The organism is Mycobacterium sp. E2238 (assembly GCF_001672665.1).
Taxonomy (GTDB): Bacteria; Actinomycetota; Actinomycetes; order Mycobacteriales; family Mycobacteriaceae; genus Mycobacterium.
In genome coordinates this window covers 56277-111623 of the sequence record NZ_LZKF01000107.1, presented here as the reverse complement: position 1 = coordinate 111623, position 55347 = coordinate 56277, and the positions used below count along the sequence as shown (strand labels likewise).

Below are 55347 nucleotides of genomic sequence, written 5' to 3'. Positions count from 1 at the left end.
CCGGCAATGCCGTCAAACCGCAAAAAGCCAGCTCGGAGGTGCCGCTCATGGCCGGGGGTCGCTTACGTCGCCCTGGAATCGCTGCATCGCGTGGATCATCGCGCCGAGCACCCGGTGGGCCGCCATCAAGTCCGCGTCGGGCAGCTCCTCCAGGGCGACCCGGGTGAGGGCGCCCAGCGGACTGAAGAACGACTTGGCAGTAGCCAGGCCGGTTTCGCCATGCCGCAGGACGACCTTGCGACGATCGTCCGGGTGTGAATCGCGGCGGATGTGTCCCGAATCGATCAACCGATCGACGAGGTAGGTGATGGCCGAACCCGACAGCCCCATCCGCTGGCTTAGATCACCAGAGGTCATCGGGCGACCCGCGTCCTCTGCCACCATGACATACATCAATGCGCGGAAGTCGTTGGGCCGCAGATGATTCGACATCGCGAACTGCCGCCCGATCTGGTCGGATTCGGCTGATATCTCTCGCAGATCGGCAGAGATCAGCGACTCCAGCGCATCGCGGCTCCAGCGCTGCCCGTCAGCTTCCATAAGAATGTGAGCATATCCCTGAACCGCCAAACAGTTAAGTTCGTTAATGGTTAATTGAATGAAGTGATCCTCGGTGATGGACCGGCCGGGAGCGAACGGCCGAAGCGACGCCGCTTTACCAGCCGCTCCCGACTGGCGGGCCGAGGAGAGCTTCAGTAAGTTAATGTTTAAGTTTTTGAAGGTGATGGGTAAGGTCTTCCGAGGTCCAGAAGGGTCGATCGGAGCGGTTCAGAGCTGTCGGACCGCGTTGTTTGAGCCGATCTAACCTGGGAATGCCAAGCCGGCCAGGAGGGAGCGCGTGGCCAAGATGGGTGCTTTGTCGTTGACACCCGCCACAGATTCGCCGGTGATCGCGGCGGAACGGCCAGATGTGCAGGACTTCGACGAGTGGCGCTCGCACGTGCGATACGCAGTTCTCGCCCACCTCGCCGACTTCATCGCGCCGCGGCGTCGCGAGCTTGACGACACGCGCATCGACGCCGCGAGCGACATCCTGACAACGTTCATTTCCAGCGGCAAATGCGTGCGGTCGACCTTCGCGTATCTGGGATGGCTGTGCGGTGGCGCGCCCGGCGAGTCCGCGTTGCGGGCGGCCGCCAGTTTCGAGTTGCTACACGTGTTTGCGCTGCTGCAAGACGATGTCATGGACGGTTCGCCCGAACGGCGGGGGCGGCCCTCGGCACACATTCGATTCGCCCAATGGCACCGCGAGCGCGGGTTATCCGGCTCGTCTCGGCGGTTCGGCGAATCGGCCGCCATCCTGCTGGGTGACCTCTGCCTGATCTGGTCCGAACAGATGCTGCGCGAGAGCGGTGTCGAATCCGCGGGCGTGCAGCGGGCGTGGCCCCGCTACGACACGATGCGCACCGAGCTGGCGATGGGTCAGTTCGGCGACCTGACGAGCGACGTCCGGCACATGCCTTCGCTGGAGGCCGTCCTCGACGTGGCGCGGCGCAAGTCGGGCAACTACACCGTGCGGCGGCCCCTAGAGATCGGGGCGGCGATGTCCGGTTGCGACGATCGAACGATGACACGGTTGGGCCGGTACGGCGCCGCCGTCGGGGAAGCGTTCCAGCTTCGCGATGACGTCCTCGGCGTCTTCGGCTCGCCGGCGACCACGGGGAAGCCGTGTTCCGGAGATCTGCTGGAACGCAAGGCAACTAGCGTGGTGGTGACAGCACACCAGCTGGCCGATCCGACGACCCGCGCAGAAATGAACGAATTGATGTACGGGCATGTCCTCGACGACGATGCGCTCGATCGGTGGAAGGCGTTGATCGTCAAGACCGGGGCCCTCGCGATGATCGAGGAGATGATCAGCGACCGCGTCGCGTCGGCGCGCGACCACCTTGGCGACACCCCGATCGGCGAACCCGTCCGTGCCGCGCTGGACAAAATGGCGGCCGCCTGTACGGATCGCGTCGAATGAGCGCCACAAGTTTGGGAGCATGCTGATATGCGGACCATCAAAGGACGCAGCGAGCACGTAGTGGTGATCGGCGCCGGCCTGGCGGGACTGTCCGCCGCGTTGCACCTGGCGGGGCGGGGGCGGGCGGTCACGGTGGTCGAGCGCGAAGCGTGGCCGGGCGGCCGCGCCGGCCGGCTCGACATCGACGGCTACCGCATCGACACCGGGCCGACGGTGATAACGATGCCGGACATCATCGATGAGACTTTGGCGGCCGTGGGGCAGAGCCGGTCGGGTCGGCTGGAGCTGCTGCCGCTTGATCCGGCCTACCGGGCGGTGTTCGCCGACGGCAGTGCGCTCGACGTGCACACCGATGCCGACCGGATGGCAACCGCCATTGAAGAGTTCGCTGGCTTCGGGCAGGCAGCGGGCTACCGGAGGCTGCGTGAGTGGCTGAAGCGGTTGTACCGAATCGAATTCGACGGGTTCATCGCCGCCAATTTCGATTCCCCGCTGGCGTTGCTCACGCCGCAGTTGGCGCGGCTGGCCGCGATCGGCGGGTTCCGCAAGTGGGATCGGGTAGTAAGGCGCCACATCAGCGATCCCCGGCTGCAGCGGGTCTTCACTTTTCAATCGCTGTACGCCGGTGTGGCGCCGCGCAACGCTCTGGCGGTGTACGCGGTCATCGCGTACATGGACACCATCGCGGGCGTGTTCTTTCCGCGCGGGGGCGTTCGCGCGCTGCCCGACGCCCTTGCCGCGGCGGCCGTCGACGCCGGGGTCCAATTCCGTTACAACGCGACGGTGACCGGGCTCGACCGCGTCGGAGGGCGGGTCAGCGCCGTGCGAACGGATCGCTTGGACCCCATCAGCTGCGACGCGGTGGTGCTGACCACCGAATTGCCGAAGACCTATGAATTGTTGGGCCACACACCGCGTCGCCCCGTGCGGCTGCGGCCGGCGCCTTCGGCGGTCGTGGCGCACCTGGGCTGCCGCCGCGTCGCGCCGGACACAGCGCATCACACCATCCTGTTCGGTGACTCCTGGGATCAGACGTTCACCGACATCATCCGCGACGGACGGCTGATGCGGGATCCGTCGCTCCTGGTCACCCGCCCCACCGCCAGCGACCCGACGCTGGCCCCCGACGGGCGCGACCTGCTCTACGTGCTCGCCCCGGCACCGAACCTGGATCGCGGGAACATCGACTGGGGCAGCGTCGGCGATCTCTACGTCCACGACCTCATCGGCGACGTGGCGGCGCGGTTGTTGCCCGGGTTGCCCGGAGACGCAACGGTATTGGACGTCGTCACACCCGCGGACTGGGCGCGGCAGGGCATGGCCGCGGGCAGCCCATTCGCGCTGGCCCACACCTTCGGGCAGACCGGACCGTTCCGGCCGGCCAACATGGTGCGCGGCGTCGAGAATGCGGTGCTCGCCGGGTCGTCAACCGTCCCCGGTGTCGGTGTGCCCACCACGCTGATCTCGGGCCGGCTCGCCGCGGACCGCGTCACCGGCTCCAATGCCGGCCGAACCGACCGGATGGCGACACACCACGACATGGGAGCCGGGTTGACATGATCCGCAGCGAATTGGACGCGGCCGGAATCGACGATCCACGCCTGCGCGAGGGGTATCGGCGCTGCCGCGAACTCAACGCCGCGCACGGCCGCACCTTCTTCCTGGCCACCCGCCTGCTGGCGCCCGACCAGCGTCCGGCGGTGCACGCCCTCTACGGTTTCGCGCGCTACGCAGACGACATCCTCGACGACCTGGATCCCCAGCTGCGCACCGACATTCGCAGCACGAGACTCCAGCAACTGGCCGATCAGTTCTTTTCAGGCGGAGACCATTTGGACAATCCCGTGCTCGCCGCGGTGACCCACACCGCGCGCAGGTACCGGATCGGCATCGAATTGTTCGACGACTTCCTGGCGTCGATGCGGATGGATCTCACGGTCACCGACTATCCGGACCGCGAGGCGCTCAACCTCTACATGCGCGGTTCCGCCGAAGCCATTGGCCTGCAGGTCCTTCCGGTGCTGGGCACGGTGGTGCCGGTCGAGGAGGCCGCGCCCTATGCCGCCGCGCTGGGCAGGGCGTTCCAGCTCACCAACTTCCTGCGCGACATCGACGAAGACCTGCTGCGGCAACGGGTCTACCTGCCGGCCGACGAACTGGCCGCCCACGGAGTCGACCGCGAGCTGTTGACCTGGTGTCACCAACACCGCCGCACCGATCCGCGGGTCAAGGAGGCGCTGGCGGCCCAACACGAGATCACCCGGGAGACTTACCGTTTCGCCGCTCCCGGTATCGCCATGCTCAGCCCCCGCTCGCAACCGTGCGTCGCGGCCGCGGCGGCGTTGTACTCGGAGATCCTGGATCGCATCGAAGAAAGCGACTACGCGGTTTTCAATCACCGGGCGACGGTCGGCAAGGCTCGACGACTGCAGGTCGCGGGCATCGGGCTGATACGGTCGTGGCGGGCGCGCAATGGTTCGCCCGGTGTTTCGGATCCCCCGGGGGCCGCATGACCGATCGCTGGCAATATCTGTTGGTCCTGGCCGCATGCCTGGCCATCACCGCGCCCCTGGAGATGTTCGGTCCCGGCGTTTACCGGCAATGGCGCCGGCTGGTGACGGCGGTCTGGCCCGTGGCCGCGGTATTCCTGCTCTGGGACGAGATCGCCATCGCCGCGCACGTGTGGACGTACAACGGCGCCTACATCACCGGCCTGAGCATCCCGTTCCACGTGCCGATCGAAGAGGTGCTGTTCTTCATCGTCATCCCGATCTGCGCGCTGCTCACCTACAACGCCGTCAGCACCATTTTGGAAAGGGTCAACCGCCGATGACGGGAGTGGGCTACACCGTTCCGGCCGTGGCGGCGGTATTGGCCGTGATTGCGCTGGAATTGGCGGTGCTGCGCACGGGGCTCTTCCGGCGGCCGGCCTACTGGCTGTCGATGCTGATCATTCTCGGCTTCCAGGTCCCGGTCGACGGCTGGCTGACCAAGCTCAGCTCCCCCATCGTCAGCTACGACCCTCGACACATCACCGGCCTGCGTTTCCCGTTCGACATCCCGGTCGAGGATTTCTTGTTCGGCTTCGCGCTGGCCACCGCCGTGCTGCTGGGATGGGAACGCCAACGTGCGCGTCGATGAGGCGCGTCCCACGCCCGACCAGTTGTCGGCCGCGTTCGATGCGGGAGCGACCGCCTATGACCGGCTGGTCGGCGCCAGCCCCGGCTACCACGACCAACTGCTGCTCTCCGCCCGCCGCATGCGAATCCGCGACCGCGGCAAGGGCTTACGGCTGCTCGACGCCGGGTGCGGCACCGGCGCCTCGACGGCCGCTCTGCTGGCCGTGGCGCCCGAGGCCGACATCGTCGCCGTCGACGCGTCCCGGGGCATGCTCGACGCGGCGCAAGCCAAGGACTGGCCACCGTCGGTGCGATTCGTGCACACCCCCGTCGAGCAATTGGCCGAGCACGGCGTCACCGGACCGTTCGACGGCATCCTGGCCGCCTACCTGATCCGCAACCTCGCCGACCGGGACGGGCAATTGCGGAAACTCCGGATGCTGCTGCGCCCCGGCGCCACCCTGGCGGTGCACGAATACTCGGTGCGCGACTCCGCCGCCGCCACCCGAATCTGGCATGCCGTGTGCTGGGGCATCATCATTCCCGCCGGGTGGTGGCGCACCCGGGACACGGCGCTGTACCGCTACCTGTGGCGCAGCGTGCTGGAGTTCGACGGCGCGGCACGATTCCGCGCCCGCCTCGCCGATGCAGGCTTCACCGCGGTGCACAGCGAAACGATGCCCGGCTGGGAGGCCAACATCGTGCACACCTTCCTGGCGGATGCGCCATGACAGCCATCGGTACCGACCGGCGACGCGAAACACTTCCCGCGACAACCGGATTGCCGGACGCGAATGCGCTGGCGTCACGACCCCGGGTGGTCGTCGTGGGCGGCGGCATCGCGGGCCTGACCGCCGCCACCGGACTGGCCGAACGCGGCGTCGCCGTCGAGGTGATCGAGCGCGAACATTACCTGGGCGGCCGGGTGGGCGGCTGGACGGAGCAGCACGGTGGCACCGGCCTGGCGATGAATCGCGGCTTCCACGCGTTCTTCCGCCAGTACTACAACCTGCGGGCCCTGCTCGGACGCATCGATCCGCACTTGCGAATGCTCACGCCCGTGGCCGACTATCCGCTCATCGACGGGGCGGGCCGGCGCGACACCTTCCGGGGGTTGCCGCGGACCCCGCCGTGGAACGCGGTGGCCTTCGCGGCGCGCAGCCCGACCTTCCGGCTCCGCGACTTCCTTGAGATCGACGCTCGCGCGGCCGCGCCCCTGGCGGCGGTGTCGGTGCCGGGAATCTATGAGCGCCTCGACCACTTCGACGCCGCGACGTTCCTGAAGAGCATCCGATTCCCGCAGGCGGCAAGGCATCTCGCATTCGAGGTGTTCTCCCGCAGCTTCTTCGCCGACCCCGCCAAACTTTCCGCGGCTGAACTGGCGACCATGTTCCACATCTACTTCCTCGGATCGTCCGAGGGCCTGATCTTCGACGTCCCCACGTCGAACTACGACAGCGCCCTATGGGATCCGCTACGGCGCTACCTCGAGGCGCGGGGCGTGCGCTTTCGCCTCGGCACCGGCGCCTCGCAGATCGACACGAGGCCGTCGGAACCGTTCCGGGTGCATACCGATTCGGGCGACCACATCAAGGCGGATGCCGTGGTGCTCGCCACCGACGTGACCGGTTTGCAGCGCATCGTCGCGGCATCGACCGGGCTGGCAACCGACGACTGGCGCGCACAGATCGCGCAGCTGCGCACCGCACCGCCATTCGCCGTGTATCGGTTGTGGCTCGACCGGCCCGTCAACGCCGGGCGGCCGGCGTTCCTGGGCACGGCCGGCCACGAACCACTGGACAACATCAGCGTGCTGGAGCGCTACGAACTTCAGGCCGCGGAATGGGCACGCGCTCACCGCGGGTCCGTCGTCGAATTGCACTCGTACGCCCTCGATGCCGAGCCGTCGCGCGCCGCCATGCTGCGCCAGCTGCACAAGATCTATCCGGAAACCGCGGCGGCGCAAGTCGTTTGCGAACAGCTCCTGCAACGCAACGATTGCCCGCTGTTTTCGCCCGGATCGTATGCGCACCGCCCCCCGGTGGTCACGCCGCAGCCCGGTCTGCTGTTGGCCGGCGACGCCGTCCGCGTCGATCTGCCCGTGGCGCTGATGGAGCGCGCCGCGACCACGGGATGGTGCGCGGCGAACCATTTGCTGGGAAGATGGGGGCTGGCCGGTCACCCGTTGGTCACGGTACCCACCCGCGGCCGGTCACCCCTGTTGCGATGGCTCGCCAGCCGCGAAGGACGCGCCCAGAGATGAATATTCGTGAACAGCTGCAACACCTGTGGCCGGCCACCCGAGCGAAAGACTGGCCGTTGCAGGTGATTCCGCGTACGCCGTGGGCCGAGCAACGCCCGACCTACCGGGACGCGCAGCCGGCCATCATCGACGGCGCGCTGGAACGCGCCCAGCAAAGACCGACGGGGAACTGGTTCGCGTTCGCAGGCAGCGCCGACGTGCGCCCCGGGCGACCGTTCGGCGCCCGGGTCGCTGGAGTCGAACTCGTCGCCTGGCGCGACGCCGACGACCGGCTTTGTGTCGGGCCCCGTAGTTGCCCGCACCTGGGGGCCGATCTGGCCACCGGGACCGTGCACTGCGGCACTCTGATCTGCAGATGGCACGGGCTGGCCCTGGATGGTCGCGCGGGTGAATTCGGCTGGAGCCCCTTGCCCAGCCACGACGACGGCACCCTGGTTTGGGTGCGGCTCGACAGCGTGGGTGGGGAGGCCCCGTTGGATGAGCCGGTGATCCCGGCCCGGCCGGCCGGCGACATCCTGGCCGCCGTCGCCCGCACTGTGGGCGTGTGCGAGCCCGCCGACGTCATCGCCAATCGGCTTGACCCCTGGCACGGCGCGTGGTTCCACCCGTACTCGTTCGCCCGGCTCGAAGTGCTCACCACGCCAACCGAACACATCGATCGGTTCCTGGTGGCGGTGACCTTCCGGATGGGCCGGCTGGGCGTTCCCGTTGTCGCGGAGTTCAGCTGCCCCGAGGCACGCACCATCGTGATGCGCATCGTGGACGGCGAGGGAACCGGCAGCACGGTGGAAACGCACGCCACGCCGGTCGGGTCATGCCCCGACGGGCGGCCACGCACCGCCGTGCTGGAAGCCACCATCGCGCACTCGGACCGTCCCGGGTTCAAGCGGGCGTCCCGGGCGGCCCCGCTGATCACACCGCTCATGCGCTTCGCGGCCGGCAGGCTCTGGCGCGACGATCTCGCCTACGCCGAGCGCCGCTACCAGGTGCGTGCCGGCCTCGGCTGACGGCTCGGCCATGCGAAGAGGGTATGCCGCCGCGGTCGTGGTGACGGTCGCCGTGCACCTTGCGTACCTGGCCTACGTACCCTCGGGCGGCTTCCTCGCGCTGCGCTGGCCGCGCACCATCGTGCTGCACCGGGCGGCAGTCGCCTGGGGCGCCGCCGTCGTCGGGCTCAAGCTGCCCTGCCCGTTGACATCACTGGAATCATGGGCCCGTCGCCGCGCCGACATGGATCCCTTGCCCAGCACGGGGTTCGTCGACCGCTACGTCGCAGGGTTTGTCGTTCCGTCCGGCCGCATCGGCGTCGCTCAGGCATTCGCGTTCCTGTCGGCCGCCGTCTCCTGGGGCCTGTTCGCGAGACGCGTCAGCCGTTGAGGCCGGCCTGCGGCCGCGGCGCGCCCGCCCATGAGGCATCCGTGACGGGGGGCACCGCGTCGGGTTGACTCCGGCCAGACTGGCGTTGCCGCGTTCGTTGCCACACGGCCCAAGTGAGCGCCGAAAGCAGAACGGCCGAAACGATCAAAGTCGGCCAGAGGGCCAACTGCGCAAGCCACAGGTCTCGTTGTAACCGCATCACTTTGCGCCGGCCGCGCCAGACACGCTGCGGTACCTCTTTCACAGTCATCGCAGGCCACATACCCCGGAGCCGACGGATTAAACGACAGGGCATTCGAGGTCTCAACGTGTTTGGACCATTGCGTGAGGGGCTAGTCACCAGCATGAGCACCGAGTCCCACATTCCCACCGAGCCGTCATCGCGATCGTTCACCCGGCTGGCGGCCGCGTGGTGGGCGCTTGTCGTCGGCCTGGTGATCTTGATCGTTCTACTTATCTTCGTCGCGCAGAACACCGAATCCATCACCGTCCACTTCCTTGGCTTCCACTGGAACCTGCCCGTCGGAGTGGGCTACCTATTGGCGGCGGTTGCCGGGGCAACCACAACGGTGCTCGTCGGCGCCGCGCGGATCATCCAGCTCCGCAGGGCGACCAAAAAGCATCTCAAGGCGCTTTGATCCCCGGCGCCAAAGCCCTTGCTCGGCAAGCACTCACGAGTGAACCATTCTGGCGAAGCGGGCGTTATTCCAGTAACTTAACTATTAAGTGATTTAAGTTACGGATGCCGGTTCCGGGGATTCGGCCCCTATTCCACGGGGAATGCCTTAACGACCGGTCGGGGAGGAAGCCATGGATCACGCAGAAACGAGCGACGCCGTCGCCGAGGCGGTCGGCAAAGTCACCGAGGCCCTCGAAACCGTCGAGCGCGCCCGGGGCCACCTGTATTCCTTCCACCAGCTGACCGGGCGGGCCGACCTGCAACTCGACGCCGCGGTCGCCCAGCTGAACGAGCTGGGGCACTCCGACCTGGCGCGACACATCAGCGTCGAACTGGTCGGGCGCAACGTGTTACCGGGACGGTGGACGTTTCAGGTCGTCGACGATTACGACGACGGCTACTACCGATGCTTCCGAGAAGTGGAACGCCTGGTGCGGAGCCGGCTCACCGCCGGTAGTCGCCACGTTTACGAAGCACAGCTCAAGGAGCGCCGGCGCACGTCGGGGCATCCTGCCCATACCGCCAGCCCCAACGACAGCTCAGCTGAAGGAGCGAATTGATGCACTGCGTCGTGTTCGGCGCCACGGGATACCTGGGCACGCGGCTCATCCCGGAGCTGCTCGAGAAGGGGCACACCGTGCGCGTGCTGGCCCGAGACCCCGCCAAGCTTGACGACGTCGCCTGGCGCGGCCAGGTAGACGTCGTTGCCGGCGACGTCATCGACGCCACCGCCGTGGGCCGGGCACTGGAAGGTCAGCAAGTCTTGTACTACCTGGTGCATTCGCTGATGCGGCCCGACTTCGTGGACTTCGACGAACGCGCGGCCCGCAACGTCGCCGAGTGCGCGGCCCGGGCGGGGCTGTCGCGCATCGTCTACGTCGGCGGCATCACGCCCGACGGGCAGAAGCTCTCCGATCACCTGGCCTCACGCGCGCAAGTCGGGCGCCTGCTACGGATTTCGGGCGTGCCCTCCGTTGAATTGCGCGCGGCCGCCATCATCGGGGCGGGGTCGGCCAGCTTCGAGATGCTGCGGTACCTCACCGAGCGGCTGCCGCTGATCGTGGCGCCGCGATGGTTGCGTACCTGCGTCCAGCCCATCGCGGTGCGCGACGTCCTCTACTACCTGGTCCGCGCGGCGGAGCTGCCCGCGGAGGTGAACCGGCCATTCGACATCGGCGGACCGGACCGCTTCACCTACACCGAAATGATCCGCAAGTACGCCGTGATCGCGGGCCTGCCCCGGCGGCCCGCGGTGCCTGTGCCCCTATTGACGCCACGGCTGTCGGCGCCGTGGGTCGACATGCTCACCCCAATTCCTCGCCAACTGGCCGTCTCGCTGATGGAGTCGCTGGAAAACGACGTGGTGTGCGCCAACCACGACATCGCCCGGTACATACCCGATCCCGACGGCGGGCTCACCCACTACGAGGAGGCCGTCGAACTCGCCCTGGGGCACGTGCGCGAAAAAGATCTGCGCACCCGGTGGTCGCGCGCCGACATGAATGGTGCACCCTCCCAGCCGCTGCCCACCGACCCGCAGTGGGCCGGCGGATCGCTGTATGAGGATGTGCGCCAACGCCATAGCCGCACCGACCCCGAAACGCTATGGCGGGCCATCCAAACGGCCGTCGCGGAGCGCAACTGGTCGGCGTTTCCGTTGGAATGGCCCCTGCGCGGCTGGATCAACGGCGCGCTGGGCGCCGTGCGGTTTCTGCGCCGGCCGCTGGACGGGCAGCAACTGCACGAGGGCGAGGCCCTGGACTGGTGGCGGGTGGAGCGCATCGACACGCCGCGGCTGCTCCGACTGCGCGCTGATATCCCGCTGCCCGGGCGCCTCTGGCTGGAGCTGTCGGCGAGCCCCGCCGGCAACGGCGGATCCCAGTACCGCCAGCGGGCGTTGTTTCAGCCTTATGGCCTTGCAGGGCAGATCTTTTGGAACGCGGCAGCGCCCTACCGCGACGTGGTGTTCGGCGGCATCGCCCGCGACGTCACCGCCACCGCGCGCGGTGGCGTAACGCCGGCGGCGGCTCCGTCATGTTGAAAGGAGAAGCGACATGGGTGACAAGAAATTTCAGGAGGGCGACAAGGTCGAGTGGCGCAGCCACGGCAGCACCGTCCGGGGAACGGTGGAGCGCGAAATCACCTCGGACACCGAGGCCGCCGGACGCACCGTGCGCGCCTCCGAAGACGAGCCGCAGTACCAGGTCCGCAGCGACAAGACGGGCGCGGACGCGGTGCACAAACCCAGCGCGCTGCGCCGCCGGGACTGAGGTCGAAGATGGCCGACGATGACGACGAGACGACCTGGGACAGCTTCCGGAAGACGGTCAACATGACCGCTGGCGAGCTGGAGAAGTGGCTCGCGACCGAGCAGTCGCAGAGTGTGGGACAGACGCGGGGCGGCGATGAGTCGACCGGCCATGCCAGCGGTCGCCGCATTGTCGAGATACTCCGGGCCAAACGGGGTGACCTCGCGGCCGACGACTACGCGCACATGCGCAAGGTCGTCGGCTACGCCAAGCGCCACCTGGCGCAACGCCCCCGGGGCGACATCGCCGAGAGCGCTTGGCGCTACTCCCTGATGAACTGGGGCCACGACCCGACCAAGTCCTGAACGGGCCAATCCGGCGCAAATGCGAGACACTTGGCGGGGTACGCGGACCGCGCGCGGCGGTCGCCGATACGCTGGGCGGCGAATCTTGCAGAAGGACACAGGTAAGTGACCAAGCGCGGCGCCTCTGATCGACGACTAGACCGAGCCGAACTCGAGAAGTTGATGTCGGCCGACATGCGCGCACTCACAGCGCAATCGGACCGCATCGGACGGCACTTCGCCCGTCAGCACGATGTCGGCGGCACCGACTTGCACGCCTTGCTGCACATCATGGTCGCCGAAACCGCCGGGACGCCGCTGACGCCGGCCCAGTTGCGACAACGGCTGGACGTGTCGCCCGCCGCGATCACCTACCTGGTTGACCGAATGATCGACTCCGGGCACCTTCGGCGCGAGCCCGATCCCGTCGACCGGCGCAAGACGCTGCTGCGTTACGAAGAACCCGGCATGGAGCTGGCCCGCTCGTTCTTCACCCCACTCGGCGCGGAACTGCGCGCGGCCCTTGCCGACCTGTCCGACCGCGATCTGGCCGCAGCACATCGGGTTTTCCTGGCGATGATGGAGGCCATGTCCACCTTCGAATCGCAATTCGACACGGCGGCCCCCAAACCTTCGGTGAACGAAGCCAAGCCCGCGCCAGCCAAGGGCCGGCGAAGGCCGGTGAGTAAGACCGGCGATCGCCCGGCCTAACGCACCGGCCGCCGGGCCGCCGGGCCGAGCACCCGCTGCTCGATCAGGTCCGCCCCGCGCTGCACACCTCCGGTCGCGGCGAACCCGGCAGCCACGCGGCGCGCGCCGTCCGCCATCGTCATCGCCGCCCGCACCTTCGCCCTCAGCCGCGCCACGGTGAGGCGTTTGGCAGCCAGGCGGGTGCCGCAGCGAGCGACCTCGACGCGCCGCGCGACCTCGGCCTGGTCCCGCGCGAACGGCACGACGCAGACGGGTACGCCGCGGTCGAGGGCTTTCAGCGTCGTTCCCATCCCCCCGTGTGTGATGGCGCAGCTGGCCCGCTCCAGCACCGCCCCGTGGGGGACGAAGCGGCTTATGGTCGCGTTGGGTGGCCGCGGAAGGTCGGGTGGTATGCCCGCGGGGAACGTCGCCACCACGTGGACCGGCTCATCGGCCAGCGCCCGAAGCGCGATTCGCCCCAGGGCGGCGTCGGGCTGTTTGATCGAGGACGTGTTCACCAGTACCACTGGCCGTTCGATGGCGGCGAGCCACTCCGGCGTGGCGCTCTGCGCGGGTTCGAAAACACACGCGCCGATGTGGTGAACCAAACCGGCCCAGCCGGGGTGCCGATACTCGAAGGGCTCGCCGCCGACGGCCAGCAGCAGCGGCGCGCGCCGCACGAAGTCGTCGACCGAGGCGACCGGCGCCACCCCCAGACCAGCGCGAATGGCGTTGACCCGCGGCAGCATTGGCCGGTCGAACAGGTGCCGGACGATCGGTCGAACCGAGGCGTCCCGGAAGTCGCCGACGATGCCGGGAAGCGGTCGAAAGCCCGGGCCGAAGGGCGGAACGCCACGGGACCGTAGGTACGGGGTGAAGGGCGAAAAGACCAGCCATGGGATGCTTCCGGCATCCGCGGCCGACATCGCCCCCCAGCAGTTCGCGTCCACGATGATGGCATCCGGCCGGACCGCATCGACCGCGCGCCGCAGATCCTCGACTTCGAGCACCGCGCGACGGCAGAGCACGTCGATGGTTGACTTCAACACTTCCAAGGCGTTTCGCGCCCGCCAGTCCTCGCCGACGATCGCCTCGATGTCGGGCGCGACGGGCTCGGCGTGCACGCCCACCCCCCGCATCGTCGCGACGCCGGCCGCCATAGTGCGGGCGTGAACCTCGTGACCGCGGGCGACGAGCTCGGCCAGCAGCGCCCCGACCGGCAGCAGGTGCCCGAGGGCCGGCGACCCGTAGGCCAGTATCACCGCCATCTCGCACGCCTCTACGAGACCGGCGTGAGGTCGAGGGCGCGCAACCCGGAAAGGCCGGCGACACCGCAGCCGTGCAGGCAGACGCGAAGCTCGTCGATGAACGGCTGCAGCCAATCAACAACGGCCGCAGCGGAATCGATCGCGGCCGGCAGCAGCGGCCGAGCCACCGCCACGACGTCGGCGCCCAACGCGATGGCCTTGGCCGCGTCCATCCCCGTGCGGATACCCCCCGAAGCCACCAGCGGAATCTCCGGCAGCACCTCCCGCACCTCGACGATCGCCGTCGCGGTCGGGATGCCCCAATCGGCCAGATGCGGGTACCGCAGCTCGCCGTAGCGGACGAACTGCTCGACCCGCGACCATGACGTGCCGCCGGCGCCCGCAACGTCTATCCCGGAAAGGGGCAGGTCCCCTTCGGCCCCAACCAGTTCCGCCGCCGCCACGCCGCCGATCCCGTGGCCGACCTCCTTGAGCAGCACCGGGCGATCTATCGCGTCGGCCACAGCTCGCAGCCTGGCCAACGACCCGGAGAAGTCCGTGTCACCGTTGCTCTGCATGGCTTCCTGCAACGGATTGGTGTGCACCGCAAGCGCATCGGCGCCCACCCGGTCGAGAGCCTTCGCGAGCTCGGGCACGGCGGCCTCGGTCAGCTGGGCCAGGCCGATGTTGCCGAACAGCAAGACATCCGGGGCCACATCACGAACCGTGAAGCTGGCCGCCGCCCGCTCGCCGAGCACGCTGTCGAGCATGATCCGCTGTGAGCCGAGCATCATCCCGACGCCAAGCTGTTGAGCGGCCGCGGCCAGATTCCGGTTGATGGTGCCCGACAACTCGGCGCCGCCGGTCATCGCACCGATGAGAACCGGCGACCGCAGGTTCGCACCGAAGAATTTGGTGGACAGGTCGATGTCACCGAGGCTGGTCTGGGTCAGCGCGTTGTAGGGCAACCGGTAGCGCTCCAGCCCCGTACTGAGCTGCTCATAGTTCACCTGCTCACCGAGGCACACGTCGATGTGCCGACGCTTGCGAGTGGTCATCGGCCCGCGGTCGGCCGTCACTGCGGGCACCCCGGCGCGACGAACCCCCGGCCCCTCACATCCATAATGTTCATAGTGCCCCTTGTTGCGTGCCGTCGGCGCCCTAATGCGTGACGATGCGTAATTTCAGTTGATTAATGTTTAACATACTGAAAGACTTCTCTTTGTGATGTGGGATGGCTTGGCCGCGGCCCTGACGGGGCGGCGATCGTGGCTGTTCGTGCTGGCTGCCCTGCTGCTCGGCATCGGTTTCATGGTGATCGTCGGCGCGAATGCGGCGGCGGGCCAGGCGCCGTTGTCTGTGCCGACGGCTTCCGATTCCGCCAGGGTCGACGCCCTGGCTCGCCAGTTTCCCGGCGGGGACCGCGTTCCATTGATCATGGTCGTCAGCCGCACCGACGGTGCCGCGCTCACCCCCGCCGACGTCACCGCCGCACAGGCGGCGCGCGACCGCATGCAGGCCGCCGTACGGCCGGACGTCGCCGCGGCGGCGGCACCGGCGCAGGTGTCGGCCGACGGCAAGGCGGCCGTCGGGGTGGTGCCGGTCAGCGCCGATCTGTCGGGCCTCACCCTGAGCGACACGGTCGCCAACCTGCGCAAGGCCGCCTCCACCGGCCTGCCGGCGGAGCTGCAGGCACACGTCACGGGCGGCCCGGCGTTCGGCGCCGACATCGCCGGCGCGTTCACCAACGCCAACATCACCCTGCTCGCGGTGACGGCCTCGGTGGTGGCCCTCCTGCTGATCGCCACCTATCGCTCCCCGGTGCTATGGCTGCTGCCGCTGGTGGTGGTCGGGTTCGCCGACCGGGTCGCGGCGGCGGTGGGTACGGCGGTGGCGTCGCTGACCGGGCTGAGCTTCGACGGGGCGACCTCTGGAATTACCAGTGTCCTGGTGTTCGGTGCGGGCACCAACTACGCGCTGCTGTTGATTTCGCGCTATCGGCAGGAGCTTCGGCACACGAGCGAACACCGAGAGGCCCTGCGTCGCGCGGTGCGGATGGCCGGGCCCGCGATCGTCGCCAGCAATGCCACCGTGGTGCTGGCGTTGCTCACCTTGCTGTTCGCCTCGACGCCGAGCACACGCAGCCTGGGCGCGCTCGCGGCGTGCGGACTCGTGGTCGCCGCGGTGTCGGCCCTGGTGATACTGCCACCGCTGCTGGGGCTGTGTGGCCGTCGATTGTTCTGGCCCTTCATTCCCCACCCCGAGGACCACCCGACCACGGATTCCGGTGCCTGGCATCGCATCGGGGAGTGGGTGAATCGGCGTCCGGCGCTGGTCGCGGCGGTCGCGGTCGCCGGTCTGGCGGCCCTTGCCACCGGTCTACTGGGCACGCGCATCGGTTTGTCGCAGACCGAGCAGTTCCGGGTTCACGCGGATTCGGTGACCGGTTACGACATTGTGGCCGGGCATTTTCCGGCCGGCCTGGCCAGCCCGACGCTCGTGGTCGCCCCCACCGATTCGCGGGTGCCGCAGGCCATCAAGGCGACCCCCGACGTGATCTCCTCCATCGATTCGGGCCACTCGGCGTCCGGGCTGACGAAGTGGTCGGTGGTGATCGATGCGCCGCCAGCCACCGATCGGGCGTTCAATACCATTGCCGCGCTGCGTGATACGACCAAGTCCGCCGACCCGGCGGCGCTGGTGGGCGGAGCGGATGCGCAGGCACTCGACGTCCGCAACGCGGCAACCCACGACCGGCATCTGCTGATCCCGGCGATTCTTGCGGTCATCCTCGTCGTGCTCTATGTCCTGCTGCGATCCGTACTCGCGCCGCCCACACTGCTCGCGGCGACGATTCTCGGGGCACTGGCCGCATTAGGCCTTGGCGGATGGGCCAGCAGCCACGTGTTCGGCTTTCCGGCGCTGGACAACAGCACGCCGCTGTTCGCCTTTCTCTTTCTGGCCGCCCTCGGGGTGGACTACACCATCTTTCTGGTCACCCGGGCGCGCGAGGAGTCCGCGCAGCGCGGCGCACGGGCGGGGATGGTCGCGGCGGTGTCGGCCACTGGCGGCGTCATCACCAGTGCGGGAATCGTGTTGGCCGCCGTCTTCTGCGTGCTGGGCGTGTTGCCGCTGATCGTACTCACCCAGCTGGGAATCATTGTCGGCCTGGGCATCCTGCTGGACACCTTCGTGGTCCGCACACTGGTCATCCCCGCGCTGTTCGCCGTCATCGGCGACCGTATCTGGTGGCCCGCCGTACCGAAACCCGCCAACACCGTTGCAGAACAAGCCGAATATCAACACGAACGGAGCGCCAAGTGAACAAGTCAACCCTGGCCGCGACGAGCCTCGCCGTGGCCGTCGCCGGCGGATCCGGAAGCATCGCGAGCGCCAAGGCCGTTCCCGCCTGGTACGCACGGCTGCGCAAGCCGCCCTACCAGCCCCCCAACGCCGCCTTCCCGGTGGCGTGGACCACCCTTTATGGCGACATCGCGGTCACGTCCGCGGTGGCCATCGACCGGTTTCGCGCGGCGGGACAATACGACAAGGCGCGCCGCTACACCGCGGCACTCGGGCTCAATCTTGTTCTCAACGCCGCATGGAGCTGGCTCTTCTTCCGTTTCCACAAACTCGGCGCCTCCGCGGTCGGTGCCGCCGCGCTGACGGCCAGCAGCGTCGACCTCACGCGTCGGACGGCGCAAGCCGACCCGCGGGCCGGACTGGCCCTGTCGGCGTATCCGCTGTGGTGCTCCTTCGCGACGGTCCTGGCCACCCATGTTTGGCGGCTGAACCGCTGAGGAAATCATCGGATCATGCCGACCCTCTTGTGGTTTCGCCGCGACCTACGGTTGGGTGACCATCCGGCGCTGAATGCCGCGGCCGGCGCCGGAGAAGTGCTCGCCTGTTTCGTGCTCGATCCGAAGCTCGAGGCTTCCTCCGGCCGGCGCCGCCTCCAGTTCCTGGGTGACTCGCTGCGACAGTTGCGTGACGACCTGGATGGCCGGTTACTGGTGACCCGTGGCCGGCCCGACGACGTGATCCCGCGCATCGCCGGGGAGGTCGGTGCGTCGGCCGTGCACATCTCCGAGGATTTCGCGCCGTACGGCAAGCGCCGTGACGAAAAGGTGCGTGCCGCATTGGATTCCGTTCCCCTGGTGGCCACGGGATCGCCGTACCTGGTGTCACCGGGCCGGGTCACCAAGAAGGACGGCACCCCCTACCAGGTCTTCACTCCGTTTCTGCGCCAGTGGCGCGAGTCCGGGTGGCGGGCACCGGCGAAATCGAGCGCCGGTTCGGCGCGCTGGCTCGATCCGGCGCAGCTGCCGTTCGAGCAAGCCGAAATCCCAGATCCCGGCGCCGAACTCGACGTCGCCCGCGGCGAGGCCGCGGGCCGCAAGCAGTGGAAGTCGTTCGTGGACAACGGCTTACAGCGCTATGCCGAGGAACGTAACCGGCCCGATATGCACGGCACCAGCCGGATGTCGGCGCACCTGAAGTTCGGCAGCATCCATCCCCGGACCCTGGTCGCCGATCTCGACCTCCGTCACGACGGGGCCCGGGCTTATCTGCGCGAGTTGGCATTCCGCGACTTCTACGCCGATGTGCTGCATCACCGGCCGGCCAGCGCCTGGCGCAATTGGAACAGCCAGTTCGACGGCATCCGTACCGACACGGGTTCCGACGCGAAACGCCGCTTCGAGTCGTGGAAGGCCGGCGAAACCGGCTTCCCGATGGTGGACGCGGGGATGCGTCAACTGCGCGAGACGGGGTTCATGCACAACCGGGTGCGGATGATCGTCGCATCGTTCTTGGTCAAAGACCTGCACCTGCCCTGGCAATGGGGCGCCGAGTGGTTCCTGGATCAGCTCGTCGACGGTGACATGGCGAACAACCAGCATGGGTGGCAGTGGTGCGCGGGCTGCGGTACCGATGCCGCGCCGTACTTTCGGGTGTTCAACCCGACCACCCAGGGCGAAAAGTTCGACCCGTCCGGGGAGTACATCCGGCGCTGGGTGCCCGAGCTGCGCTCGGTCGACGACGCGCACCTGCGCAAGGGCGAGCGGCCGGCCGACTACCCCGCCCCGATCGTCGACCACGGCGCCGAGCGCGCCGAAGCGCTGCGGCGCTACCAGAGCATCTGAGCCACCAGCCGACGCACCTCGCCCAGCAACGAATTGTCGCCCGCGTGAACGTTTGCTCATTCGCCTGCCCCGAAGCCAGCTGGCATGCAATTATCAGCCGATTCACAGTTGTCAAGCCGCTCGGGAGGCACTAATGACACACTTCATCGTTCGCACGTTGGTGGCCTCCGGTGCCGCAGCGGGATTGCTGGCAGGCGTCACCGCCTGTTCGTGTTCCGTGGGCTCGTCGCACACGGTCAGCAAGAGCGACGTTGCCGGCCAGATCACCTCCAAGCTCACCGATGCCGCGGGCAATAAACCCGATTCGGTGACCTGCCCGAACGATCTGCCGGCAAAGGTTGGGGCGCAACTCAATTGCGAGATGAAGGTCAAGAACCAGACATTCAATGTCAACGTGACCGTCACGAGCGTGAACGGCAATGACGTCAAGTTCGACATGGCGGAGACGGTCGACAGGAACCAGGTCGCCAGCATCATCAGCGACAAGCTGACCCAGCAGGTGGGCCGACGGCCGGACGCGGTCACCTGCCCCGACAACTTGAAGGGCGTGCAGGGCGCGACGCTACGGTGCCAGCTCGTCGACGGCAAGGACAAATACGGCGTAGCGGTGACCGTCACCAACATCGACGCCGGCGACGTCAACTTCGACTTCAAGGTCGACGACCACGCTGAACCGGCCGCCTAGCGGGGATCGCGAGCGCGGCGAAGCCGGGCGCTGCGGGTCACCGCCATCCGGCTAGCGCGCAGCCTTCTTGCGCTCGATGTCGGCCAGCGCGGCGGCCAGTTCCGCCCGCTGGGCGGCCGAGCTCTCCCAGGCGAGCTGGCGGTTCTTGACCACCTTGGCCGGCGCGCCGACCGCTATCGAGTAGTCGGGGATGACACCGCGGACCACCGCGTGCGAGCCCAACACGCAGCCGCGGCCGACGGCCGTGCCGCGCAGCACCGTCACCTTCACCCCAACCCAGGTGTCGGGCCCGATCCGCACCGGTGACTTCACGATGCCCTGGTCCTTGATCGGCAGGTTGATGTTGTCCATGCGGTGGTCGAAGTCGCAGACGTAGCACCAGTCGGCCATCAGGACCGAATCGCCGAGTTCGATGTCGAGGTAGGCGTTGATGACGTTGTCACGGCCCAGCACCACCTTGTCGCCGAACCGCAGCGACCCCTCGTGGGCACGGATCGTGTTCTTGTCGCCGATGTGCACCCAGCGACCGATCTCCAGCTGCGCGAGTTCGGGCGTCGCGTGGATCTCCACGTCCTTGCCCAGGAAGACCATCCCTCGGGTGATGATGTGCGGGTTGGCGAGCTTGAACTTGAGCAGCCGCCAATACCGCACCAGGTACCAGGGCGTGTAGGCGCGGTTGCGCAACACCCATTTCAGCGACGCCAGCGTGAGGAACTTGGCCTGGCGCGGGTCCCGCAGGTTCGATCCACGCCAGCGGCGATGAACCGGCGCGCCCCACATGCTCGTCATGGCCGGACAGCCTAGCGATCAATTGCGCCGTGATCTCCACGGGTTACCCTCACCTGTACTCGATCGCTGCCCATGCCGACGTCCGCGGAAAGGATCTGGGGAATCCAAGTGCGTGCCCGACATCTGCTGCGTGGGCTTCGGCGTTGGTCATCCGCGCTGCTGGCGGCCGGGATCACCATGGGGTTCGGCGGCTGCGCCAACACCGACTCGTGGGTGGAGGCATCCGCCTCGGCCGGCTGGCCCGCGCAATACGGCGACGCCGCCAACAGCAGCTACACCGGCACCAACGGCGCCACCAAGCTGGCGCTGGGGTGGACGCGCTCCGTCAAGGGCGGCTTGGCCGCGGGCCCGGCGCTGAGCGCGCGCGGCTACCTGGCCCTCAACGCGCAGACGCCGGCCGGCTGTTCGCTGATGGAGTGGGAGAACGACCACAACGGCCGGCAGCGCTGGTGCGTGCGGCTGTTCCAGGGCGGCGGGTTTGCGGGCCCGCTCTTCGACGGGTTCGACAACCTCTACGTCGGCCAGCCCGGCGCGTTCCTGTCCTTCCCGGTCACGCAGTGGACGCGGTGGCGGCGGCCGGTGATCGGAATGCCCGCGACGCCGCGGTTTCTGGGACACGGGCAGCTGCTCGTGGTGACGCACCTGGGCCAGGTGCTGGTCTTCGAGGCGCACCGTGGCGAGGTGGCCGGCAGCCCGATGGATCTGGTGGACGGCGTCGATCCCACCGACGCGACGCGCGGGTTGGCCGACTGCGCGCCGGCCCGCCAGGGTTGCCCGGTGGCCGCCGCACCCGCCTTCTCGGCGGCCAGCCAGATGGCGGTGCTGGGCGTCTGGCAGCCGGGCGCCCCGGCCGCGGGGCTGGTCGGGCTGAAGTATCACCCCGGGCAGACGCCGCTGCTGTCGCGGGAGTGGACCAGCGACGCCGTCGGGGAGGGTGTCATCGCCAGCCCCGTGCTGTCCGCCGACGGGTTGACCGTGTACGTCAACGGCCGCGACCAACGACTGTGGGCACTTCACGCCGGTGACGGGAAAGTGAAATGGTCGGCGCCGCTGGGGTTCCTGGCACAGACGCCGCCCGCCGTCACGCCCGGCGGCCTCATCGTGGCGGGCGGCGGGCCCGACACCCGGCTGGTGGCGTTCAGGGACGCGGGCGATCACGCGGATCAGGCGTGGCGCCGCGACGACGTCGTCCCGCTGTCGTCGTCGAGCCTGGCGGGCGCCGGCGTCGGCTATACGGTCACCAGCACCCCGGCCGCGAACGGCGCGCCCGGCATGTCGCTGCTGGTCTTCGATCCCGGCGATGGTCACACCCAGGGCAGCTACCCGCTTCCGACGGCCACCGGATATCCGGTCGGGGTCTCGGTCGGCACCGATCGCCGGGTCGTGGCCGCGACCAGCGACGGCCAGGTTTACGGTTTCGCGCCGGCATGACCGGGCCATACTGACCCCATGGCCACCGATGACGACGAGACGCGGGGCGCTGTCGCCTCCTACTCCGGAAAAAGCGAGCGCAACCTGGCGGTGGACCGCACCGCGACCATCGTGCTGCTCGCCGTCCACGCCTTCCTGGTCGCAGTCACCATCGGCGTGCTGAGCCTCTTCGTCATGGGGACCGACCCGTGCGGCTCCCGGAAGTGCGGCGACCCGGCGTGGATCGACCGCGCCATGTTCTTAGGCCTCGGCGGCGGGGCCGTCGTCTTCGTCGCCGCCCTGGTGGTCGCCATCCGCCGCCTCGCCCGGCGCCGCACCGCCTTCTTCGTCCCGCTGCTCGGGTGCCTCGCGCAGGTGGCGCTGGCGGCCGGCGCCGCGGCAATGGAGACGCTGGCCGGTCCGGTCTGACGCCAGCGGTGTCAGAGGGCCAGCGGCGGGATGGCGTTGCGGGGCACCTCGGCTTGGACCGGCCCGGCAAACGCCGGCAGCATCTCACCGGGGGCGAAGTAGAAGATCAGCTGGTCGTCGGTGATCGCAAAGTTCTGGTAGTGCGTCGGGTCGTGCCCGGTCGAGGGCAAAATGGTTGCGCCCAAAGGAGTTTGGCGTGCTAGGTCGCGCTGCACGACCGGGAAGATGCTGTCCAGCGGGTTGGTGCCCGGCGCGAACAGGTTGTCGAAGGTGATGGGCTGCTTCGTCGCGAGGTTGTAGTTGAACGCCTTGTACCAGATGGAGGGGTGCGACCCGCCGAGGTCCTGGAAGAGCTTGAGCACCACGCTGCGGGTGTTGCGCGGCGGCTGACCGGAGCTGCGCTGCTCGGTGGTCGCCTCGAATTGGTAGGGCTGATCGCGCGACCCGGAGCTCTGCGCGACGTTGACGAAACCGTCCCGGTTCTGCGTGATGTAGTCGGTCAGCGCCTGCTCGTCGGGATAGTCGGCGGGAAACACCATGTTGAGCATGTAGGTGGGGCCGGTGGCGCGCACGCGGCACATCTGGCCGTCCTCCATAGTGCCGCCGAGGCTGGCGCACGACGGTGGGGCGGCGGCGGCCGGCCAGCCCAACAGGGCCGCCGACGCGAGCGCAACGGCCGCTATCAGATAACGCATCCTTCTATTGTCCTTGCAGATTAGGCGGGGCTGGCGCCTCCAAGAGCGATCCCACCAGCCTACCGCGAGGGCCTGCAGACGAACGCCGTCGCGCGACCGGCGGCCCGCGACCCGATGCGGGTGATGACCACCGACAGGGGCCGGCTGCCACGCAGCCGCATCCGCCGCCGCAGCGCGTCGGGGTCGACCCGCACTCCGCGAACCAGGACCTCCAGCGTCCCGCAGCCCAGCGCTGACAACGCCTGGCGGAGCCGTCGCTCGTCGAACGCCAGCCGCTCGAGCACCTCGAAGCCGCGGACCGCCGCCGGCAGCACATCCCCGGACAGGTAGGCGATGTCGGGATCGAGTTGCCACAACCCGTGCCGCGCCGCGTAGTGGCGAACCAGCCCCGCCCGGACCACCGCCCCGTCGGGATCGACTATCCATCGCCCGGCCGGCCGCACCGGGCAGTCGTCCGGGTCGGTGTCGGTGATCTGCTCGTCGCGGTCGAGGACGCTGGCCCGCCGGTGGACACCGCCCTGCGCCAGCCCGCGCGACCAGAGGCACGCTTCTCGCACCGCGCCGCGATAGGACGTCACCTCGATCTCGCCGTCGAAACCGAGCCGGCTGACTTCGTCAAAATCTATTCCGGGCGAACACTTTACGACGAGATTGCGATCCCGATAGGTGTCGACCAGGGCGCCGAGGCCCGGCCGGTAGTCGTCGATGCGGAAGCGGCGCCGCCCGCTGTCGCGTCGCGCCGGGTCCACCAGCACGGCGGCGTCGCGGGTCACCGGCACCAGTGCGTCGGCGCGGCAGAGGTGGGCGGCCTCGCCCAGGTTGTGCCGGGCCATCGCCAGCCGCACCGCATCGAGGTCGCTGCCCACCGACCGGACCCCGAGCCGGTGCAGCGCGGCCAACTCGGTGCCGATCGAACAGGTCGCGTCGTGCACGACGACTCCCGCCTCGGCGAGCCGCGCGGCGCGGTGCAAAGCCACCGGGGCCGCGGTGGCCTGCTGCAGCGCCTCGTCGGTGAAAAGCCATTCTGACACCGGGATTTCGGGACCCAGTCCGCTGAATTTCTCGGCGGCCCGCCGCCGCAGCAACGTCGTTTCCACCAGCACCGCCGCCCGGTCGCCGAATCGGGTGCGCGCCGCGGCGATATCGGCGATCCGGGTGGCATCGGTCAGCTCGAGTTCAGCGACCACCGCCAGCGCCGCGGCACCCGATTCCGACCGCAGGTAACGGACGTCCCCGATGCCGAACGTGAGGCCGTCACTCAGGAGGGCTTGACCCCGGTGATCATCACGTTGTAGAACCACCCCTTCGGGGCCAGGTGGCGCATGACGTTGGCATCGAGCCAACTCAATGTCTTCCAGCTGGTGAACGCGAACTTCGCCCAGCCCCAGCCGAGCCGCCCGGGCGGCACCGCGCATTCGAACGTGCGCAGTGGCCAGCCCAGCATCGCGGCGGTGAATTCCACTGTGGCGCTTTGAACTTCGGCCGCACCGGCATCGACGGCCAGCCGCTCCAGGCCGTCCGGCGTGAAGGTGTGTAGGTCGACGACGGCCTCCAGCGCCGCGGCGCGGGAGGATTCGTCGAGTTCGGCCTGCGGTCGCCGCCAGCCGTCCAGACCGGGCAGCTTGGTGACGTTGGTGGCGACCCGCCAGGTCAGGGTCGACAAGGTGCGGGCGTAGGTGTCGCCGACGGTGGTCGGCTCGCCGGCGAACACGAACCGGCCGCCCGGCCGCAGCACCCGAACGACCTCCCGCAGCGCCAGTTCGACGTCGGGGATGTGGTGGAGAACGGCGTGCCCGACGACCAGGTCGAAGGTGTTGTCCTCGTAGGGAATGCCTTCGGCGTCGGCGACCCGGCCGTCGATGTCCAGGCCCAGCGACTGCCCGTTTCGGGTGGCGACCTTGACCATGCCGGGCGAAAGGTCGGTGACCGATCCGCGGCGTGCGACCCCGGACTGGATCAGGTTGAGCAGGAAAAACCCGGTGCCGCAGCCTAATTCGAGGGCCCGATCGTAGGGCAGCTCGCGCTGCACCTCGTCGGGCACGGCGGCGTCGAAGCAGTCGCGCGCGTAGTCCACGCAGCGCTGGTCGTAAGAGATCGACCACTTCTCGTCGTAGGATTCGGCTTCCCAATCGTGGTAGAGCACCTGGGCCAGCTTGCTGTCGTGCCTTGCCGCTTCCACCTGCTCGGCGGTGGCATGGGGGTTCGGAACGGCATCGGTCGAACTCGTCGTCATGCAGGGCAGCCTAACGGGCGCCGGATTCGGAGTCGTCTTCAGCGCTGCCACCAGCGGCGAACACTTCGACGTAGCGCCGCCGCTCGGCGGCGGCCCGATCGGCCGGACTCAGCTCGAACACGTCGTTGATGCCGGCCTTCGCGGCGGCCAGCGCGTGGCGCGGACCGTCGAGGAAGCGGCGCGCCCACCCCGCGGCGGCGTCGTAGACGTCGTCGGGGGCCACCATCTCGTCGATCAGGCCCAGCTCCAGCGCCTCCTCGGCGTCGAAGAACCGGCCGCTGAACACCAGTTCCTTGGCCTTGCTCGCCCCGGCCGCGCGGGTCAGCCGGGCCATGCCGTCGCCGCCGGGGATGAGGCCGGCCAGGACCTCGGTCGCGCCGAATTTCACGTTGTCACCGCTGACGCGCCAATCGGCGGCCAGCGCCAACGTGAGCCCGGCGCCCAGCGCGTACCCGGTGATCGCGGCAACGGTCGGCTTCGGGATCCGCGCGACGGCGTCGATCGCCTGCTGCCGCGCCACGGCCGCCGTCTCGGCCTCCGGCCCGGTCAGCGTCCGCAGCTCGGGCATGTCGTCACCGGCCGAGAAAATCTCGTGGCCACCGAACAGGATGACCGCGGCCACGTCGTCGCGCTCCCCCAGCTCGGCGGCCGCGGCGACGATCTCCCGGTAGAGCTGGCGGGTCATCGCGTTCGTCGGCGGCCGCGACAGCAGCAGCATGGCGAGCCCGGCGTCTTGCGAGCCGTCGCTGACCACCGTGCTGACGAACTCGCTCAATGTCGCCACCCCATCCCGCCGGCTTCGCGTGCCTGGTGGTAGCGGTCGGAATCGAAGAACTCGAAGACCCAGTTGTCGCCCTGGATCTCCAGGTGCGGCTGCACCGTGACGATTTGCCGTTCGACGGCCAGCACTTCCGCGACGGTCCGCCCCGCCAGCGAATCCAGCTGGGTCCACGTCGGCGGCAGCAGGAAACAGCGGCCGGCGGAGAAGTCGTCGATGGCGGCCTGCGGCGTGGTCCAGCCGGCGCGGTCGGATTCGGTGTTCTCGCCGTCGGCCCGCTGCCCGTGCGGCAGGGCGCCCACAAAGAAGTAGGTGTCATAGCGGCGCGTGCGCTCGGCTTCGGGGGTGACCCAGTTGGCCCACGGCCGGAGCAGGTCGGCACGCAGCTCGAGGTTCTCCCGGCGCAGGAAATCCGCGAACGACAACGTGCCGTCGGCGAGCGCGCGGCGGGCGTCGGCGTACAACGAGGCGTCGCCGACGATCCCGTCCGGGTCGCCGGCCGGCCCCGCGAACAGCACCCCCGACTCCTCGAACGTCTCCCGGGCCGCCGCGCAGACCAGCGCTTCGGCCAGGTCGGGCTCGATGCCGAACCGCTGCGCCCACCACTGTGGCGGCGGCCCGGCCCACGCGATGTCGGCGTTGCGGTCGCGGTCATCGACGCCACCGCCGGGGAAAACCATCGTCCCGGCCGCGAACTCCATCTTGGCGTGCCGGCGCATCAGGAAGACGGCGATACCGCCCGGGTCGTCGCGGACCAGCATCACGGTCGCCGCCGGCCGCGGCACCAGTGGGGCTTCTTCGTTCGGTGACGTCATAGCTGCCTCCGGTGGGCTGCGCGGGTGCGGACGCGGCGGGCGAAGTAGCGCCCGTCGACGACATCGAGGGCTATCGACTGCCCGAATGCGGTGGACAGGTTCTCGGCCGTCAGCACGTCGGTGAGCAACCCGGCGGCGACCACCGCCCCTTCCGACAGCAGCATGCAGTGGCTGAAGCCGGGCGGAATCTCCTCGACGTGGTGGGTGACCAGCACCAGCGCGGGCGCGTCGGGGTCGGCCGCGAGGTCGGCCAGCCGCGCCACCAACTCCTCGCGCCCACCCAGGTCCAGACCGGCGGCCGGTTCGTCGAGCAGCAGCAGCTCCGGATCGGTCATCAAAGCGCGGGCGATCAACACTCGCTTGCGCTCGCCCTCCGACAGCGTTCCGTAGCTGCGGTCCGCGAGGTGCTCGGCGCCCAGGCTCTCCAGCATGTCGACGGCCCGGCGGTAGTCGACGTCCTCGTAGCGCTCCCGCCAGCGGCCCAGCACCGCGTAGCCGGCCGAGACCACCAGGTCGCGCACGACCTCGTCGGTGGGCACCCGCTGCGCCAGGGCCGAGGAGCTGAGGCCGATCCGGGAGCGCAACTCCGACATGTCGACCCGGCCCAGCCGCTCGCCGAGGACGAAGGCCACCCCCGACGAGGGGTGCTCGGCCGCCGCGGCAATCCGCAGCAGCGACGTCTTGCCGGCCCCGTTGGGGCCGACGATGACCCAGCGCTCGTCGAGTTCGACCGCCCAATCCACTGGCCCGACGAGGGTGTGGCCGCCGCGCCGCAGCGACACGTTCCTGAAGTCGATCAGCAGATCGGGGTCGGCTGCCTCACTTCCGTTTTCGGGCACCCGCTCATCGTGCCGTACCGGGGCCGCTACGCGTCGGGCGGGATCTCCACCCTGCGGACCTCGCCGTCCACCGCGTCGGCGGCCTCGATTTCCCCGCGGGTGACGCCCAGCAGGAAGAGCACCGTGTCCAGGTACGGGTGGCTCAGCGAAGCGTCGGCCACCTCACGCAACGCCGGCTTGGCGTTGAACGCCACCCCCAACCCGGCCGCGGCCAGCATGTCGATGTCGTTGGCGCCGTCGCCGACGGCCACGGTCTGCGCCATCGGGACCCCGACCCGCTCCGCGAAGTCCCGCAGCGCCGCCGCCTTGCCGGCACGGTCGACGATGGGGCCGGCGACCCGCCCGGTGAGTTTGCCGTCGACGATCTCCAGCTCGTTGGCGGCGACGTAGTCCAGCATCAGCTCCTCGGCCAACGGCTCGATGATCCCCCGGAAGCCGCCGGACACGACACCGCAGTGAAAACCCAAGCGCCGCAACGTCCGCAGCGTGGTCCGGGCGCCGGGCATCAGCTCCAACTGACTGGCGACCTCGTCGATCACGGTGGCGGGCAGGCCCGCCAGGGTGGCCACCCGTTGTTCGAGGGACTGCGCGAAGTCCAGCTCGCCCCGCATGGCCGCGTCGGTGATAGCGGCGACCTTCCCTTCGGCGCCCGCCCGGGCGGCCAGCATCTCGATCACCTCGCCCTGTACCAGCGTCGAGTCCACGTCGAACACGATCAGCCGCTTGGCCCGCCGCTCGAGGGTGTAGTCCTCGACGGCCACGTCGATACGCTTCTCGGCGGACACCTGGTTGAGGGCCGTCCGGAGCGCGGCGTCCGATCCCGGCGGCACGGAGACCCTGAGCTCGAGGCCGGTAACCGGGTAGTCGGAGACGCCGCGGATGAGGTCGATGTTGACCCCCAGGCCGGCCACCGCCCGGGCCACCTCGCCGAACGCACCGGCGGTGATGGGCCGGCCCAGCACGAAAATGGTGTGGGTCGACGGCTCCCGGATGATCTCCACGTCGTCGCTGTGTTCGATGGTGACGTCGAGGCCCACCCCGCGGATGGCCGACTCGACGTCACGGCGCAAGTCGGGGCCGTCGGCGACATCCGCGGGGCAACACACCAGCACGCCCAGGGTCAGTCGGTGCCGAATCACCACCTGTTCGACGTTGAGCAGCTCGACGCCGTGCCCGGAGAGCGCCTCGAAGAGGGCCGAGGTGACGCCCGGTTGGTCCACTCCGGTGACGGTGATCAACACCGACACCTTCGGTGGTGTGCTCACCCCCGACTCAGCCGCTACTGCTCAGGGGTCGAGCGATCGGGCTCGGTCCGTGGACCGAATCCCTTCGGCGATTCGAGAGCCGTGGCGTGGCGTCCGACGTGCGCCTCGGCGCGCAGCCGCTCCACCATGTGCGGGTAATGCAGCTCGAAAGCCGGTCGCTCGGAACGGATCCGGGGCAGTTCGGTGAAGTTGTGCCGCGGCGGCGGGCAACTGGTCGCCCACTCCAGCGAGTTGCCGTAGCCCCACGGGTCGTCGACGGTCACCACCTCGCCGTAGCGCCAGCTCTTGAACACGTTCCAGACGAACGGGAACATCGACGCGCCCAGGATGAAGGCGCCGACCGTCGAGGCGACGTTGTACGGCTGGAAGCCGTCCGAGGGCAGGTAGTCGGCGTAGCGGCGCGGCATGCCCATGTCGCCGAGCCAGTGCTGCACCAGGAAGGTGGTGTGGAAGCCGATGAAGGTCAGCCAGAAGTGCAGCTTGCCCAGCCGCTCGTCGAGCAGCCGGCCCGTCATCTTGGGGAACCAGAAGTAGACGCCGGCGAACGTGGCGAACACGATCGTGCCGAACAGCACGTAGTGGAAGTGCGCGACTACGAAGTAGGTGTCGGTGACGTGGAAGTCCAGCGGGGGGCTGGCCAGCATCACGCCGGTCAGGCCGCCCAGCAGGAAGGTCACCAGGAAGCCCACCGAGAACAGCATCGGGGTCTCAAAAGTGAGTTGCCCCTTCCACATCGTGCCGATCCAGTTGAAGAACTTGATCCCGGTGGGCACCGCGATCAGATACGTCATGAACGAAAAGAACGGCAGCAGAACGGCTCCGGTGGCGAACATGTGGTGCGCCCACACCGCGACGGACAACGCGGCGATCGACAGCGTCGCGTAAACCAGGGTCGTGTAACCGAAGACCGGCTTGCGGGAGAACACCGGGATGATCTCGGTGATGATCCCGAAGAACGGCAAGGCGATGATGTACACCTCGGGATGGCCGAAGAACCAGAACAGGTGTTGCCACAGCAGCACCCCGCCGTTGGCCGCGTCGTAGACGTGGGCCCCTAGATGTCGATCGGCGGCCAGCCCGAACAGCGCGGCGGTCAGGATCGGGAACGCGATCAGGATCAGGATCGACGTCACGAGGATGTTCCAGGTGAAGATCGGCATCCGGAACATCGTCATGCCGGGCGCGCGCATGCACACCACGGTGGTGATCATGTTGACTGCACCCAGGATGGTGCCCAGACCGGCGACGATCAGGCCCGTGATCCACAGGTCTCCCCCGGCGCCGGGCGAGTGGACGGCGTCGGACAGCGGCGTGTAGGCCGTCCAGCCGAAGTCGGCGGCCCCGCCCGGGACGATGAATCCGGCCGACGCGGTCAGACCGCCGAACAGGAAAAGCCAGAACGAGAAGGCGTTCAGCCGCGGGAAAGCCACGTCGGGAGCGCCGATCTGCAGCGGCAGCACCAGGTTGGCGAACCCGAACACGACCGGCGTCGCGTACAGCAGCAGCATGATCGTGCCGTGCATCGTGAACAGCTGGTTGTACTGCTCATTCGACAGGAACTGCAGTCCCGGCGCGGCCAGTTCGGTGCGCATCAACAGGGCCATCAGTCCGCCGATGAAGAAGAAGACGAAGCAGGTGACCGTGTACATGATGCCGATCATCTTGTGATCGGTCGTGGTGATCAGTTTGTAGACGAGGTTCCCTTTGGGGCCGGTCCGGTCTGGGTACGGACGAACGGCCTCGAGTTCTCCCAAGGGGGGCGCTTCGGCTGTCAACAGCTTCTCCAAACAGTAGGACAGGGGCCCAAAAACAGAGCTGACATGAATCTTAACCGTCGATCATGCCGACGTCAGGGCTGGTCCTACAAACTGTCGTAAACGGCTCGGCGGTGCGGCGTGTCGGTTCGGAGTGCCGGGCTGCGAGCCGGCGGGTGTTAGCGTCTGACGCGTGCTTTTCGGCGTGACCCGACCCGCGTCCCTGCGCGCGGCCGCCGCGCTGGCGGTGGCGGTCGCCGTCGCATGCAGTGGCTGCGGATCCGGCAAGCCCGGAACCAAGGCGCCAACTCCGACGCTGGTCACCCCGACCACCCAGATCGCCGGGGTCGGCGTGCTCGGAAACGACCGCCGCCCCGACGAGTCGTGTGCACGGGATGCCGCGGCCGCCGATCCGGGACCGAAGACGCGGCAGGCCCACAACGCCGCCGGGGTCAACCCGGACGTGGTGCAGGTGCCCGCCGAGCCTCAGCGCATCGTGGTGCTCTCCGGCGATCAGCTCGACGCCCTGTGCGCGCTCGGGCTGCAATCGCGGGTGGTCGCCGCCGCGCTGCCGGACGGATCGTCGAGCCAGCCCGCCTACCTGGGCAGCGCGGTGCACGGCGTGCCCGGCGTCGGGACCCGCAGCAACCCGGACCTGGCCGCAATCGGGGCGACCCATCCCGACCTCATCCTGGGCTCGCAGGGGTTGACGCCCAAGCTCTATCCGCAGCTGGCCGCGATCGCCCCGACGGTGTTCACCGCCGCCCCCGGTTCCGCCTGGGAAGAGAACCTGCGCGGCGTGGGCGCCGCGACGGGGCGCGGGGCCGCGATGGACGCGCTGCTCAACGGCTTTTCGCAGCGGGCCAGCGACGTCGGCGCCAGGCATGACGCGTCCCACTTTCAGGCGTCCATCGTGCAGCTGACCACCGACACGATCCGTGTCTACGGCACCAACAACTTCCCGGCCAGCGTCCTGGGCGCCGTCGGGGTGGACCGACCGGCGGCCCAACGGTTCACCGACAAGCCGTACATCGAGATCCGCGCCACCGACGACGACCTGGCCAAGAACCCGGACCTGTCCGCCGCCGACGCCGACGTCGTCTACGTGTCGTGTGCGTCACCGGCGGCCGCCCAGCGCGCCGCGACCGTGCTGGACAGCAACCCGTGGCGCAAGCTGTCCGCCAACCACGACAACCGCGTCTACGTCGTCAACGACGAGCTGTGGCAGACCGGCGAGGGCTTGGTCGCGGCCCGCGGCATCGTCGACGACCTCCGCCTGGTCAACGCCCCCATCAATTAGCGCGCGGGCGCGCGGGTATCCGCGGTCCTAAGGTGATACCGAGCGGCCTCCGGTGGCCCGGGACCATTACCTTAGCTAAACTTTTTGCAGACGCGACCACATTGAAGAGGGATATATCCATGAGCACTGTTTCGGCTTACGCCGCAACCTCGGCGACCGAACCGTTGACCAAGACCACCATCGAGCGCCGTGACCCCGGCCCGCACGACGTAGCGATCGACATCAAGTTCGCCGGGATCTGCCACTCCGACATCCACACCGTCAAGGCCGAGTGGGGCACGCCGAATTACCCGGTGGTGCCCGGCCACGAGATCGCCGGCGTCGTCTCCGCGGTCGGCTCCGAGGTCAGCAAGTACAAGGTCGGCGACCATGTCGGTGTGGGCTGCATGGTGAACTCCTGCGGCCAGTGCAGCAGTTGCAAGGCCGGCCTCGAGCAGTACTGCAAGCCGGGCGCGACCTTCACCTACAACTCCATCGACAAAGACGGCACGTCCACCCAGGGCGGCTACAGCCAGGGTGTCGTCGTCGACGAGAACTTCGTGGTGCGCATCCCCGACTCACTGCCGCTGGACAAGGCGGCACCTTTGCTGTGCGCGGGCATCACGCTGTTCTCGCCGCTGCGCCACTGGAAGGCCGGCGAGGGCACGCGACTCGCGATCATCGGCCTCGGCGGCCTGGGGCACATGGGAGTCAAGCTGGGCGCGGCGATGGGCGCCGAGGTGACGGTGCTGTCGCAGTCGCTGAAGAAGATGGAGGACGGCCTGCGGCTGGGCGCCAAGCACTACTACGCCACCGCCGACCCCGACACCTTCAAGAAGTTGCGCGGCAGCTTCGACCTGATCCTGAACACCGTCTCGGCGAACCTGAAACTCAACGATTACCTCAACCTGCTCGACGTCGACGGCACCCTCGTCGAGTTGGGCATTCCCGAGCACCCCATGGAGGTGGGCGCGTTCCCGCTGGCGCTGGCGCGGCGCAGCCTCTCCGGGTCGAACATCGGCGGGATCGCCGAAACCCAGGAGATGCTGGACTTCTGCGCCGAACACGACGTGACGCCCGAAATCGAGCTGATCGAACCGGATTACATCAACGAGGCCTACGAGCGCGTCCTGGCGAGCGACGTTCGCTACCGCTTCGTCATCGACATCTCGAAGCTATGAGGCGACCTCTGACGGTTCTTCGGGCGCGCAGTCGCGGGCGATGACTTCGGCCGCCTCCGCGTGCTCGTCGTCGGGAACGACCTCGCTGACGTCGATGCCGGCCAGTGGCCATCCGGCCGCGGCCAGCGTGGCGGCCACCCGGATGATGTTTTCCTTGCCGGCGTCGAACTGCGTCATGTCGGAGATGAACTCCGCGATTTCGTCGCGGTCGATCGGGTGATCGATCGTCTCCGGAGAGCCTTCCTTCGCGGTGATGTGGCGCACCACCTCGCGGATCTGGTCTTCGGTCAGCGGTGTGCTGCGCAGCAATGCCATCAGCGGCACGCGGTCCGGGCCGGGGACGCCGTTCGGGTAGCCGACCTGCAGCCACTGGATCACTGAGCGGCAGAAATGGTGGCGGTGATCCTTCTCGGAGGATGCGGGTTTCGTCACCAGAACAGTGTCAGGGCAGGGGCATCACCGGCGCTAGCGAGCCGTCGCTCCGTGCCCACAATTCACATGCCGTTCATTGCCCGAACACGTCGGGGTCGGGCGTGGCGCTCGCGGTAAAGGTCCAGTTTGTCGTTGCCGGTCCCTACCATCGAGGCGTGCTCAAGGCGCTCGTCGTCCTCCCGCTTGCCTGCGGGCTGTTCGTCGGCGTCCTCGACCGCAGCCCCGGGATGGGGCTGGTGGCGTTCTATGTCATGCTGCTGCTCGAGGTGCTGGTCGGCTGGTCAACCAACCGTCAATGGCCGCGCGGCGGGCGGGCCCGATTCGAGGCGGTCGACGCCATGGACGGGGTCGAGTTCGAGGGCTATGTGGCCGCCCGCCTGCGCCGCGCGGGCTGGCGGGTGACGTTCACGCCGCCGGTCGGCGACTACGGCGTCGACCTGATCGCGGAAAAGGACGGCCACTCGGTGGCGGTCCAGTGCAAGCGCTACGGCAAAGCGGTGGGCGTCGCCGCCGTCCAGCAGGTCGTCTCCGGCGCCCGCCACCATGGCTGCGGCAGGAGCATCGTGGTAAGCAATCAGGAATTCACAAGGGCCGCAAAGCAATTAGCGCATACCCACGGCTGCCAGTTGATCGGCCGCAAAGTATTGCAGGCGTGGGTGCCGCCGCCCGCGTGGGGCGCGAAGAATCCTGCGGGAAGAAAATCGGCCCAGCCGGTGTCTGAATAGACGATCGGGCCGGCCCCAGTCCCTCCCCCCCGACGTGTGCGGCCGGCCCGATTCTCAATCGAAGAGCACGTTCAGGCGACGAGCCTTTGCCTGAAACCCTTCGGTGCAGGTCGCCAGGCGGCGCCCAAAGCGATTCGACTGTTTAAGACCCGAGGTCAAGGTCAATCTCTAGATCCTGCAGGTTTCCTGATGGGAGGTCTTACATGAGCATGCTTGTTCGCCGCGCGGCGGGCGTCGTCATGATGGCTCTAGCGCCCATGACGTACGTGACAGCGGTGTCTCCGGGGATTAGCTCGGCTCAACCCCCGGATTGCGGCCCCGGCAACTGGTGGAACCCAGGAGCCAACGCCTGCCAACCTCTAGGGACCCCACCGCCAGATTGCGGCCCCGGCAACTGGTGGAACCCGGGAGCCAACGCCTGCCAACCGCTGGGGACCCCACCGCCAGATTGCGGCCCCGGCAACTGGTGGAACCCGGGAGCCAACGCCTGCCAACCGGTAGGGACGCCGCCGCCTCCCGATTGCGGTGCCGGCAACTGGTGGGACCCGGGGGCCAACACGTGCCGACCCGTCGTGCCGCCCCCGCCTGGCTAAAGCCGCAGGAGCGCCGGATTTAGAAGTCCCAGTCCTCGTCCTCGGTGACGACGGCCTTGCCGATCACGTACGACGAGCCCGAGCCGGAGAAGAAGTCGTGGTTCTCGTCGGCGTTGGGGGATAGCGCCGACAGGATCGCCGGGTTGACGTCGGTCTCGTCCCGCGGGAACAGCGCCTCGTAACCGAGGTTCATCAGCGCCTTGTTGGCGTTGTAGCGCAGGAACTTCTTGACGTCCTCGGTCAGCCCGACCTCGTCGTAGAGGTCCTGGGTGTACTCCACCTCGTTGTCGTAGAGCTCGAACAGCAGCTCGTAGGTGTAGTCCTTGAGCTCGGCGCGCTTGGCCTCGTCGACCAGCGCCAGCCCACGCTGGTACTTGTAGCCGATGTAATACCCGTGCACGGCCTCGTCGCGGATGATCAGGCGGATCATGTCGGCGGTGTTGGTCAGCTTGGCCCGGCTCGACCAGTACATCGGCAGGTAGAAGCCGGAGTAGAAGAGGAAGCTTTCCAGCAGCGTGGAGGCCACCTTGCGCTTCAGCGGCTCGTCGCCCTTGTAGTACTGCATGACGATCTCGGCCTTGCGCTGCAGGTTGGGGTTCTCCTCCGACCAGCGGAAGGCGTCGTCGATCTCGGCGGTCGAGCACAGGGTGGAGAAGATGTTGCTGTAGCTGCGCGCATGCACCGACTCCATGAACGCGATGTTGGTGTAGACGGCTTCCTCGTGCGGCGTCAGCGCGTCCGGGATGAGGCTGACCGCGCCGACCGTGCCCTGGATCGTGTCCAGCAGGGTCAGCCCGGTGAACACCCGCATCGTCAGCTGTTTCTCCCCGGCGGTCAGCGTCGCCCAGGACGGGAGGTCGTTGGACACCGGCACCTTCTCGGGCAGCCAGAAGTTTCCGGTCAGCCGGTCCCAGACCTCGGCGTCCTTCTCGTCCTGCAGCCGGTTCCAGTTGATCGCCGAAACGCGGTCAATCAGCTTCATGTTTTCGGTCACCAGAACCCCACTTCACCCGCCGTTTTGCCTGAGGGACGTCAGGCTCCAAACACTACCCCTGGGGTACGACAACGGAGCGGAACACAAGAACTTGTGTTTGCGTGTCGCGGACCCACCCCCGCATTCAATTGCGCTACCTCCCAGTATTGCGCGGCCGCCGCGGCTCTTCGGCCCCCTACCCAGCGGCGTCCACCCGATGTACCATTTGGTACATGTTTACCGAAGACAGTGTCGAGATCGATGCGTCGCCGCAGCTGGTGTGGAATGTCTTCAGCGAGGTGGAGCGCTGGCCCGAGTGGACCGCGTCGGTGACGTCGCTGGTGGGACGGGACGGCCCCGCGCTCGCGGTCGGCAAGCGGTTCACCATCAAGCAGCCCGGCATGTCGAAGCTGGTCTGGAAGGTCACCGAGATCGACCCGGGCTCGTCCTGGACCTGGGTGCAACGCTCCCCGGGCGTGCGGGTGAGCGCTCGGCACGACGTGATCCCGCAACCGGGCGGCCGCACTCTGGTGCGCCAGCAACTGGATCAGCGCGGTCTGCTCGGAGCGCTGGTCGGACGGCTGATGCTCAACAAGACCAAGCGATTTTTGGAACTCGAGGCGCAAGGACTCAAGGCCCGGTCTGAGCAACTCAGCCGTGCCGATGGCGCGCACTCCTGACTCCGAAAGGCGCCGGCAGCTCCTCGACGCGCTCGTCACCGAGTTCGCGGCGGGCGGCGTCGGCGACCGATCGCTGCGCGACGTTGCCGCCGCGGTGGGCACCAGCCATCGAATGCTGTTGCATCACTTCGGGTCTCGAGAGGATTTGTTGCTGGCCGTCGTCGAGGAGGTGGAGCACCGCCAGATGGGCGTGCTGGCCACCCTGCCAACGACACCGGCTGAGGGTTTCGCCGCCATGTGGGCCGACGTCCGCCGTCCCGAGCTGCGCCAGGCCGAACGCCTCTTCTTCGAGTGCTACGCCCGCGCCGCCCAGGGCGAAAAGCCTTTCGCCCGAATGGTTCCCGGTGCGGTCGATGGGTGGCTCGCCGAGATCGGGGCGCTGGACGTCGATTCGGACCCCGCGCTGGCCCGCCTCGGGTTGGCCGTCATCCGCGGCCTGCTGCTGGATCTGGTCGCCACCAACGACGACGCCGGCGTCCACGCCGCCGCGCAGGCTTTCGCCGACCTGCTGAGCGGCTGAACTATTTGGATTTCGGTAACACCGAGATCAGTGTGTCTACAAGCTCTTCGGCGCTGGTGTGCCACTTGTCTAAATCCATGTGGCCGCTCAAGTCCAAACCCGTGATCCCGTGGGCACTGGTCAACAGCAGCGCCCCATAGCGCCGCGCCTGCTCAGGACCCGTGATACGACCAACGATGTCGAGAAACAGATCCTGCGCCCGTTCGGCCACCCGCATCGCTTCGGTCGGATCCCCCGGCGGCGGGGTGAACATCAGCCGGTACAAGTGCGGTCGCATGCGGCCCAGCTCGATCAGCGCAAGCAGACCTGAGCGCAAGGACTCTTCGGGCGGATCGTCGCTATCGACCAAAGCCTGTAGCAAGTCGCCCAATTCGCTCAATGCGTTGGTGGCCAGTACTGCGAGCAGCGATTCCTTATCGGCGAAGTGGCGATACGCCGCCGAGCGGGAAACCCCGGCCCGCGCGCCCACCTCCCGCAGCGTGACGGCTTCGACGCCGCCGAGGTCGAGCAATGCCCCGGCGGCCTCGAGCAACGAGCGGCGTGTTGCCGCGGCCGTCTCCGCTCGTGTCGCCACCCGCCGAGCATAAGCCGGATTTTCAGTTGACACCGTCAACTCAACCAGATAGGTTCAGTTGACAACGTCAACTCAAAGGCTCGGATGCCGAATGGAGACCGTCATGACTTCCCCGCATTCCACCGACCGTCATCAGCTGATCGTCGTGACCGGCGCCTCGACTGGCATGGGCGCCGCTACCGCAAAGTTATTGGCCCGCAATGGTTTTCACGTACTCGCCGGTGTACGCCGCGATGTCGACGCCGACGCGCTGCGGGCCGAGCGCATCGAGCCGCACATCCTGGACATCACCGTCGAGTCGGACGTGGCCGCAATCGCCGAGCGCGTTGCGAATGACCCTCTGCGTCGCCCCCTTCGCGCGCTGATCAACAACACCGGAATCGCGATCAATGCGCCGGTGGAGACGCTGCCGATGGCTCAGTGGCGCAAGCAGTTTGAGGTCAACCTGTTCGGACACATCGCGATGACCCAGGCGCTGCTGCCGGCCCTGTTACGCAGCAAAGGCACTGTCGTGAACATAAGTTCCGTCGGCGGGAAGGTCGTCTTGCCGACCTATGGCGCATATGCCGGTTCGAAGTTCGCGCTAGAGGCGGTCAGCGACGCCCTGCGCCGGGAGGTCGGCGATCTCGGGATCAAGGTCGTCGTCGTCGAACCCGGCGCGGTCAAAACCGAAATGGCCGAGCGGGGAATCGCCACCGCGGAGGCACTGATGACAAACACGACCCCTGCCCAGCTCGCACGCTACGACGCGCTCGCAGCAGCCGTCACGGCCCAGGCCCGATCGTTCGGCAGGGACGGCGTCTCGGCCGAACACGCCGCCAAAGTGATCGTCAAGGCCGCGACCGCATCTCGCCCACGCACCCGCTACACCATCGGACGCGACGCCGCGATCCTGGTGCGCATCAGCCGGCTCGTCTCCGACCGGGTCATGGATTTCATTGTGCGCATAAACCTTCGGTCCTTCGCAAAAGGCTCGGAGTCAAGCGAATGGCACAGCGCCCCAACCGCTTCGGCCGACGCTTAGGCGGCGGCCACGGGTTCGCCCATCAGCCGGATGTGTGGACGATCAGAACGTCGGTCTTGGCCCTGCGGGAGACTTCGGATGGGACTGATCCCAGCAGCCGCCCCGCGACACTGCTGAGCCCCACGTTGCCGACGACCAGCAGGTCGGCATTGACCTCCTCGGCGAGCTGCACCAGCGCGTTGATGGGGGGACCCACGATCGCCCTCTCCTCCACGTTCTTGGCCCCGGCCTGGTGCGCCCGCTCCCTGGCGTTCTGCAGGATCGCATAGAAGGGGGCCTGGCCCAGCGTCCGGTAGTCCTGGCCGTGGTCGCTGCCCGGCGGGATGGCATAGCGGCCGCGCTCCTCGCGGACTGGGAGATGCGCCGTAGCGACGATCAATGTCGCGCCGTGATCCGCCGCCGTCGCGGCGGCACGCTCCACCGCTCGGAGCGAGGAGTCCGAGCCATCGGTGCCGACCACGACGACCTGATAGGCGCACATGTCCTATCGAGTCTAGGAGCTCTCACATCGCGAATGAAGACAAAATTGGCGATTAGTCCCAGCCGGTCGCGCCACAACCGCGGCTCAGCCCTGCGCGGCCGCCGCCGAGCGCCTAGAGCGTGAGCCGTTGCCGAAGAACTCGTACTCCTCCGGCTTGATCTTCCGGGTGTCCCGCCAGTACTCCCAGGTGTAGCCGCCCCACAGCACCGTGTTCTTGCCGTGCTCGTCGAGATACCAGCTGGCGCAACCACCGCTGTTCCACACCGAATGCCCCAGCCTGCGCTGCAACTGGTCGTTGAAGGCGTCCTGCGCGGCGCGCGTCGGCGCCAGCGCCTGCACGTCCAGCTTGTCGCAGGTCTTGATCGCGCTGGCGACATAGCGAATCTGGGACTCGATCATGAACACCACGGAGTTGTGCCCCAGGCCGGTGTTCGGTCCCAGCAGGAAGAACAGGTTGGGCATGTCGGCGACGGTGATGCCGTGGTGGGCGGCGATGCCCTCCCGGTTCCACCGGTCCACCAGGTCCTCACCGTTGTGGCCCTTGATCTGGACGTAGGTGTAGGAGTCGGTGACGTGGAATCCGGTGCCGTAGACGATCACGTCGACTCCGCGCTCTTTGCCGTCGGCGGTGACGATCCCGTTGGGCGTGATCCGCGCGATGTGGTCGGTGATCAGTTCGGTCTTCGGGTCCGCGACCGCACGGTAATAGGTGGAGGAGTTGAGGATTCGCTTGCAGCCGATGCGATAGTGCGGGGTCAGCTTGCGACGCAGTTCGCGATCCTTGACCGACCGGCGGATGTTGTATTTCACGTAGGCTTCGATGAACTTCAGCGCGTTGGGGCGCTTGGTCATCCCGATGGCCAGCGCCTCCTGCCCCCAGTAGATCGCGAGACGCGTCAGCGCCCGCAGGCCCGGGACGTTCGCCATGGCCCGGCGCAGCGCCACGGGGATCTCGGGGTTGGAGCGCGGCACCACCCACGGCGGAGTGCGTTGGTAGAGCTGAAGTTCGGCGACCTGCCCGACGATCTCCGGCACGATCTGGATCGCGCTGGCGCCGGTTCCGACCATCGCCACCCGCTTGCCGGTCAGATCGACGCTGTGGTCCCATTCCGCGGAATGGAAAGCGGGACCGTGGAATTCGTCACGACCCTCGATGTCGGGCAGGGACGGGATGTGCAGCGCGCCCGCGCCGGAGATCAGGAATTGCCCGACGAATTCGCGGCCGTCTTCGGTGAAGACGTGCCAGCGCTGCTCGTCGTCGTCCCAGTGGGCCCGGTCGACGTGCGAGTTGAACTCGATGTAGCGACGCAGGCCATATTTCTCGGTGACGCCCTTGAGGTAGTCCCAGATCTCGGGCTGATAGGAGAAGGGGTTCTTCCAGTCGGGCTTGGGCTCGAATGAGAACGAATACAGGTGCGACGGGATGTCGCAGGCGCAGCCCGGGTAGCTGTTGTCGCGCCAGGTGCCGCCGACATCGTTGAACTTCTCCAGGATGACGAAGTCCACGCCCTGCTGCTGAAGCTTGATCGCCATGCCCAGGCCGGAGAACCCGGTCCCGATGATGATGGCGCGCGCGTGCACGGGCTGGTGTGCGGATGTCGGTTCGGCGTGTGTCACAACGTCGGTCACGGTGGATCGATCTTTCTGTTAGAAATACCCAGTACCCAGGGTATCGAATGGCACGAGTGTTGACGATCGCCGGAACGATGTCAACGTGCCAAAGGTCCTCAGCTCGCCGCGGGATTGCTGGGCACCACGCTGTGAACCGGCTGGTCGGGGTCCAGCGTGATGCCGAGCACCTCGGCCGTGCCGACGATGACCCCCACCATGATGGTTGTCAGGTGGGCGACGAACTGGTCGTGCGGCATGCGGCGCGGGCTTTGCGGGTCCGGCCCCAGCCACCACTCGGTGGCCGACGCGGCCGACCCGAAGGCCGCATGCGCGGCCAGCTCGAACGCGGCATGGTCGAGTTCCATCTCACGCAGCTCATTGTCGAACAGGTCGGCCATCGCCAACGTGATCCCGCGGCCCTCGTTGAGGATCTGGGGGCTGGCCGCCGAGCGACCCTGGATGAAGACCCGCAGCACGTTGGGGTGCTGGTCGACGAGGCCGACGTACTCGTCGACGGCGCGCCGGATCACTTCGCGCGCCGAATCGGTCTTCAGGTCGACGGCCGGGAAGATCGCCGCCCAGAGCATGTCGCGCAGCCGTTCCCCGATGGCCTGGAACAGATCGGACTTGTCGTGGAAATGCCGGTAGATCTTCGGCTTGGCGGTGCCGGCCTCCTCGGCGATCTCCCGCACGCTCAGCTCGGGCCCTAGGCGGTCGATGGCGCGAAACGCCGCATCCACGATCTCGCCGCGCACCTTCTTGCGGTGTTCGCGCCACCGCTCGCTGCGCGCGTCGACCTTGGCCCCCGGCGGCTTGACGCTGGGGTGGGGTGGTCGCGGAATTCTCACCACGTCAAGCACCATACCCCTCTGGGGCCGCAGTGAGCCGCTGACCTGGGCAGACTGCGCGCCAGGCGCCGGCCGCGGCGGTCAGAGCATGCAGGACACGCAGCCCTCGACCTCGGTGCCCTCTAGGGCCATCTGCCGCAGCCGGATGTAGTAGAGCGTCTTGATGCCCTTGCGCCAGGCGTAGATCTGCGCCTTGTTCACGTCGCGGGTGGTGGCGGTGTCCTTGAAGAACAGCGTCAGGCTCAACCCCTGGTCCACGTGCTGGGTGGCCGCGGCGTAGGTGTCGATGACCTTCTCGTACCCGATCTCGTAGGCGTCCTGGAAGTACTCCAGGTTGTCGTTGGTCATGTAGGGCGCCGGGTAGTAGACGCGGCCGATCTTGCCTTCCTTGCGGATCTCGACCTTGCTGGCGATCGGGTGGATCGAGCTGGTGGAGTGGTTGATGTAGGAGATCGACCCCGTCGGCGGGACGGCTTGCAGGTTCTGGTTGTAGATGCCGTACTCCTGCACCGACTCCTTCAGCCGCTTCCAGTCGTCCTGGGTCGGGATCCGGATGTCCGCGTCGGCGAAGAGCTGACGCACCTTCTCCGTCTGCGGCTCCCACACCTGTTCGGTGTACTTGTCGAAGAACTCCCCCGACTTGTACTTCGAGCGCTCGAAACCGCCGAACGCCGTGCCGCGTTCGATGGCGATGCGGTTCGACGCCCGCAGCGCGTGGTAGAGCACCGTATAGAAGTAGATGTTGGTGAAGTCGATGCCTTCCTCGGAGCCGTAGAAGATGCGCTCCCGGGCGAGGTAGCCGTGCAGGTTCATCTGTCCCAGCCCGATCGCGTGGGATTCGTTGTTGCCCTGCTCGATCGAGGGCACCGACGTGATGTGCGTCTGGTCGCTCACCGCGGTCAGCGCGCGGATCGCCACCTCGATCGTCTGCGCGAAGTCGGGTGAGTCCATCGCCTTGGCGATGTTCAGCGACCCGAGGTTGCACGAAATGTCCTTGCCTACTTTGGAATACGACAGGTCGTCGTTGAACTCCGACGGGGTGGACACCTGCAGGATCTCCGAGCACAGGTTCGAGTGCGTGATCTTGCCCTCGATCGGATTGGCCCGGTTCACCGTGTCCTCGAACATGATGTAGGGGTAGCCCGACTCGAACTGCAGCTCGGCCAGCGTCTGGAAGAACTCCCGCGCCTTGATCTTCGTCTTGCGGATGCGCGCGTCGTCGACCATCTCGTAGTACTTCTCGGTCACCGAGATGTCGGCGAACGGCACCCCGTAGACCCGCTCGACGTCGTACGGCGAGAACAGGTACATGTCCTCGTTCTTCTTGGCCAGCTCGAAGGTGATGTCGGGAATCACCACGCCCAGGCTCAGCGTCTTGATCCGGATCTTCTCGTCGGCGTTCTCGCGCTTGGTGTCCAGGAAGCGGTAGATGTCGGGGTGATGCGCGTGCAGGTACACCGCGCCGGCCCCCTGGCGCGCGCCCAGCTGGTTGGCGTAGGAGAACGAGTCCTCGAGCAGCTTCATGATCGGGATGACACCCGAGGACTGGTTCTCGATGTTCTTGATCGGCGCGCCGTGCTCACGAATGTTGGTCAGCAGCAACGCGACCCCGCCGCCGCGCTTGGACAGCTGCAGCGCGGAGTTGATCGATCGCCCGATCGACTCCATGTTGTCCTCGATGCGCAGCAGGAAGCAGCTCACCGGCTCGCCGCGCTGCTTCTTGCCCGAGTTCAGGAACGTCGGGGTGGCCGGCTGGAACCGGCCGTCGATGATCTCATCCACCAGCTTCTCGGCCAGGGCGGTGTCACCGGCCGCAAGGGTGAGCGAGACCATGACGACGCGGTCCTCGAAGCGCTCCAGGTAGCGCTTACCGTCGAAGGTCTTCAGCGTGTAAGAGGTGTAGTACTTGAACGCGCCGAGGAACGTCGGGAACCGGAACTTCTTGGCGTAGGCGCGGTCCAGCAGCTCCTTGACGAAGTTGCGCGAGTACTGGTCGAGAACCTCGCGCTCGTAATAGTTTTCGCGAATCAGGTAGTCGAGCTTCTCGTCCTGATTGTGGAAGAAGACCGTGTTCTGGTTGACGTGCTGCAGGAAGTACTCGCGAGCCGCCAGCACGTCCTTGTCGAACTGAATCCTGCCGTCGGCGTCGTACAGGTTCAGCATCGCGTTGAGCGCGTGATAGTCCGTCTCACCGGGCAACGTGTGCGCGCCGGACGTTACAGGCTCTGCAGTGACGGTTGGTGGCACGTCTGTTCCTTCCAGAAGTCGGCAAGACCCGCGCGGACGGCTTCCACGTCGTCCGGGGTCCCCATCAGTTCGAAGCGGTAAAGGTAGGGAACGCCGCATTTGCGTGAGATCACGTTGCCCGCATAGGCAAACTCGGCGCCGAAGTTGTTGTTGCCCGCGGCGATGACGCCGCGGATCAACGACCGGTTGTGCTCGTTGTTCAGGAATGCGATGACCTGCTTGGGGACGTAGCCACCGGCGTTGAGGTCCGGGGTGGCCCGTCCGCCGCCGTACGTGGGCAGTATCAGCACGTACGGCTTGTCGACCTCGATGCGGCCGTGCAGCGGTATCCGCGTGGCGGGAACACCCAGCTTCTCTACGAAGCGGTGGGTGTTCTCCGACACCGAGGAGAAATAGACCAGTGGCGATCGCGAGCGCGGCGGAGCCGGGCGAAGCGGGTCGCCACTAAAGCCTAGGTTGCGCTGCGTGCTATCCATGGCACCGCAACCTCCTTCTTACCTAACGTCCGTCTACGCGCTGAGCGCCGATTCCGCGATGGCCTTGATGCGGTCCGGCCGGAAGCCCGACCAGTGGTCGTTTCCGGCCACCACCACGGGTGCCTGCAGGTAACCCAGCGCCATCACGTAGTCGCGCGCCTCATTGTCCAGCGTGATGTCGACCTTCTCGTAGCCGATGCCCTGCTTGTCCAGGGCCTTGAACGTGGCGCTGCACTGCACGCATGCCGGCTTGGTGTACACGGTGATGGTCATAGAAGCCGCTCCTTTGCGGAAGGTGGGACTTGTTACGGTCTGGCAACTACTCGGGTACTGCGACGAACTCTGTCCTCGCTGTGTTACAGCGGCCCGTCAAGTCCTCCGATTCCCGTCCTGCGGCCGTCGGGGTCGAATGACCTATCGAGCCGATTTCGGGTGGTGAACCAGGCCCCGGTCGGGCTGGTGAACCTGGGATCTGCCGGTGCTCGAAACACTACACCTAGTGGCTGACAAGATGTCGAGATACAAGATGTTCGGAATAACATTTCTGAAATTCGCTGGTCGAAAGCCTTCTGGACGACACGCGCCCGGCGTGTCGCAGGTCACATTCTTCGTCGAAACCATTCATGCGAACGGGTATATCACCGGCCACCGACAACTCCCCGTCAGCGCTGGCCCGGTCACCCATCCCGGCCCGCCGCCAGCAAAGCCGCCAGCCCCCGGGCTGGCGGCTTCTGCTATCCGGCGACAATAACCTCGCTGGTCGCCCCGCGACCGGCTTGTTGACTTCCGCCAATCAGTCGACTTCTGCGACCAGCTTCCCCACGACATCGCGTACGTTCCCCGAGAGCTCGGCGTGCTCGGCGGGGGCCTTGCCCTCCAACGTTTTGAACGGCACCGAGAGCTTGATCGACTCGACCACGCGGGCACCGGCAATTCCGAACGACTTGCGGGTTTCGTCGTGCGCCCAGACCCCGCCGTACTGGCCGAAGGAGCCCCCGATGACCGCCAGCGGCTTGCCCTTCAGCGCGCCGTCGCCGAACGGGCGGGACAGCCAGTCGATCGCGTTCTTGATGACGGCCGGGATGCTGCCGTTGTATTCCGGGGTCACCACCAGGGCGGCGTCTGCCTCGGCCGCCGCGGTGCGCAGCGCGGTCACCGGAGCCAACGGCGGGGCATCGGAAGTCATCGCGTCGTCGATCTCCTCGTTGTAGAACGGCAACTCCCCGAGCCCTTCGAAGATCGTGACGGTGACGTCGCCCGGCGCGACGGCGCCCGCCAGCTCGGCGATCTGTCGGTTCACTGAGGCAGCGCGCAGGCTTCCCACCAACGCCAAGATTTTGGTTGCCACTGTTGCAGTTCCCTTCGGTTGTTGGTCTCCATCCTCGCCTGCCCCAACCGGACTATGGTCCGGTTTATTCCGCCGACGCTACAGTGCAGTCATGAGCGAGCGGCTGGACTCGTTGCCCGTGTGGGCCTCGGAGGTGCTGCACCAGGAGCGGGGCGACGCGGCGCGCAACCGGGCACTCCTACTCCAGGCTGCCCGAAACTTGATCGCCGAGCGCGGCGCCGACGCGGTCACCATGGACGACATCGCCGCCGCCGCCGGCGTTGGCAAAGGTACGGTGTTCCGGCGCTTCGGCAGCCGTGCCGGGTTGATGATGGTGCTGCTCGACGAGGACGAGCGAGCCAGCCAGCAAGCTTTCCTATTCGGCCCGCCCCCGCTGGGACCCGACGCCCCGCCGATCGATCGACTGGTGGCGTTCGGCCGGGAGCGGATTTGCTTCGCCCATGCCCATCACGAACTGCTCTCGGAAGCCCACCGCGATCCGCAGACCCGCTACAGCGCGCCCGTCCTGGTGCACCACACCCACGTCCGGGTGTTGCTCCGGGCGGCTCATACCACCGGCGATCTCGACGCCCAGGCCGATGCCCTGCTCGCTCTGCTCAACGTCAACTACGTCGAGCATCAGCTCAACGACCGCGGCCATACCCTCCAGACCCTGGGCGATGCCTGGGAAAGCGTGGCGCGCAAGCTCTGCGGCCGCTGATGAGCCCGGCCTGGATCCTGCACGTCGACCTCGATCAGTTTCTGGCGTCGGTGGAATTGCGCCGCCACCCCGAACTGGCCGGGCTGCCGGTCATCGTCGGCGGCAACGGCGACCCGTCCGAACCCCGCAAGGTCGTCACCTGCGCCTCCTACGAGGCCCGCGAGTTCGGCGTGCACGCCGGCATGCCGTTGCGGGCCGCCGCGCGCCGCTGCCCCGATGCGACGTTTCTGCCCTCGGATGCCGCCGCGTACGACGCGGCATCCGAACAGGTGATGGGGCTGTTGCGCGATTTGGGACACCCGGTCGAAGTGTGGGGTTGGGACGAGGCGTATGTCGGCGTCGCGGCGGCCGATCCGGCCGCCGTGGCCGAAGAGATTCGCACGGTCATCTCGTCGGCAACCGGGCTGTCCTGTTCGATCGGAATCAGCGACAACAAGCAGCGGGCCAAGATCGCGACCGGCTTCGCCAAACCCGCGGGCATCTTCACGCTCACCGACGCGAACTGGATGACCCTGATGGCGGACCGCCCGGTCGACGCACTGTGGGGCGTTGGCCCCAAGACGGCGAAAAAGCTTGCCACACTGGGGATCACGACGGTGTGGCAGCTCGCGCACAGTGATGCCGAGTTGCTGACGTCGGTGTTCGGCCCGCGCACCGGCCTGTGGCTGCTGCTGCTCGCCAAGGGCGGCGGTGACGCGCAAGTCAACGCCGAGCCGTGGATTCCGCGCTCGCGCAGCCACGTCGTCACCTTCCCGCGCGACCTCACCGATCGCACCGAAATGGATTCGGCCATAACACAACTGGCCGAACAGGCGTTGACGGACGTGCTGGCGTCGGGCCGGATCGTGACGCGGGTGGCGGTTACCGTGCGCACCGCGACGTTCTACACCCGCACCAAAATCCGCAAGCTGGAGGCGCCCACCACCGATCGCGACACCATCGTCGCCGCGGCGCTGCGCGTCCTGGACCTATTCGAGCTCGACCGTCCGGTCCGGCTGCTCGGAGTGCGCCTCGAACTGGCCATGCCGGACTAGCGGCGCCGGGGCCGGCCGCAGAGCGCGGGTGAAGATGACATTGACCTGACGCATCGCCACGCTGTAGGGCCACCAGGCCAGCCGCTTGAACGCGTACAGCGCCCGGATGTCCGGCGACGTGTAGATCAGGTAGCGGTTCTTGGCCACCCCGGCCAGGATCTTCTCGGCCGCCTTCTCCGGCGAGACGGCGTGGCCGCTGAAGCGGTTCACCCAGCGCGCGACCTTGGGGTCTTCGCGGTCCACCCCGGCGATCTCGACCGTTTGCACCAGGGGGGTGTTCACCGCGCCCGGCACCACGACCGACACCCCGATCCGGTGGCGGGCCAGGTCGAAGCGCAGCACCTCCGACAGCCCACGCAGGCCGTACTTGCTGGCGCTGTAGGCGGCATGCCACGGGAGCGCGACCAACCCGGCCGCCGACGAAACGTTGACCAGGTGTCCGCCGTTGCGGGCGGCCACCATCGGCGGGACGAACGATTCGATGACGTGGATCGGACCCATCAGGTTGATCGCGATCATCTTGCTCCACTGGTCGTGCGTCAGCCGGTCGACGGTGCCCCAGGCGGACACGCCGGCGATATTGAGCACGACGTCCATGCTCGGATGGTCGCGATGGATGTCGGCGGCGAACGCCGCCACCTGGTCGTAGTCGGCGATGTCGAGGGCCCGCTGTGCGGGCACCTGAGCGCCCAGCGCGCGGGCGTCGGCCACGGTGAGCTCGAGGCCTTCCCGGTCACGGTCGGTCAGATAGAGTTCGGCGCCTTGCGCGGCCAGCCGCAGCGCGGTCGCACGGCCGATGCCGCTGGCCGCGCCGGTGACCAGACACCGCTTGCCTGCGTAATACCCCTGCTGCCCCATTGCCGTGACGATACCGGCGGTAACGCCCTACGGACGCCCGCCCCACAGCGCGTGCAGCCATAACCGCTCCAGCACGCGCACGCGCCGGCCGCGATCGCTGTCACGGCCGGCCAGGATGGGATCGCCGGTCAGCATCAACGCGGTGGTACCGGCCAGGGTGCGAATCAGTGTCGGCAGGTCGTCGCTGATCGGGCTGGCGGTCCCGGCCTTCATCTCGGCCTCGACGATCGCGACGATCTGACCCAGGACCACCTCGAACTGTTGATCCATCAGGTTGCGGATCTCGACGTCGGTGTTGCGGGCCTCGTTGCAGGCGGTCATCACCGGGTCGTTGTGCGCATAGACGGCGGCCGCGCTGCCGACCATGCGCTCGGCGAACTGCTCGGGCGACTCGCCCGGCTGGCGGGGGGCGAAATCCTGCGTGAGCTCTTCGAGCTCCTCGGCGGCCTCGGCCATCAGCTGGGCGAGTACGGCGTACTTGGAGTCGAAGTAGAAATAGAAGCCCGATCGGGCCACCCCGGCCCGGAGGCTGATGGTGCTGACCGACAGCTCCGCGAATGGCTTCTCCTGCAGCAGTTCCCGCACCGCCTGCAGGATCGCCTGGCGCTGCTTGTCGCCGCGCCGTTGCCCGCCCGGCTCCGGAGTGGCGGCGTGGCTGCTCATTCCCTGACCTTGCACCACGCCGGTCAAAAAGCAAACTTGACAGCCGTCAAGTTTTTTCCGAAGGTTATAAGACAGTGACGGCTGTCACCTCGGAGGGAACGCAAAGGAGCGTCTATGACCGCCACGATCAGCACCCCGCATTACCTGCTGGACCAGGCGCGGCGCCGGTTCACTCCGACGCTGAACACCATCCCGGGGATGGGTGCGGTCGAAAGGCGTCTGCTCAACCACGACTGGGAAACCAAGGTCCTGGCCGAACCGCCCGCCGGCAGCGGCCTCAAGCCGGTGCTCGGCGACGCCGGCCTCCCGATCCTCGGGCACATCATCGAGATGTTCCGGGGCGGACCGGACTACGCGCTGCATCTGTATCGCACCCGCGGCCCGCTGCACTTCCTCGACTCGCCGATCATGCCGGCGGTCACCGCGCTGGGACCGGACGCCACCCAGGCCGTGTTCTCGAACAAGAACAAGGACTTCTCGCAGAAGGGCTGGCACCCGGTGATCGGGCCGTTCTTCAACCGCGGCCTGATGATGCTGGACTTCGACGAGCACATGTACCACCGGCGCATCATGCAAGAGGCCTTCACCCGCACCCGGTTGACGGGCTACGTCGAGCACATCGACCGGGTGGCCAGCGACATCGTCGCCAACTGGCCCACCAACGACGCGCGCTTCCTGTTCCACCCGGCGATGAAGGAACTCACCCTGGATATCGCGTCCTTGGTGTTCATGGGGCACGAGCCGGGCACGGACCACGACCTGGTGACCAAGGTCAACCAGGCGTTCACGATCACGACGCGCGCGGGCGGCGCGATCGTCCGGCAGCCCGTTCCGCCGTTCAAGTGGTGGCGCGGGCTGCGGGCCCGCAGGCTCCTCGAGGACTACTTCATCGAGCGGGTCAAGGAACGCCGCAACGCCACCGGCAATGACATGCTCACGGTGCTGTGCCACACCGAGGACGACGACGGCAACAGCTTCACCGACGAAGACATCGTCAACCACATGATCTTCTTGATGATGGCCGCCCACGACACATCGACGTCGACCACCACCACCATGGTCTACAACATGGCCGCGAACCCCGAGTGGCAGGAGCGGGCCCGTGAGGAGTCGGCGCGGCTCGGCGACGGCCCGCTGGACATCGAGGCGCTGGATAAGCTGGAGACCCTCGAACTGATCATGAACGAGTCGCTGCGCATGGTGACGCCGCTGCCGTTCAACATGCGGCAGGCCGTTCGCGACACCGAGTTACTCGGCCACTACATTCCAGCCGGGACCAACATCACCATCTGGCCCGGCATGAACCACCGGCTGCCCGAATTGTGGACCGACCCAGACAAATTCGATCCCGAGCGCTTCGCCGAGCCCCGCTCCGAGCACAAGAAGCACCGCTACGCCTTCGCGCCGTTCGGCGGCGGCGCGCACAAGTGCATCGGCATGGTGTTCGGTCAGCTGGAGGTCAAGACCGTCGTCCACCGGCTGCTGCGCCGCTACCGGCTGGAGCTGGCCCGGCCGGGCTACCAGCCGCACTTGGACTACGGCGGCATGCCGATACCGATGGACGGCATGCCGATCGTGCTGCGCCCGCTGTAGGCCTCAGGCGAGCAACCGGTTGGCGCAGGCGATCACCGCGCGCAGTGCCGACTGCGTCGGGTCGCCGGCCCAGCCCATCGCCCACTCCTCGCGGGCGCCGTTGCTGCCGCAGATGAAGGTGGCGGTGTCCCCGCCCGATCGCAGCTGATGGAACTTCAGGATCTCCACCGGGATTCCGCGCTCGTGCAGCATCGCGCTGAGCGCCGCGATCGGGCCACCGGCCGCGGCGGCTGACGTCTCGATGCGGTCGCCGACGGCGATCGTGGCCCGGAAGTGGCGGGCCTGCGGCCCCCGCCGTCGGTGGGTGTCCGTGCACGCCCAATTTCCGAGGCGAATCGGGCCGGCCGAGTGACCGTAGGTCGCGACGAAACGCTCCCAGGACATCGCGTCGGCCTTTTCCCGCAGACCGCGGGGTAACGGCGCGCCGAACTGCTGGGCGAACCACGCCGTCGCGGCGCACTGGCCGGCCTGGTCACTGGACGGGTCGAGCCGCTCGGGCAGGGTCTCAAGAAGGGTCATGTGCCGGTCTTCTTCGGTCGAAAGGAGCGACCGACGGCAGTAGCTTCCGACCCACAGCGGGGGGTCGGTCTAGGTCAGACCCCGCTGCGGGTGCTAGCTACTACGGCCCTCTTGAAGGCGCGATCGTGAAGACGCACGAGCGAAGACATTAGCCGTATACGGCCCTGACGTGCAAGTTTCTGCCGAGCGGCATAACGCGTCAACCCGTCTCGAAATTAGTGAAGAATTTAGGTTTACTCGCGCCCAGCACCGGGTATGGGGTCGGGGCATCCGTTCGTTGAACGGATGTGCAATTACTCCCCCTCGGAATGTGATGAAAGAAGGCTCATCATGATGGCGAAAGACACCAAGAAGACCCTCAAAGTCGCCACCGCGGCCATCGGGTTGGCCGCGATGTCGCTCCTACCGACAGGATGCGCTTCATCGGCGGCCGGAAGCGGGGGACTTGTCGGCGGCGGGGCCGCCGGCGGAGGTTGCGTAGTTAGCGCGCTTGGTATCTGCGTCTAACCGTTTGTAACGAGCGACCCTCGGGACCGCGATGTGGGGGGCGGTTCCCGGGGGTTGCTTCCGTTACCCCCTGGGCCCAGCCGACGGATCGACCCGCAGATACGCCTGAATCGTCGTGCCGCTGGCGGTGGTGTGGGTGCGGACCAGGTCCGAGATGGCGTTGACCAGGTACAGACCGCGGCTGGCGGGGCCGCACGGCCCCGGATCCATTCGCCCGACCAGCGGATCTTCGAAGCACCCGGTGTCTCGCGCCTCACACACCAGGTAGTCGTCGTCGCGCCAGAAGGCGAGCTGGCACGCGCCCTCGGTGTACATCAGGCTGTTGCTGGCCAGCTCGGTGGCCACCAATTGCAGGTCCTCGATCCCGTCTTGGGACAACCCGATCCACCCGGCGTAATTCGTGGCGAATGAACGCGCGGGGCTGAGGTCCGATGACTTTTTGACCACGTAGGTGACGGCCCCCGGGTTGCCGGGCAGCGGTCGGTTGCAGCGCTGCAGGGCGTCGTCGGGCGCGTAGTCCGCGCTGCGTTGCAGCGCGTCGCCCCTCCAGAGCAGCGGGTGTGTCGCTCGGGCGTCCGCCAGCACGTCGTCGCCGAGCCGGCTCCCGTCGTAGAGGCACAAACCGGTCACTTGGTAGCCGTCCATCGCCCCGTTGACCAGTGCCTCGTGCTCCACGCAGGCCACCAGCTCCTCTTCGGTGCGGCCGGGCCAGGCGATCTGACTGACGATCCGCACCCGCCGGTCGGGGTGATCGTCGACGAAAGCCCCCTCCATCGCCATCAGCCGGCTGGGATTGCGGGCGACCTCAGTGACGTCGACCATCTGCACATCGGCCGAAGACTCGCCCAGCGCGTCATGGAGTAGCGCCAACTTGTCCGAAGGTACGGCGACCATGACCGCCTCGTCGGTCGCCAGCCCTTCGTTGACGAAGCGCGTCACGAATTCCAGGTACTCCCGCTGGGATTGGTAGATGAGTGCCGAATGGACGAAGCCGAGTTGTCCAATGTCGGTGCCCGCAGTCACTCCAGCACTCTCGCTCTCGATCACTAACGCCAACCCCCTGCTGGACCGGCCGTCACTTCCTCCCTCCCCAGTACCCCCGACGGGCCTTCGCTATACCGCGCTGCAGATCACATCTGCGACCTACAGCCACCAGGACGCGGCGGCGTCTAGATGACGCCGCACGCGATATCGGGCCAGGCTCTCGTCACCCGCCTCGATGGCGTCCACGATCCGCAGGTGGGCGTGGTGGACCGCCAGGACGTCCGCCCAGGTGGGCGGCTCCTGCCCGGTGCTCGACCAGTGCCGCCGGAACAACTCGACGATGATGCGCAGGAACAAGTCGAGCAGCGAGTTGCCCGCCAGTTGGGCCAGCCCCACGTGGAATCGGAACTCCTCGACGGCGGCGTCGGCGACGTCGCCCGGCGTTTCGTCTACCTCGGACCGGTGGGCGGACAGGAAGGCGGCCACCTCGGATTCGCCGCGCCGCTTCACCACCTTGGCGACGTTGTCGATCTCGATGGCATCCCGGACGCAACGCAAGTCCTCGCGGCTGGGATCGCGGTACTGCAGGTACAGCGCGATGGTATCGATGCTCGCCTGCGCCTGGGGTGTGGCGATGACGAGGCCACCGCCGGGCCCGCGGCGCATGTGCGCGATCGAGTGGTATTCGAGCAGCCGCACCGCTTCGCGGAACACCGCGCGGCTCACCCTGTAGCGCTCCAGGAGGGCCGTCTCGGTGCCGAGGACCGACCCGACCTTCCAACCGCTGGCCGCGATGTCGTCGCCGATCGTGGCTGCCAGCATCTCCGCCAGCTTGCCGCGGGGCACCTCGATGTTGAGGGGCCGCGGCTTGCGTCGCCTGCTCGCATTGCCGGGGTGATGGTGCTGCAGCCAGGCGGTCACGGCCTCGACGTGTCGTTCACTGAGCGTCTTGGCCCGCGCCGAGTCGCCGGACGTGACGGCGGCGACGATCTCGGAGTGGTCGACGTGCATCCGGTCGACCGCCTCGACGGCCTCGCTGGCGGTGTCCGTCCGCGACCGCAGGGCGTAGCGGGTGGTGAGCCGCATCAGCACGTCGATGAATAGTTGCAGGACAGGGTTTTTCGATTGCTCCGCCAGGGCGATGTGGAACTCGTCCCGAGGTGTCGGCAACCCGGGCTTCCACTGTTCCTCGCCCCGCAATACGGCCCGCAGCCGGGCTATGCCCGTTTCGTCGATCCGCTCGGCGGCCAGCGAGGCCGCCAACGGTTCGAGCACCAGGCGTGCATTGAGGAGGTCGCCGAGCGTCGTGCCGAGGTATTCGAGATAGATGACGACGGCGCGGGTGGCGGGGCCGGCATCGGGCTCACAGATGATCAGCCCGCCGCCCGGCCCGCGGCGCATCCGGGCCACCTGGTGGTGCTCGACGAGCCGGACGGCCTCGCGCAGCACAGAGCGGCTCACCCCGAAGCGCTCTTGCAGAGCGTGTTCGGAGCCCAGCGATTCGCCGGTGGCCCAGCCGCGGCGGACGATCTCGGCCTCGAGGTCCCGCGCGACCTTGGACGCCAGCTTGTTCCCGAGACCAGTGCTCATGTCAGGCCCAATGGCGTTTTGGCGCAAACCTTTTCAGCATGTGAGCAACATGCAGCCGGCGACTGGGCCGCCTCCGACGGAAACGACGCCGACGTCCGGACGCCGCGACACCTGCCGCTCCCCCGCCTCGCCACGCAACTGCAGGCAGCCCTCGTGCAGCGCCCAGTAGCCGTGCATGCGCCCGGCCGAGAGCTGGCCACCGTAGGTGTTCAGGGGAAGTTCACCGTCGCGGGCGATGCGGGCGCCGCCTTCGACATAGGGCCCGGCCTCGCCGTCGCCGCAGATTCCCAGCGCTTCCAGCCAGGCCAGGGTCAGATAGGTGAATCCGTCATAGAGTTCGGCGACCTTGAGGTCGGACGGCTTCAGCTCGGTCCGCGACCACATCTGCGCCGCCGCATCAGACATCGCCATCTTCGGGTAGTCGTCGCGGTGGAACCAGCCGCCGGCGCCGTCGGACCCGCCGATCGCCTCCACCGCCACCGCGCGGTGCGGGCAATCCCGCGCGTACTCGGCGTGCGAGACCACCACCGCGATCGAGCCGTCGATCGGCACGTCGCAGTCCAGCAGCCCGAACGGGGTGGATACCGGCCGCGCGCTGAGGTAGTCGGCCATGGTCATCGGATCGCGATAAACGGCGCGCGGATTCAGCGCGGCGTTGCGCCTGCCGTTGAGCGCCACCCAGCCCAGCTGTTGTTTGGTCGTCCCGTACAACTCCATGTGACGCCGGCAATTGAGCGCCAGCCAGTTCGCGGCGGAGTAGGCGTTGGCCGCGACCAGATCGTTGACGTCGTCCATCGCGCCGACGGCCGGCCGTTCGGCACCCTCCGGCGCCTCGAACATCCGCGCGAGCGGGGGCGCGGGCGCGTTCTCCTGTGGTTTGACGGGGACGGTGCCCCCGAGCATTTGGATGGTCCGGTACACCACCACGTGGCGGGCGCGACGCTCGGCGACTGCGCGGCACGCCGACATCACCGGGCTGAGCAAGCCGCCGGTGCCGAAGCCGGATCCGCAATCCGCCGCCTCGATCCGCAGCCCAGCGTTGACCTCCTCGGCGGGGGTGTCGCCAAGGGTCGCGATGCCGTCGACGTCGGACGGAACCAGCCCGGCATCCTCGATGGCGGCCCGCACCGATTC

Annotated in this window: 58 protein-coding genes (1 of these 58 cut by a window edge); 30 read left to right on the top strand and 28 right to left on the bottom strand. The window is 67.7% G+C overall.

Annotation, left to right across the window (positions count from 1 at the left end; all coding sequences use genetic code 11):
- Positions 1–45: 45 nt before the first annotated feature.
- Positions 46–540, bottom strand: coding sequence for a MarR family winged helix-turn-helix transcriptional regulator (locus A5711_RS09340; protein ID WP_067945706.1), 495 nt, complete (start codon positions 538–540; stop codon positions 46–48).
- Between the two features lie 307 nt (positions 541–847).
- On the opposite strand from A5711_RS09340, the gene A5711_RS09335 reads away from it, so the two are divergent.
- The 15 genes from A5711_RS09335 to A5711_RS09265 all read left to right on the top strand — a co-directional run bounded on the left by A5711_RS09335 (position 848) and on the right by A5711_RS09265 (position 12711).
- A complete protein-coding gene (locus A5711_RS09335; RefSeq protein WP_082974309.1) occupies positions 848–1969 on the top strand; it encodes a polyprenyl synthetase family protein in 1122 nt (373 codons plus the stop codon).
- 27 nt (positions 1970–1996) lie between these two features.
- Positions 1997–3529, top strand: a complete 1533-nt coding sequence (crtI, locus tag A5711_RS09330; protein WP_067945704.1) for a phytoene desaturase family protein — start codon at positions 1997–1999, stop codon at positions 3527–3529.
- Positions 3526–4482 carry a phytoene/squalene synthase family protein gene (locus tag A5711_RS09325; RefSeq protein WP_067945702.1) on the top strand — a complete coding sequence of 319 codons (957 nt, stop codon included), beginning with the start codon at positions 3526–3528 and terminating at the stop codon, positions 4480–4482. The genes crtI and A5711_RS09325 overlap by 4 nt, the downstream gene beginning before the upstream one ends.
- The gene (locus A5711_RS09320; protein ID WP_067945700.1) at positions 4479–4802 is read left to right on the top strand and encodes a lycopene cyclase domain-containing protein; all 324 of its coding nucleotides are present in this window, start codon (positions 4479–4481) and stop codon (positions 4800–4802) included. Before A5711_RS09325 ends, A5711_RS09320 begins: the two co-directional genes overlap by 4 nt.
- On the top strand, positions 4799–5110 hold the full coding sequence (locus A5711_RS09315; protein WP_067945698.1) for a lycopene cyclase domain-containing protein: 312 nt from the start codon (positions 4799–4801) through the stop codon (positions 5108–5110). Before A5711_RS09320 ends, A5711_RS09315 begins: the two co-directional genes overlap by 4 nt.
- On the top strand, positions 5097–5819 hold the full coding sequence (locus tag A5711_RS09310) for a class I SAM-dependent methyltransferase (RefSeq protein WP_067945696.1): 723 nt from the start codon (positions 5097–5099) through the stop codon (positions 5817–5819). The genes A5711_RS09315 and A5711_RS09310 overlap by 14 nt, the downstream gene beginning before the upstream one ends.
- Positions 5816–7351: an FAD-dependent oxidoreductase gene (locus tag A5711_RS09305; protein ID WP_067945694.1), complete on the top strand. Its 1536-nt coding sequence runs from the start codon at positions 5816–5818 to the stop codon at positions 7349–7351. Before A5711_RS09310 ends, A5711_RS09305 begins: the two co-directional genes overlap by 4 nt.
- The gene (locus A5711_RS09300; RefSeq protein ID WP_067945692.1) at positions 7348–8358 is read left to right on the top strand and encodes a DUF5914 domain-containing protein; all 1011 of its coding nucleotides are present in this window, start codon (positions 7348–7350) and stop codon (positions 8356–8358) included. The genes A5711_RS09305 and A5711_RS09300 overlap by 4 nt, the downstream gene beginning before the upstream one ends.
- A gap of 10 nt (positions 8359–8368) precedes the next feature.
- Entirely contained in the window at positions 8369–8728 is a 360-nt protein-coding gene (locus A5711_RS09295) for a DUF2784 domain-containing protein (protein ID WP_067945736.1), read from the top strand.
- 344 nt (positions 8729–9072) lie between these two features.
- Positions 9073–9366 (top strand): lipopolysaccharide assembly LapA domain-containing protein, encoded by a 294-nt coding sequence (locus tag A5711_RS09290; protein WP_067945689.1) that lies wholly within the window; start codon positions 9073–9075, stop codon positions 9364–9366.
- A 172-nt stretch (positions 9367–9538) separates the two neighbouring features.
- Positions 9539–9967, top strand: a complete 429-nt coding sequence (locus tag A5711_RS09285; RefSeq protein WP_067945687.1) for a hypothetical protein — start codon at positions 9539–9541, stop codon at positions 9965–9967.
- Positions 9967–11448 carry a DUF2867 domain-containing protein gene (locus A5711_RS09280; RefSeq protein ID WP_067945685.1) on the top strand — a complete coding sequence of 494 codons (1482 nt, stop codon included), beginning with the start codon at positions 9967–9969 and terminating at the stop codon, positions 11446–11448. Before A5711_RS09285 ends, A5711_RS09280 begins: the two co-directional genes overlap by 1 nt.
- Positions 11449–11461: 13 nt before the next feature.
- A complete protein-coding gene (locus A5711_RS09275; RefSeq protein WP_067945683.1) occupies positions 11462–11677 on the top strand; it encodes a DUF2945 domain-containing protein in 216 nt (71 codons plus the stop codon).
- An 8-nt stretch (positions 11678–11685) separates the two neighbouring features.
- The gene (locus A5711_RS09270) at positions 11686–12021 is read left to right on the top strand and encodes a DUF3140 domain-containing protein (RefSeq protein WP_067945681.1); all 336 of its coding nucleotides are present in this window, start codon (positions 11686–11688) and stop codon (positions 12019–12021) included.
- Between the two features lie 105 nt (positions 12022–12126).
- Positions 12127–12711, top strand: a complete 585-nt coding sequence (locus tag A5711_RS09265) for a MarR family winged helix-turn-helix transcriptional regulator (RefSeq protein WP_067945679.1) — start codon at positions 12127–12129, stop codon at positions 12709–12711.
- Here the strand turns inward: A5711_RS09265 and A5711_RS09260 are convergent.
- Together A5711_RS09260 and fni are read right to left on the bottom strand one after the other, a co-directional pair.
- On the bottom strand, positions 12708–13958 hold the full coding sequence (locus A5711_RS09260; protein ID WP_067945677.1) for a glycosyltransferase: 1251 nt from the start codon (positions 13956–13958) through the stop codon (positions 12708–12710). The genes A5711_RS09265 and A5711_RS09260 overlap by 4 nt on opposite strands.
- A gap of 11 nt (positions 13959–13969) precedes the next feature.
- Positions 13970–14995, bottom strand: a complete 1026-nt coding sequence (gene fni, locus A5711_RS09255; RefSeq protein WP_156673438.1) for a type 2 isopentenyl-diphosphate Delta-isomerase — start codon at positions 14993–14995, stop codon at positions 13970–13972.
- Positions 14996–15164: 169 nt separating this feature from the next.
- Between fni and A5711_RS09250 the strand changes: the two genes are divergently transcribed.
- From A5711_RS09250 to A5711_RS09235, 4 genes are all read left to right on the top strand, one after another.
- Positions 15165–17261, top strand: coding sequence for an MMPL family transporter (locus tag A5711_RS09250; RefSeq protein ID WP_082975689.1), 2097 nt, complete (start codon positions 15165–15167; stop codon positions 17259–17261).
- Positions 17258–17737: a TspO/MBR family protein gene (locus A5711_RS09245; RefSeq protein WP_067945671.1), complete on the top strand. Its 480-nt coding sequence runs from the start codon at positions 17258–17260 to the stop codon at positions 17735–17737. The genes A5711_RS09250 and A5711_RS09245 overlap by 4 nt, the downstream gene beginning before the upstream one ends.
- 15 nt (positions 17738–17752) lie before the next feature.
- Positions 17753–19081: a deoxyribodipyrimidine photo-lyase gene (locus A5711_RS09240; RefSeq protein WP_067945669.1), complete on the top strand. Its 1329-nt coding sequence runs from the start codon at positions 17753–17755 to the stop codon at positions 19079–19081.
- A gap of 133 nt (positions 19082–19214) precedes the next feature.
- Positions 19215–19766 carry a DUF4333 domain-containing protein gene (locus A5711_RS09235; RefSeq protein ID WP_067945667.1) on the top strand — a complete coding sequence of 184 codons (552 nt, stop codon included), beginning with the start codon at positions 19215–19217 and terminating at the stop codon, positions 19764–19766.
- Positions 19767–19817: 51 nt separating this feature from the next.
- On the opposite strand, the gene A5711_RS09230 is transcribed toward A5711_RS09235, so the two are convergent.
- The gene (locus A5711_RS09230; RefSeq protein ID WP_046186342.1) at positions 19818–20555 is read right to left on the bottom strand and encodes an acyltransferase; all 738 of its coding nucleotides are present in this window, start codon (positions 20553–20555) and stop codon (positions 19818–19820) included.
- 177 nt (positions 20556–20732) lie between these two features.
- On the opposite strand from A5711_RS09230, the gene A5711_RS09225 reads away from it, so the two are divergent.
- Together A5711_RS09225 and A5711_RS09220 are read left to right on the top strand one after the other, a co-directional pair.
- On the top strand, positions 20733–21986 hold the full coding sequence (locus tag A5711_RS09225) for a PQQ-binding-like beta-propeller repeat protein (RefSeq protein ID WP_067945734.1): 1254 nt from the start codon (positions 20733–20735) through the stop codon (positions 21984–21986).
- A gap of 18 nt (positions 21987–22004) precedes the next feature.
- A complete protein-coding gene (locus tag A5711_RS09220) occupies positions 22005–22394 on the top strand; it encodes a DUF6264 family protein (protein WP_067945665.1) in 390 nt (129 codons plus the stop codon).
- Between the two features lie 11 nt (positions 22395–22405).
- Here A5711_RS09220 and A5711_RS09215 read toward each other — a convergent pair whose 3' ends face one another.
- The 8 genes from A5711_RS09215 to ctaD are packed head-to-tail and all read right to left on the bottom strand — an operon-like array spanning position 22406 to position 30794.
- Positions 22406–23089 (bottom strand): esterase, encoded by a 684-nt coding sequence (locus tag A5711_RS09215; protein WP_067945663.1) that lies wholly within the window; start codon positions 23087–23089, stop codon positions 22406–22408.
- Positions 23090–23148: 59 nt separating this feature from the next.
- Positions 23149–24351 (bottom strand): class I SAM-dependent methyltransferase, encoded by a 1203-nt coding sequence (locus A5711_RS09210; protein ID WP_197520763.1) that lies wholly within the window; start codon positions 24349–24351, stop codon positions 23149–23151.
- A complete protein-coding gene (locus A5711_RS09205) occupies positions 24348–25322 on the bottom strand; it encodes a class I SAM-dependent methyltransferase (RefSeq protein WP_067945661.1) in 975 nt (324 codons plus the stop codon). The genes A5711_RS09210 and A5711_RS09205 overlap by 4 nt, the downstream gene beginning before the upstream one ends.
- Positions 25323–25332: 10 nt before the next feature.
- Positions 25333–26097, bottom strand: a complete 765-nt coding sequence (locus A5711_RS09200) for an enoyl-CoA hydratase (protein ID WP_067945730.1) — start codon at positions 26095–26097, stop codon at positions 25333–25335.
- Positions 26094–26915: an NUDIX domain-containing protein gene (locus A5711_RS09195; protein WP_067945659.1), complete on the bottom strand. Its 822-nt coding sequence runs from the start codon at positions 26913–26915 to the stop codon at positions 26094–26096. The genes A5711_RS09200 and A5711_RS09195 overlap by 4 nt, the downstream gene beginning before the upstream one ends.
- On the bottom strand, positions 26912–27754 hold the full coding sequence (locus tag A5711_RS09190) for an ABC transporter ATP-binding protein (RefSeq protein WP_067945657.1): 843 nt from the start codon (positions 27752–27754) through the stop codon (positions 26912–26914). Before A5711_RS09190 ends, A5711_RS09195 begins: the two co-directional genes overlap by 4 nt.
- 26 nt (positions 27755–27780) lie before the next feature.
- Positions 27781–29019, bottom strand: coding sequence for a phosphoserine phosphatase SerB (serB, locus tag A5711_RS09185; protein WP_067945655.1), 1239 nt, complete (start codon positions 29017–29019; stop codon positions 27781–27783).
- A 14-nt stretch (positions 29020–29033) separates the two neighbouring features.
- A complete protein-coding gene (gene ctaD / locus A5711_RS09180) occupies positions 29034–30794 on the bottom strand; it encodes a cytochrome c oxidase subunit I (RefSeq protein ID WP_067945728.1) in 1761 nt (586 codons plus the stop codon).
- Positions 30795–30996: 202 nt separating this feature from the next.
- On the opposite strand from ctaD, the gene A5711_RS09175 reads away from it, so the two are divergent.
- Positions 30997–32073 carry an iron-siderophore ABC transporter substrate-binding protein gene (locus A5711_RS09175; protein WP_156744845.1) on the top strand — a complete coding sequence of 359 codons (1077 nt, stop codon included), beginning with the start codon at positions 30997–30999 and terminating at the stop codon, positions 32071–32073.
- 119 nt (positions 32074–32192) lie between these two features.
- Positions 32193–33233, top strand: coding sequence for an NAD(P)-dependent alcohol dehydrogenase (locus tag A5711_RS09170; protein WP_067945652.1), 1041 nt, complete (start codon positions 32193–32195; stop codon positions 33231–33233).
- Here A5711_RS09170 and A5711_RS09165 read toward each other — a convergent pair.
- The gene (locus A5711_RS09165; RefSeq protein ID WP_067945650.1) at positions 33228–33665 is read right to left on the bottom strand and encodes a DUF3349 domain-containing protein; all 438 of its coding nucleotides are present in this window, start codon (positions 33663–33665) and stop codon (positions 33228–33230) included. The two genes, A5711_RS09170 and A5711_RS09165, sit on opposite strands and share 6 nt — an antisense overlap.
- 155 nt (positions 33666–33820) lie before the next feature.
- On the opposite strand from A5711_RS09165, the gene A5711_RS09160 reads away from it, so the two are divergent.
- A complete protein-coding gene (locus A5711_RS09160) occupies positions 33821–34390 on the top strand; it encodes a restriction endonuclease (RefSeq protein WP_231987448.1) in 570 nt (189 codons plus the stop codon).
- Between the two features lie 612 nt (positions 34391–35002).
- Here the strand turns inward: A5711_RS09160 and nrdF are convergent.
- Positions 35003–35977: a class 1b ribonucleoside-diphosphate reductase subunit beta gene (gene nrdF / locus A5711_RS09155; RefSeq protein WP_197501105.1), complete on the bottom strand. Its 975-nt coding sequence runs from the start codon at positions 35975–35977 to the stop codon at positions 35003–35005.
- Positions 35978–36189: 212 nt separating this feature from the next.
- Between nrdF and A5711_RS09150 the strand changes: the two genes are divergently transcribed.
- Positions 36190–36636, top strand: a complete 447-nt coding sequence (locus tag A5711_RS09150; RefSeq protein WP_067945646.1) for an SRPBCC family protein — start codon at positions 36190–36192, stop codon at positions 36634–36636.
- The gene (locus tag A5711_RS09145) at positions 36620–37156 is read left to right on the top strand and encodes a TetR/AcrR family transcriptional regulator (RefSeq protein WP_067945644.1); all 537 of its coding nucleotides are present in this window, start codon (positions 36620–36622) and stop codon (positions 37154–37156) included. The genes A5711_RS09150 and A5711_RS09145 overlap by 17 nt, the downstream gene beginning before the upstream one ends.
- 1 nt (position 37157) lies before the next feature.
- On the opposite strand, the gene A5711_RS09140 is transcribed toward A5711_RS09145, so the two are convergent.
- Positions 37158–37730 carry a TetR/AcrR family transcriptional regulator gene (locus A5711_RS09140; protein WP_067945641.1) on the bottom strand — a complete coding sequence of 191 codons (573 nt, stop codon included), beginning with the start codon at positions 37728–37730 and terminating at the stop codon, positions 37158–37160.
- A 103-nt stretch (positions 37731–37833) separates the two neighbouring features.
- On the opposite strand from A5711_RS09140, the gene A5711_RS09135 reads away from it, so the two are divergent.
- Positions 37834–38754: an SDR family NAD(P)-dependent oxidoreductase gene (locus A5711_RS09135; RefSeq protein WP_067945725.1), complete on the top strand. Its 921-nt coding sequence runs from the start codon at positions 37834–37836 to the stop codon at positions 38752–38754.
- A gap of 22 nt (positions 38755–38776) precedes the next feature.
- Here A5711_RS09135 and A5711_RS09130 read toward each other — a convergent pair whose 3' ends face one another.
- From A5711_RS09130 to A5711_RS09100, 7 genes are all read right to left on the bottom strand, one after another.
- Positions 38777–39235: a universal stress protein gene (locus tag A5711_RS09130; RefSeq protein ID WP_067945639.1), complete on the bottom strand. Its 459-nt coding sequence runs from the start codon at positions 39233–39235 to the stop codon at positions 38777–38779.
- 84 nt (positions 39236–39319) lie between these two features.
- Positions 39320–40864 (bottom strand): NAD(P)/FAD-dependent oxidoreductase, encoded by a 1545-nt coding sequence (locus A5711_RS09125; RefSeq protein ID WP_067945638.1) that lies wholly within the window; start codon positions 40862–40864, stop codon positions 39320–39322.
- Between the two features lie 98 nt (positions 40865–40962).
- Positions 40963–41697: a TetR/AcrR family transcriptional regulator gene (locus A5711_RS09120; protein ID WP_156673432.1), complete on the bottom strand. Its 735-nt coding sequence runs from the start codon at positions 41695–41697 to the stop codon at positions 40963–40965.
- Positions 41698–41775: 78 nt separating this feature from the next.
- Positions 41776–43941 carry a class 1b ribonucleoside-diphosphate reductase subunit alpha gene (gene nrdE / locus A5711_RS09115; protein ID WP_067945636.1) on the bottom strand — a complete coding sequence of 722 codons (2166 nt, stop codon included), beginning with the start codon at positions 43939–43941 and terminating at the stop codon, positions 41776–41778.
- On the bottom strand, positions 43911–44417 hold the full coding sequence (gene nrdI / locus A5711_RS09110) for a class Ib ribonucleoside-diphosphate reductase assembly flavoprotein NrdI (protein ID WP_231987447.1): 507 nt from the start codon (positions 44415–44417) through the stop codon (positions 43911–43913). The genes nrdE and nrdI overlap by 31 nt, the downstream gene beginning before the upstream one ends.
- Positions 44418–44450: 33 nt before the next feature.
- Positions 44451–44690 (bottom strand): glutaredoxin-like protein NrdH, encoded by a 240-nt coding sequence (nrdH, locus tag A5711_RS09105; protein WP_067945634.1) that lies wholly within the window; start codon positions 44688–44690, stop codon positions 44451–44453.
- Between the two features lie 520 nt (positions 44691–45210).
- Positions 45211–45765: an NAD(P)H-dependent oxidoreductase gene (locus tag A5711_RS09100; RefSeq protein ID WP_067945632.1), complete on the bottom strand. Its 555-nt coding sequence runs from the start codon at positions 45763–45765 to the stop codon at positions 45211–45213.
- A 91-nt stretch (positions 45766–45856) separates the two neighbouring features.
- Here A5711_RS09100 and A5711_RS09095 point away from each other — a divergent pair, with 91 nt between their 5' ends.
- Positions 45857–46465: a TetR/AcrR family transcriptional regulator gene (locus A5711_RS09095; RefSeq protein ID WP_067945630.1), complete on the top strand. Its 609-nt coding sequence runs from the start codon at positions 45857–45859 to the stop codon at positions 46463–46465.
- Entirely contained in the window at positions 46465–47499 is a 1035-nt protein-coding gene (locus tag A5711_RS09090) for a DNA polymerase IV (protein ID WP_067945628.1), read from the top strand. Before A5711_RS09095 ends, A5711_RS09090 begins: the two co-directional genes overlap by 1 nt.
- Here A5711_RS09090 and A5711_RS09085 read toward each other — a convergent pair.
- Together A5711_RS09085 and A5711_RS09080 are read right to left on the bottom strand one after the other, a co-directional pair.
- Positions 47434–48357: an SDR family oxidoreductase gene (locus A5711_RS09085; protein ID WP_067945626.1), complete on the bottom strand. Its 924-nt coding sequence runs from the start codon at positions 48355–48357 to the stop codon at positions 47434–47436. The genes A5711_RS09090 and A5711_RS09085 overlap by 66 nt on opposite strands.
- Positions 48358–48384: 27 nt before the next feature.
- Complete coding sequence (locus A5711_RS09080; protein WP_067945624.1) at positions 48385–49020, bottom strand: TetR/AcrR family transcriptional regulator; 636 nt, start codon at positions 49018–49020, stop codon at positions 48385–48387.
- A gap of 114 nt (positions 49021–49134) precedes the next feature.
- On the opposite strand from A5711_RS09080, the gene A5711_RS09075 reads away from it, so the two are divergent.
- Positions 49135–50613, top strand: coding sequence for a cytochrome P450 (locus A5711_RS09075; protein WP_067945621.1), 1479 nt, complete (start codon positions 49135–49137; stop codon positions 50611–50613).
- 3 nt (positions 50614–50616) lie between these two features.
- Here A5711_RS09075 and A5711_RS09070 read toward each other — a convergent pair whose 3' ends face one another.
- From A5711_RS09070 to A5711_RS09055, 4 genes are all read right to left on the bottom strand, one after another.
- Positions 50617–51132, bottom strand: a complete 516-nt coding sequence (locus tag A5711_RS09070) for a homocitrate synthase (RefSeq protein ID WP_067945619.1) — start codon at positions 51130–51132, stop codon at positions 50617–50619.
- Between the two features lie 570 nt (positions 51133–51702).
- Complete coding sequence (locus tag A5711_RS09065) at positions 51703–52686, bottom strand: sensor histidine kinase (protein ID WP_067945617.1); 984 nt, start codon at positions 52684–52686, stop codon at positions 51703–51705.
- 96 nt (positions 52687–52782) lie between these two features.
- Positions 52783–54213, bottom strand: coding sequence for a FadR/GntR family transcriptional regulator (locus tag A5711_RS09060; protein ID WP_067945615.1), 1431 nt, complete (start codon positions 54211–54213; stop codon positions 52783–52785).
- A gap of 33 nt (positions 54214–54246) precedes the next feature.
- Positions 54247–55347, bottom strand: the 3' portion of a protein-coding gene (locus A5711_RS09055; protein WP_067945613.1) for a thiolase family protein. 93 nt of this gene lie beyond the right edge of the window; the window shows 1101 of its 1194 coding nt (coding positions 94–1194); its start codon lies beyond the right edge, outside the window; the stop codon is at positions 54247–54249.

What these genes read in the sequence shown, in the direction of transcription:
- A5711_RS09215 (WP_067945663.1), bottom strand. Translation starts at nt 23,089, where the DNA reads ATGCGTTATCTGATAGCGGCCGTTGCGCTCGCGTCGGCGGCCCTGTTG.
- A5711_RS09260 (WP_067945677.1), bottom strand. Translation starts at nt 13,958, where the DNA reads ATGGCGGTGATACTGGCCTACGGGTCGCCGGCCCTCGGGCACCTGCTG.
- A5711_RS09315 (WP_067945698.1), top strand. Translation starts at nt 4,799, where the DNA reads ATGACGGGAGTGGGCTACACCGTTCCGGCCGTGGCGGCGGTATTGGCC.
- A5711_RS09240 (WP_067945669.1), top strand. Translation starts at nt 17,753, where the DNA reads ATGCCGACCCTCTTGTGGTTTCGCCGCGACCTACGGTTGGGTGACCAT.
- A5711_RS09060 (WP_067945615.1), bottom strand. Translation starts at nt 54,213, where the DNA reads ATGAGCACTGGTCTCGGGAACAAGCTGGCGTCCAAGGTCGCGCGGGAC.
- A5711_RS09150 (WP_067945646.1), top strand. Translation starts at nt 36,190, where the DNA reads ATGTTTACCGAAGACAGTGTCGAGATCGATGCGTCGCCGCAGCTGGTG.
- A5711_RS09085 (WP_067945626.1), bottom strand. Translation starts at nt 48,357, where the DNA reads ATGGGGCAGCAGGGGTATTACGCAGGCAAGCGGTGTCTGGTCACCGGC.
- A5711_RS09285 (WP_067945687.1), top strand. Translation starts at nt 9,539, where the DNA reads ATGGATCACGCAGAAACGAGCGACGCCGTCGCCGAGGCGGTCGGCAAA.
- A5711_RS09290 (WP_067945689.1), top strand. Translation starts at nt 9,073, where the DNA reads ATGAGCACCGAGTCCCACATTCCCACCGAGCCGTCATCGCGATCGTTC.
- A5711_RS09250 (WP_082975689.1), top strand. Translation starts at nt 15,165, where the DNA reads ATGTGGGATGGCTTGGCCGCGGCCCTGACGGGGCGGCGATCGTGGCTG.
- A5711_RS09325 (WP_067945702.1), top strand. Translation starts at nt 3,526, where the DNA reads ATGATCCGCAGCGAATTGGACGCGGCCGGAATCGACGATCCACGCCTG.
- A5711_RS09095 (WP_067945630.1), top strand. Translation starts at nt 45,857, where the DNA reads ATGAGCGAGCGGCTGGACTCGTTGCCCGTGTGGGCCTCGGAGGTGCTG.
- A5711_RS09305 (WP_067945694.1), top strand. Translation starts at nt 5,816, where the DNA reads ATGACAGCCATCGGTACCGACCGGCGACGCGAAACACTTCCCGCGACA.
- A5711_RS09170 (WP_067945652.1), top strand. Translation starts at nt 32,193, where the DNA reads ATGAGCACTGTTTCGGCTTACGCCGCAACCTCGGCGACCGAACCGTTG.
- A5711_RS09145 (WP_067945644.1), top strand. Translation starts at nt 36,620, where the DNA reads ATGGCGCGCACTCCTGACTCCGAAAGGCGCCGGCAGCTCCTCGACGCG.
- A5711_RS09235 (WP_067945667.1), top strand. Translation starts at nt 19,215, where the DNA reads ATGACACACTTCATCGTTCGCACGTTGGTGGCCTCCGGTGCCGCAGCG.
- A5711_RS09340 (WP_067945706.1), bottom strand. Translation starts at nt 540, where the DNA reads ATGGAAGCTGACGGGCAGCGCTGGAGCCGCGATGCGCTGGAGTCGCTG.
- A5711_RS09335 (WP_082974309.1), top strand. Translation starts at nt 848, where the DNA reads ATGGGTGCTTTGTCGTTGACACCCGCCACAGATTCGCCGGTGATCGCG.
- A5711_RS09300 (WP_067945692.1), top strand. Translation starts at nt 7,348, where the DNA reads ATGAATATTCGTGAACAGCTGCAACACCTGTGGCCGGCCACCCGAGCG.
- A5711_RS09075 (WP_067945621.1), top strand. Translation starts at nt 49,135, where the DNA reads ATGACCGCCACGATCAGCACCCCGCATTACCTGCTGGACCAGGCGCGG.
- nrdH (WP_067945634.1), bottom strand. Translation starts at nt 44,690, where the DNA reads ATGACCATCACCGTGTACACCAAGCCGGCATGCGTGCAGTGCAGCGCC.
- A5711_RS09220 (WP_067945665.1), top strand. Translation starts at nt 22,005, where the DNA reads ATGGCCACCGATGACGACGAGACGCGGGGCGCTGTCGCCTCCTACTCC.
- A5711_RS09135 (WP_067945725.1), top strand. Translation starts at nt 37,834, where the DNA reads ATGACTTCCCCGCATTCCACCGACCGTCATCAGCTGATCGTCGTGACC.
- crtI (WP_067945704.1), top strand. Translation starts at nt 1,997, where the DNA reads ATGCGGACCATCAAAGGACGCAGCGAGCACGTAGTGGTGATCGGCGCC.
- A5711_RS09195 (WP_067945659.1), bottom strand. Translation starts at nt 26,915, where the DNA reads ATGACGTCACCGAACGAAGAAGCCCCACTGGTGCCGCGGCCGGCGGCG.
- A5711_RS09205 (WP_067945661.1), bottom strand. Translation starts at nt 25,322, where the DNA reads ATGACGACGAGTTCGACCGATGCCGTTCCGAACCCCCATGCCACCGCC.
- A5711_RS09080 (WP_067945624.1), bottom strand. Translation starts at nt 49,020, where the DNA reads ATGAGCAGCCACGCCGCCACTCCGGAGCCGGGCGGGCAACGGCGCGGC.
- fni (WP_156673438.1), bottom strand. Translation starts at nt 14,995, where the DNA reads ATGACCACTCGCAAGCGTCGGCACATCGACGTGTGCCTCGGTGAGCAG.
- A5711_RS09070 (WP_067945619.1), bottom strand. Translation starts at nt 51,132, where the DNA reads ATGACCCTTCTTGAGACCCTGCCCGAGCGGCTCGACCCGTCCAGTGAC.
- A5711_RS09320 (WP_067945700.1), top strand. Translation starts at nt 4,479, where the DNA reads ATGACCGATCGCTGGCAATATCTGTTGGTCCTGGCCGCATGCCTGGCC.
- A5711_RS09275 (WP_067945683.1), top strand. Translation starts at nt 11,462, where the DNA reads ATGGGTGACAAGAAATTTCAGGAGGGCGACAAGGTCGAGTGGCGCAGC.
- A5711_RS09090 (WP_067945628.1), top strand. Translation starts at nt 46,465, where the DNA reads ATGAGCCCGGCCTGGATCCTGCACGTCGACCTCGATCAGTTTCTGGCG.
- A5711_RS09270 (WP_067945681.1), top strand. Translation starts at nt 11,686, where the DNA reads ATGGCCGACGATGACGACGAGACGACCTGGGACAGCTTCCGGAAGACG.
- A5711_RS09280 (WP_067945685.1), top strand. Translation starts at nt 9,967, where the DNA reads ATGCACTGCGTCGTGTTCGGCGCCACGGGATACCTGGGCACGCGGCTC.
- nrdI (WP_231987447.1), bottom strand. Translation starts at nt 44,417, where the DNA reads ATGGATAGCACGCAGCGCAACCTAGGCTTTAGTGGCGACCCGCTTCGC.
- A5711_RS09130 (WP_067945639.1), bottom strand. Translation starts at nt 39,235, where the DNA reads ATGTGCGCCTATCAGGTCGTCGTGGTCGGCACCGATGGCTCGGACTCC.
- A5711_RS09295 (WP_067945736.1), top strand. Translation starts at nt 8,369, where the DNA reads ATGCGAAGAGGGTATGCCGCCGCGGTCGTGGTGACGGTCGCCGTGCAC.
- A5711_RS09225 (WP_067945734.1), top strand. Translation starts at nt 20,733, where the DNA reads ATGGGGTTCGGCGGCTGCGCCAACACCGACTCGTGGGTGGAGGCATCC.
- A5711_RS09230 (WP_046186342.1), bottom strand. Translation starts at nt 20,555, where the DNA reads ATGACGAGCATGTGGGGCGCGCCGGTTCATCGCCGCTGGCGTGGATCG.